Origin of the sequence: Paraburkholderia nodosa DSM 21604 (genome assembly GCF_000519185.1) — a bacterium.
In the GTDB taxonomy this organism is placed as follows: Bacteria; Pseudomonadota; Gammaproteobacteria; order Burkholderiales; family Burkholderiaceae; genus Paraburkholderia; species Paraburkholderia nodosa.
Window position 1 is genome coordinate 341,949 of the sequence record NZ_JAFA01000004.1, and the last position, 56,054, is coordinate 398,002.

The window sequence follows — 56,054 nt, forward strand, 5'->3', positions numbered from 1 at the left end:
CGCGCTGCAACGCAACGGCGCATGGAGCACGACGACGGCGAACGCATACGGCTCGCTCGCGGTCGAGCGCTTCTCGCGCGTGTTCGAGCACGATCCGGTGACGGGCGCGACGAAGCTCCAGCTCGGCGATACGTCTCGCATCGTTGGCTGGAACGCGGCGGCGCAAGCGGCGGCGCAATCGGCATCGGCCGCCAGCGGGGCCACGGCGGCGACGCGCAACGCGCCCGCGCGCAGCACGCTGCTCGCATGGCCAAAGCAGAATGCGGCGGCGACCCTCACGCTGACGCAGGAAGGAAGCGGCAAGCCGTGGGCCACGGTGGAAAGCCTCGCGGCGGTCGCGTTGCGCGCGCCGTTCGCGGCGGGCTATCGCATCACGAAGACCATCACGCCGGTGGACGCCGCGGTGAAGGGCGTGTACACGCGCGGCGACGTCGTACGCGTGCGCCTCGACATCGACGCCCAAACCGACATGACGTGGGTCGTCGTGAACGATCCGATTCCCGCGGGCGCGACGATCCTGGGCTCCGGGCTCGGGCGCGATTCGGCCGTGGCGACGCAGGGCGAGAAGCAGGACGAGAACGGTCCGTGGCCCGCGTTCATCGAGCGCGGCTTCGACGGGTATCGTGCCTACTACGAGTTTCTGCCGAAGGGCAAGATCTCGGTGGAGTACACGGCGCGGCTCAACAACGTCGGCACCTTCGGGTTGCCGCCCACGCGCGTGGAGGCGCTCTACGCGCCGGCCACGTTCGGCGTCGCGCCGAACGCACCGGTGGTCGTGAAGGCGGCGCCATGAGCGTCTCATACGCGCTAAGGCAGCGCGCGGCGGGGGCACTCGGCGTCGCCGTGCTGTGCCTCGTGCTGCTGCCGCTGCCCGCGTTCGCACTGCCGACGTTCGACGACGTGCGCGGCCAGTGGAAAAGCTCCGACTGGGTCCTGCTGGCGCGCGACGGCACGCCATTGCAGCGCACGCGGGTGGAACACACCGCGAGGCGCGGCGACTGGATCGCGCTCGCCGACGTGTCGCCAGCGCTGCGCGAGGCCATCGTCGTTTCGGAGGACAAACGATTCTACGAGCACAGTGGCGTGGACTGGCGCGGCGCGACGGCCGCCGCCTGGGCGAACCTGTGGAGTACACGCACGCGCGGGGCATCCACGGTCACGATGCAGCTCACGGGCCTGTTCGACGACGACCCGAAGCATTCGGGCCAGCGCTCGCTCGCGCAAAAGGCCGTGCAAGCCGTGGACGCGCTGCGGCTCGAACGCACCTGGCGCAAGGACCAGATTCTCGAGGCGTATTTGAACCTCGTGCCGTTCCGAGGCGAGACGGTTGGTCTTGCCGCGCTTTCGCAAACGCTGTTCGGCAAGGCGCCGTCGGGGCTCGACGAACGCGAATCGGCTGTCGCTGCCGCGCTGATCCGCGCGCCCAATGCGCCTTATACGAAGGTCGCCACGCGCGCGTGCCGCATCCTGCGCGACATGCGCGCAGCGAACGTCGATGGCGGCTGCCCGAATCTCGATGCTTTCGTGCAGATGGCCTTCGCGCGCCCGGCCATCGCCGCCGACGATCCCTCGTTCGACGGGCGCAGCGAAAGCTCGCCGCAGCTCGCGCCACACTTTGCGCGCCAGATCGCGAACGCGGTGCATCCCGCGCCCGGCATGCGCGTGCGCTCGACGCTCGATGCGAACCTGCAACGCTACGCGCGCGACACGCTCACGCGCACGCTCATCGAACTCAATGCGCGCGCGCATCCGCGCAACGTGCAGGACGGCGCGGTCGTCGTGCTGGACAACGCAACGGGCGAAGTGCTCGCGTGGGTCGGCTCGTCAGGCGGCCTGTCGAAGGCGCGCGAGGTCGACGCGGCGCTCGCGCTGCGCCAGGCGGGCTCGACACTCAAGCCCTTTCTTTACGCCGAGGCCATCGACGAGCGCCGCGTGACGACCGCTTCGCTGCTCGACGACGCCCCGCTCGATCTCGCGGCGGGCGGCGGCCTCTACATGCCGCAGAACTACGACAAGGGCTTCAAGGGCTGGGTGAGCGTGCGCACCGCGCTCGGCTCGTCGCTGAACGTGCCGGCCGTGCGCACGCTCGTGATGGTGACGCCGCATCGATTCGCGAAGACGCTCACGGCGCTCGGCCTGCCGCTCACGCAGGCGGGCGACTACTACGGCTTTAGTCTCGCGCTGGGCAGCGCGGATGTGAGCCTCGTCACGCTCACGAACGCGTATCGCGCGCTGGCCAATGGCGGCGTCGTGAGCCCGATCGCCGAATTGCCTGCGTCCGGGCAGGCCGCATCAAGTAGCAAGTCGAAGCGGGTATTCAGCCGCGAGTCCGCGTTCATCGTCACCGACGTCCTCGCCGACAACAATGCGCGCACGCGTACCTTCGATTTCGACAGTCCGCTGGATACCCGCATGTTTTCCGCGGTCAAGACGGGCACGAGCAAGGACATGCGCGACAACTGGACCGTGGGCTTCACGTCGCGCTATACGGTGGGCGTGTGGGTCGGCAACGCCGATGGTTCGCCCATGTGGGACGTCTCGGGCGTGACCGGCGCGGCGCCGGTGTGGGCCGCCATCGTCGGCTATCTGCATCGGCGCGTGCCGAGTGTCGCGCCTGCCGCGCCGCCTGGCGTCGAGCGCGTGCGCGTGCAGTTCGCCAATGCCGTGGAGCCTTCCCGCAACGAGTGGTTCATCGCGGGCACGTCCACGCCGCTAGTGGGCCTGGCATCGAATGCCGCCGATCTCGCGCGTGGGCCCGCGCAAATCGGCAGCCCCGTGGACGGCACCATTTTCGCGCTCGATCCCGACATTCCCGCGCAGCGTCAGCGCGTCTGGTTCGAGCGTGCCACGGGCTCGAACGCGCGCGTGAGCTGGCGCCTGGACGGCAAGGCGTTGGGCGACCCTGCGCGCGTCGCGTGGCTGCCCTGGCCGGGCAAGCACACGCTCGAACTCGTCGATGCGAAAGGGCAGGTGACCGATACCGTGCGCTTCGAGGTACGCGGCGCGCTTGCGAAGCCGCATAAGTCGATGCGCGCCGACGCCGCGCAAGGCGGCGTGGCGCGCTGAACGAGAGGCCGGCGCCTTTATTTCGCGGGCGTGGGCGCAGTCGCGGCGGTGGCCGCCGGTGCCGTCGGTGCCGCTGGTGCCGGCTGTGTGCCTTGCGCCCCCTGCTGCTGCAGCGTTTGCTGATTGCCTTCCCAGCCGCCGCCCAGCGCGAGGAACAACCGCACCTGGTCGAGCGCGACCTGGCCTTCGGCTGCGGCGACCTGCGCGTGCACAGTGGTGAGCGTGCGCGTGGCGTCGAGGTCGGAGAGGAACGCTTCGCGGCCTGCCGCATAGAGACGATGCGTTTCGTCCGCCGACTGCTGCGCGGACGTGTAGGCCGTGCGCAGCGCGTCGGCGCGCTGGTCGTCGGCGGCATAGGTCGCGAGGCTCGACTGCGTTTCGCGCAGCGCGTTGAGCACCACGCCGTCGAAGTGCGCGAGCGCGCCGCCCGTCGCGGCCTCTGCGGCGCGCACGCGGTCGCGCTGGCCGTTGACCGGGAAGGTCCAGCTGATCAGGGGTCCGAACGACCAGGCATTGGTCGCGGGGGTGAACAGGTCGCTGGTCAGGCCGATCGTACCCACGCCCGCCCCGAACGTGACGTCGGGATACATCTCGGCGATCGCCACGCCAATGCGCGCCGTCGACGCCGCGAGCTGGCGTTCGGCCTCGCGCACGTCGGGGCGGCGCTTGAGGAGCCCGGCGCCGTCGCCGACGGGAATCGGCTGCTTGAGCCTGGGCAGGCGGTTGCACGCGAGCGCGGCGGGCGGCAGGTCCTTGGGCGCGCGCGCGAGCAGCATGGCGAGCTGATACTGGGCCACGCGGCGGCGTCCCTCGAAGCGCGGGATATCGGCGGCGATCGTATTGGCCTGGGTCTGGCCGCGCGTCACGTCGGGCTGGTTGCCGCGGCCCGCGTCGCGCAGGCGCTTCGTGAGCGCCACGCGCTCATTCTGCAGCTTGAGCGATTCCTGCGCGATCTCCAGTTCCTCGGCGGCCGAGCACGATTCCACGTAAGCCTGCGCCACGTTGGCGACCACGGTGATGCGCGCGAGATCGGCCGCCGCTTCCACGGCCGCGTCGTCGGCGCGCGCGGCTTCCACGCCGCGCCTAAGCTTGCCGAACAGGTCGAATTCGTACGAGATGTTGACGCCGAGATCGCCCAGCGTCGCGACAGGCACCTTCTCGAACAGGAGGAATTGCTCGCCCGACACCTGCGCGCGCTCGGCGGCGGCATGCGCGGTGCCTGAGAAGCCGCCTTGTGCGTTGGCCACGTCGACCGCTGCACGCGAGCGCGCGAGATTCGCGGCCGCCACGCGCAGGTCCGTGTTCGACTTGAGCGCTTCCTGCACCAGTTCGTTGAGCGTGGGGTCGTCGTAAAGCTGCCACCAGTTGGCGGGCACGCCCAGTTGCGAGACGGGCGCCCGGTCCGCGCCGTCGATCGGGCCCTGTGCGAGCGGCGCATTGACCACGGCTTCCTGAGGCACGTGGTAGTTGGGACCGAGCGTGATGCACGCGCCCAGCGCGAGCGTGAGCGGCGCGAGCGCGAGGTTGGGCCAAAAGCGGTGGCGGCGCCAGAGACTGCGGCGTGTCATTGCGAAGCTCCGGCAGCCTGGGAAGCGGCGGGGCCGCTCGCCCCCGTAGCGGGCTGCGAAGCGACGGCGCCACTCGCGTTGTTCGCGTGGGCGGCCTGGCGGTCGTTGTTCGCTTCGGTGCGCACGGCCACGGTTGCCGTGCGGCCCGCGATCATGCGGAAATCGTCGGGCACTTCGTCGAGCGCCACGCGCACCGGAATGCGCTGCGCGAGACGCACCCAGCTGAACGCCGGATTCACGTTGGGCAGCAGGTTCGGCGCCGCCTGGCGGTCACGGTCCTCGATCGCGGCGACGATGCTCTGCACATGACCCCGCAGCGGACGCGTCTCGCCCATCACCGTGATCTCCACGGGTTGGCCGATCTGAATGCCGTGCAGGCGCGTTTCCTCGAAGTAGCCGTCCACGCGGAACGAATGCATGTCCACGACGGCGACCACCGCGCGGCCTGCCGTGACGTACTCGCCAACACGCGGCGCGCGGTCGTTCAAATAGCCGTCCACGGGGCTCACGATCGTCGTGCGCTGAAGATTGAGTTTGGCGGTGTCGACCTGGACTTGGGCGTCGGCCGCCGCGGCTTCGCCCTGATCGACGCGCGTGCGGCTTTCCTCCAGCGTTTCCGCCGCCACGAGATTGCCGAGCGCGATATTGCGCGCGTATTCGCGCTTTGCCTGGGCGAGCGTGGCCTTGCGCTGCTCGAGCGTGGCCTCGGCGAGGCGCAGCGCGAGCGAGTAGCGCGCCTGGTCGATCACGAACAGCACCTGGCCTTGCTTGACCTGCTGGTTGTCGGCGACGTCGACACGGGTGATGAGGCCGCCCACGTCGGGCGCGACCTGGATCACGTCGGCGCGCACGCGGCCGTCGCGCGTCCACGGCGAGAACATGTAGTAGTTGACGATGCGCCACAGCACGAGGGCGGCGACCACGACGACGATGAGCGTCAGCAGGATCTGTCCTGCGGAGAACCAGGTTTTTTTCACGTTCACGTTAATTCACGAAGCGATGCGACACGATGATGACGGCAGCCAGCACGAAGACATAGATGCCGAGATCGAAAATGGAACGATGCCACACGAGCCGGTAAAAGCCGACGCGCGTGAGCACCTTGCCGATTACGACATTGATGAGGTACGCGATCAGCATCAGCACGAGCACGGCGGGCACGAACACGCCAAAGATATCGATTTCGCCGATCATGATGCGGGTTTCGAAAAAGGATAAGAGGAATGCGCGCTCATGCCGTGGCCTCCGGGTTCGATGGCGATTGCGCCGCAAGAGCCGGATAGAGCGCGATGCGCAGGCCCACCAGCGCGTGCAGCGTGTCGCGCAGCCAGCGCTGCGAGACGAGCGCGCGCGGTGCGGGCTGGGCATCGGCGTCGGCAAGCGTGGCGGGCGGCAGTTGCGCACGCGCGCGGGCCGCGACGCGGCGCATGGCGTCGTCGATGCTGGAGAGCAGCGCGGACGGGGCGTCCTGGCGCTCGCTCGCACGCGCGCAGCGCGCATAGTGGTCGCTGACGCCCGCGAGCACACGGTCGATCGCGTCGGGCACGTCGCCGTCGAGCTTGTGGCGCGAGCGCCGCAAGTCGAGCGAATTGAGCGCGATACGCAGGTCGCGGAAGCTCTCGATCGACGGATGGCGGTGCTCGTCGGAAGCCGCGAGACGCGGAATGAGCTGCATGAGGCGATCGACCATGCGCGAGGTGAGATTGCGCTGGTCCGCGATCGGCGCGGGCGATGCCGAGAGCGCGACGTCGCTCCAGCTCGAGCGCAGGAGGCGCCGCGCCGCGAGTTCGGCGCCGAACGGGCGCGTGACGCGGGTCCACAGATAGGCGAACAGGAGGCCCGCCACGCCGGCGATATTGCTGTTCAGGAAGACGAAGAAGTCTGACTCGTAGGCACTCTGCACGCTGATGAAGGTGGCCGTGTTCACGGCCACGAGCATCGTCACCATGTTGAAGGCCGGACGCGGAATGAGCGTGCCGATCAGGATGAACGGGCCCGCGAACAGCAGCACGAGCATCGCGAAGTCGTGCACCTTGGGCAGCGCGACGAAAAGATAAAGGCCCGCGAATACCACGCTCGCCGTGGTGGCGAGGAAAAAGCGGAACACCAGCGGCGCGGGCTCGTCGGACGCCGCAAAAAAGCAGCAGGCCACGGCCGCAAGCGTCACCGCGCCCGCGCCGTCGTGCCAGCCCGAGCTGACCCATAGCCAGCAAGCCACGAGAATCGCGCTCACCGGCACGAGGCATGAGAACAACATGAGGCCGCGATCGTAGAAGCGTTCGGTGCCGCCAAGGCGCCAGTGACGATAGCGCGGCCGCCACGAGCCGATTTTCGCTTCGTGCGCGATGAGCGCGCGCAGTGCGCGGCAGTCCTGCCACACGTCGATCACCTGGCCAAGCCGCCAGAGCGCGTTCGAGAGCAGCGCGCCTTCCCAGCTCGAGAGCGCGTCGCGCGCGGGCTGCAGCGTCGCGATGCGCTTGCGCAGAATGTCCGCGGTCGGGTCACCCGCGTCGTCATGCATGTCGGCGGCGCGCGTGGGCAGCCGTTCGTCGAACCAGCGCGCCGCATCGGCGAGCAGGCTATCGAGGCCCTCTGGCCACACGTGCAGATCGCGGCGCAGCGCGACGAGCGGGTCGGCGAGCGCGGAGATCATCGGCAGAAAGAGCTGCATGCGCCCGCGCAGCGACTCGGCGCGCTCGAGGATCTCGGGGTGCGTGTGGTCGTAGCTCAGCTGGCTCAGCAGGAATTCGAGCTGGTTGACCGTGGCGGCGAGACGTTGACGGCACGCCGAAAGCGCCTTGCCCGCAATATGGCCCGAGAGCGTTTCGCTGCCGTACCAGGCGGCGTCGCGGAACCATGCGTCCGCGCGCTCGATGAGCGTGGGCGCGAGGCGGCTAGGCAGGAAGTTGCTGCCCACCACGCTCGCGCAAATGATGCCGACCGTAATTTCCTGCGTGCGCGCGATCGCCACGTCGAACACGGTGGTGGGATCGGTCACGGTGGGCAGCGCGATGAGGGGCATCGTATAGCCCGCGAGCATGAACACATAACTGCGCGCGGTGCGATCGGAGATCGCCAGATAGAGCAAGGTGCCGGTCCAGGTCGCGACGATCGCGCTGAAGAGCAGCGGCGTTTCGACGAAGGGCGGCACGAGCACGATGGCGGCGGCCGCGCCGAGCGCGGTGCCGAGCGCGCGGTAAAGCGCCTTCGAGCGCGTGGCGCCCACGAACGGGTTCGAGACGATGTACACGCTGGCCATCGCCCAATAGGGGCGCGGCAGCTGAAATTTGAGCGCGATATAGAGCGCGAGCATCGACGCGGCGAAGGTCTTGACCGAAAAGAGCCAGTCGCGGATGGAGGGGTAGGTCATGAGGCCGCTGTCTGCTTTCAGTCGTGTAAGGCCCGGTCAGCCTGGTCCGCGGGAGGGGCGGCATTGAACGCGTTGAGCACGCGCAGCGTCGCTTCGAGGTCGGCGCGGCTCACGCCCTTGAGCACGCGGGCGCGCAGCGAGCGCAGTTCGTCCTCCATGCGCTCGGTCACGGCGCGGCCTTCGCTCGTGAGCGAGATCGTTTTCGCGCGGCGGTCGTCGGGGTCTTCGTCGCGGCGCACGAGGCCTGCGGCGCAGAGCTGGTCGAGCAGACGCACGAGCGAAGGGCCTTCGATGCCCACGTGCTCCGCAAGCGTTACCTGGCGCACGGCTTCGCCAAGCCGACCGGCGGTGAGAAGCGGCGCGGCGCATGCTTCGGAGACGTTGTATGCGGTGAGGGCGCCGTGCGTCGTGCGCCGCCATTTGCGTGCCGCCACGACGAGCGTACTGCTAACCGCAAGGCGTAAAGTATGAAGATTTGACATCGGCGGATGATAGCCCAAAGCGATTCGATAGCAAACTATCTTTTTCTTTCGCGGCGCCACGAATCGGATGGTATGCGACTCGTCGGCGGCCTGCTTTCTATCTGGTATGCGGTGATGCGTACGGCCAACAGTGCGCGACGCGCGCGGCTTTATTGGCGTTGTTTTATACGCGCTTAACTATTTGGCCAGCGGGAAAGCAGGGCGGGAAGCTGCACCATGTCGGTGAAGACGTGCGCGACGCCCGCTTCGAGCAGCGCCTGCGCGCTGCTGTGGCCCGGCTCGGGCGGACTGTAGCCGAACACGGTGGCGCCCGCGGCGAGGCCCGCGCGCGCGCCGGTGACCGTGTCCTCGATCACGGCGCAGCGGGCGGGCTCCACGCCGAGGCCGGCTGCCGCCGCGAGGTAGACGTCGGGATGCGGCTTGCTGCGCGGCGTTTCGTGGCCGCTGTAGATGTGGCCTGCGAAGCAGTCGAGCAGGTTCACCTTGCGCAGTTGCAACTCGACCTTGCGCCGGTCCGCACCCGAGGCGACGGCGATGCACCCATTCATTGCCGCGTGCACCGCGCGCACGGCCGCGGGCGCGCCCGGAATCTCGACGAGATCGCGCTCCAGCGCTTCGTTGCGGCGCGCGCGAAAGCCTTCGAGCCAGGCGTCGGTAATCGCGAAGCCCGTATGCGCCTCGATACGCGCGGCCTCGTCTTTCACGGCCTTACCGACGAAGATGCGCATGGCTTCGTCCACCTCGAGCGTCCAGCCGAGTTCGCCCAGCATCTGCGTGAGCACCACGTGCGTAATGCGTTCTGAGTCGACGAGCACGCCGTCGCAGTCGAAGAGGATGGCGTCGAAGGGGATGGGGGACATCGTTTGCCTGCGGTTGCGGTTGCATCATGCGGCGCGCATCGGGATCGCGTACGCGAGAGCGCGATGATAACCGGGGTCGCGTTTGCGCGGGCTTTTCGCGGGCAAGTCGCAGAGGCGGGCCGGGGCGGGGCCGCCGTGCAGGGTACGGCGTTGGTCTGCCGCTGCGAAACGATGGACAATAACGTACCCAATTGCCACCCGAACGCTCTGATGTCTACCGACGACAAGAACCCTACCGCAGCGCCCACCGAACTCCCCGGCCGCGCCAGCTACACACAATTCGCCGAACGCTACGCGGAGCAAGCCCCCGTCAAGCCGCACAACGCGCTCTACGAGCGGCCCGCCACGCGTTCGCTGTTAGGCGCGGTGGCGGGGCTCGACGTGCTCGACGCGGGCTGCGGGCCCGGCATCGTGAGCGCGGAGCTGGCGGGCGAGGGCGCCCGCGTGCAGGCCTTCGACGTCACGCCCGCGATGGTCGAACTGGCGAAGGCGCGTTGCGCGGGCCTCGCGGTCGACATCGCGCAGGGCGACCTCGCGCGGCCGCTCGACTGGCTCGCGAGCGCCTCGGTCGACCGCATCGTCTGCTCGCTGGCCCTCGACTACGTCGAGCACCTCGCGCCGACGTTTCAGGAGTTTCACCGCGTGGCGCGCCCCGGCGCGCTACTGGTGTTTTCGATGTCCCATCCCATGCGCGACTGGATCGACACGCGTACGCGTGGTTCGCGCAGCTACTTCGAGACGACGCGATTCGGTCTGCACTGGGGCGGCTTCGGCGAGCCGAAGCCGTGGGTGGAAGCGTTCAGGCGCCCGCTTGCCGATATCTTCAACGCGCTCATGGAAGCGGGCTGGGCCATCGACCGCGTGCTCGAGCCCATGCCACAACCGGAAATGAAGGCGGTGTCGCCGGCGCTGCACGCAGAACTCGTGCAGGCCCCGGCGTTCATCTGCATGCGCGCACGGCGCGTTTGAGGGGTTGAGCGGCCGCCTGGCGCCGCAAGTGCTTAACGCCGCGCTTCGCGCGAGCTGGCCGAAAGCGACTCTTCGAGCGCGGCAACCCCGGCGGGCAAATCGACCTTCACGCCGAGATCGCTCATCGTGCGGCCCAGCGCGTGCACGGTGCGAAAGAGGTTGTGCTCGCGGCACTGCTCGCCCATCTGCCCGATGCGAACGATCGGGAGACCGAACGATCCGGCGATCTCCACCTGGTATTGCTGCGAGATGTGATTGCACACCTCGCGCGCGGTGACGCCCTCGGGCAACCCGATGCCGACCACGGAATTCAGGCGGCAGGTTGTCGGCGTATAAAGCGCGAGGCCCAGCGCGCTCACGCCGCTTTGCAGCGCGAGCGAGCAGCGCAGATGGCGCGCATAGCGTTTTTCGAGCGTTTCCGTGCACACGAGGCGCAGCGCTTCATGGAGCGCCAGCACGCCCGAGACGGGGGCGGTGTAGTGATAGCCGGCGTTGTGCCAGAAGTTTTCGGCGAGCATGGCGTCGAGACACCAGTGCGTGTTCGGCGCAGTGCGCGTGCGCACGCGCTCCCAGGCGGCGTCCGAAAAGGCGATGAGCGAAACGCCAGGGATCGACGAGAGGCCTTTCTGGCCGCCCGTGATGACGACGTCGATGCCCCAGGCGTCCATTTCCAGCGGCATGGTGCTCAGCGTGCAGACGGCGTCCACCACCACGAGCGCGCCGGCGGCCTTCGCGAGCTGCACGATTTCCTTCAGCTCGCGGTTCCACACTGTATTGGAGGTTTCGCCGTGCACGATCGTGACGACAGCCGGGCGCGTGCGCTCGATGGCCTGCGCCACGGCTTCGAGCGAGGCGATCTCGCGGTCGGCCACCTCGAGCGTGGTGACCTCGGCGCCCACGCGGCCCGCCATTTCGGCCATGCGCTGGCTGAAGAAGCCGTTGACGATAGAGAGCACACGGGTGCCTGGCCACGCGAGGTTGGAGATCGCCATTTCCATGGCCGCCGAGCCCGGGCCGGCCACGCCGAGCACCCAGTTCGAACGCGTCTGGAACACGTAGCGCGCCATCGTCTTCACCTGGTGGATGACGCGCGCCATGGTGTCGCCGAGGTGATTGATGACGACGGTGTTGGCCTTGGCCACGGCGTCGGGAATCGGCACGGGGCCCGCGCCCATCATGAGGAGCGGCTCCTCGGGCAGGATGCGGTCGAGCGTTTCGACGATGGGGCAAGGCACGGGCGCGGCCTCGGCCGCTGCCGCCGCGGTGCGCGAAGTGGCTAGCGGATCGGGGTGGAGCGCGTTGTCGTTCATCTTGAGTACCTGGTTTTACCTGGAAGGGGGGTGCGTGGTAGGCGCGCCTGGCGCGCCTTCAGGCAGTGTTGTGCGGCGCGGCAGCGCTGGCCATGTACAGTTGCGCGGAATTTCGCTGAACAGTCGTATGGGCGGCGCTGCGGCCCGCTGCGGCATTGCGGCAGCCACCCTATAATCAATCGCATCGCCAGATAATGCAAGGAAGACAGCGTATGTCGCAATTCGCCGTGGACAACCCGTTTCTCGAAACGCTCGGCGTGAGCGTCGCGCAATGGCGCGAGGGCTACGCGGAGCTCGTGATGCCCATCGACGCCTCGAAGCTCAATCGCCAGGGCGTGCTGCAAGGCGGTGCGATTGCCACACTACTCGACGCCGCTGCTGGCTACGCGGGGCTCTTCGCGCCGCTTGGCGACCCGCCGCGTCATGGCTTCACGCTCTCGCTCACGACCAACTACCTCGACAAGGGGCTTGGCCAGTTCGTGCGCGCGAAGGGGTTTTTGGAGCGCGGCGGCCGCTCGATCTTCTTTGCGCGCGCGGAAGCGTGGGTGGATGACCGCCTGCTGATCGCGAGCGCGCAGGGGACGTTCAAGTATTCGAAAACGTCCTGACGCCTGCGCGGGTATTGTGGATCGGAATCCGAATTAATTGCGCGGAAAAAAAGCCCGCCGCCTCGAACGAGGGGCGGGCTTTTTTAGCGCCTCTTTGTACCGTTATCCCAGCAGCAGCGCGTCGTCGTCGAGCGTCTCGTGGCGGGTCTGCTCGAACATGCGCAGCAGGTCCGGCACGTCGAGGCCGCGGCGCGCATCGCCCGATACGTCCAGCACAACCTGCCCCTGGTGCAGCATCACCGTGCGCTGCCCGTAATCGAGCGCCTGGCGCATGCTATGCGTGACCATCATGGTCGTGAGCCTGGCCTCCTCGACGATCCGTGCGGTCAGCTCCAGCACGAACGCGGCCGTTTTCGGATCGAGCGCCGCCGTGTGCTCGTCGAGCAACAGGATGCGCGAAGGCTGCAGCGACGCCATCAGCAGACTCACCGCCTGGCGCTGGCCGCCCGAAAGCAGGCCGATGCGATCGGTCAGGCGATTTTCGAGGCCCAGATTCAACAGACGAAGCTTCGCGCGAAACAGCTCGCGATCCTGCTTTTTCAGCGCGGGGCCGAAGCCGCGGCGCTTGCCGCGCGCCATCGCGAGCGCCATGTTCTCTTCGATGGTGAGCGCCTCGCAGGTGCCGGCCATCGGGTCCTGGAACACGCGTGCGACGAGATGCGCGCGGTCCCACGCCTGTTTTTTCGTGACGTCCTGGCCGTCGATGGTGATCGTGCCGCTATCCACCCGCTGGTCGCCGCTGATCGCGTTGAGGAACGTGGACTTGCCCGCGCCGTTCGAGCCGATCACGGCCACGAACTGGCCGCTCGGGATCTCGAGCGTGAGGCCGCGCAGCGCGAGTGTTTCGATCGGCGTGCCGGGGTTGAAAGTCAGTTTGAGGTCTTTGGCGCTGAGCATCTCATGCCCTCCCGTTCTTGCGGCCAAACAGTTTCTTGCGCGTGGCGGGCAGCACGAGCGCGATCGTCACGAGCACGGCGGTGACGAGATTCAGGTCCTGCGCCTTGAGGCCGATGAAGTCGCTGTTGAGCGCAAGCGCAATGAAGAAGCGATAGAGAATCGCGCCGAGCACGGCGGCGAGCGTGGTGAGCACGAGCCGGCGCGCGGGCAGGATGCTCTCGCCGATGATCACGGCCGCTAGCCCGATCACGATAGTGCCGATGCCCATCGAAATGTCCGAGCCGCCCTGGGTTTGCGCGAAGAGCGCGCCCGCCAACGCGACCAGCGCGTTGGAGAGCGCCATGCCGGCGAGTGTCGCGCGGCCCGTGGCGATGCCCTGTGCGCGCGCCATGCGCGGGTTCGCGCCGGTCGCGCGCAGCGCGAGGCCGTATTGCGACGAGAAGAACCCGTCCACGCCGAACTTCGCGGCCAGCACGACGACGAAGAGCGCGAGCGGACGCAGCACGTAGTCGGGCAGCCAGGCGGGCTGGATCATCGTGAATACCGTGGACTCGGAAATGAGCGGCACGTTCGGCGCGCCCATCACGCGCAGGTTGATCGAATAAAGCGCGATCATCATCAGGATGCTCGCGAGCAGATCCATGATCTTCAGGCGCACGTTGAGCCAGCCGGTGATGAAGCCGGCGATGGCGCCCGCGACGATCGCACAGGCGGTGGCGAGAAACGGATCGTGACCGGCCGCGATCAGCGTGGCGGCGACGGCGCCGCCCAGCGGGAAGCTGCCGTCGACGGTGAGGTCGGGGAAGTTGAGGATGCGAAACGAGATCAGCACCCCGAGGGCCACGAGACTGAAGATCAAGCCGATCTCGAGCGCGCCCAGAAGCGAGTAGAGGGACATGGGGAAGAATCCTGTTGCGGTCTGCGGCGGCGGTGCGCCGGAGTCGACGCGCGGCGCACCGCCCGGATGGGGCGGCGCGCCGTTGCGCACGTAAGTGGCCGTTATCGGGCCTGGCAGTGTGACTGCGTGCGATGCGCCGTGCCGGCGCCTTACTTCACGACCGTGGTCGCGTCCTTGAGCAGGTCGGCGGAGAGCGTCACGCCCTGCTTTTGCGCGGCGGCCGGATTCACGAACAGTTGCAGCCGGCTGCTGGTTTCCGAGGCGATCGCGCCCGGCTTCTCGCCCTTGAGAATACGCACGACGACCTTGCCCGTCTGGTGGCCGAGGTCGCTGTAGTCGATGCCGAGCGCCGCGATGGCGCCGCGCTTCACGCTGTCCGTATCCGAGGCGACGAGCGGGATCTTCGCGTCGTTGGCGACCTTCACGAGCGCTTCGTAGGCCGAGACGACGTTGTTGTCGGTGTTCGTGTAGATCACGTCGACTTTGCCGATCAGGCTCTTCGCAGCGGGGCCGATGTCCACGGTGCGCGGTGCGGCGGCTTCCTTGAGCGTCATGCCCTGTTGCGCGAGCAGTGCCTTGAGCGCCTTCACGACGACGACCGAATTCGCTTCGCCGGGGTTGTAGACCATGCCGACGGTCTTCGCGTTGGGCACGACGCGCTTGATGAGCGCGACCTGCTTGTCGAGCGGCAGCTTGTCGGACACGCCGGTCACGTTCGTGCCGCTAGGCGTCCACGTCTTGACGAGCTGCGCGGCCACCGGATCGGTCACGCCCGAGTACACCACGGGCACGGACTTCGTTGCGGACACAACGGCTTGTGCCGAAGGCGTCGCGATGGCCACGATCGCGCTCGGGTTGTCGCCCACGAACTTGCGTGCGATCTGCGCGGCGGTGCCCGTGTTGCCCTGCGCGCTCTGATATTCCCACTTGAGGTTCTTGCCGGCGTCGTAGCCAGCGGCCTTGAGTTCGTCGCGCACGCCGTCGCGGATCGCGTCGAGCGCGGGGTGCTCGACGATGGACAGCACTTCCACGGTCGCGGTTTCGGCGGCGCGCGCGGCGCCCGAAGTCAGCGCGAGCGCGGCGGCGCCGGCGATCAGGGAAAGGGTGGCGGCAGCGGCTGCCTGCTTGAAGGTCTTCATTCTGTTTGATCTCCCCCGAGTGCTGGGTTCTTGCGGTTTTTTGGATCTGCAGGGTGCGGCGTCGCCGGCCTCACACGTGGCGCGAGAGCACGCGGCATGCGCCGTAGTGGTGCATGCGGGCGCGGCGAGGGAGCGAGGATACCACCGTCTCTTGCGGGGCTGGAACGCGGTGGCGGGTCAGTGAGGCGGGCGCGCCACGGTGTCGCGCGGATTAATTCGAAATTGCAGGATTCGATTATGAGAAAAATCCGCACTTTGGCGCGAGTTTCCCTGCTTTCGGATTGGATGGCAGAAAGTGGATGTGATGCGAAATTGATAGTGCCAGTTCAATTCGCATAAAAATTTAATTTTAAGGCTTTCGTAATATTTATGCTGTCAAATCAATGATTTGGCGCGTTTTGCATTTAGGGTATTCCCGGCACTTCGGTAATGCGGCGAGTGATCTTATTCTGATAAGTAACTAATCTGAAATTTTCTCATCAGATACCATTCGTCGATCAGATTCCGTTGAAATTAAAATAACGATCGAGAGCACGCAAAAATCAAGAAATCCAGTCATTCCATACACCCGCGCCGGCCGGTCATCACAGCCCGGTGACCGGTCCGCCGCCCACTTGAAAGGCGATTTTTCCGAGCTTTTTCAAGCGCTTTCCAGCATTCCCCTCTATTGACTGATGTCAAAACTCAACTCGATATCCGAAAAAACCCTTGGTTGCGATTAAATGGGATTATTGATAGCATCCGCGGGTCGCTGATTCGGGCCGGTCCACCTTTCCGGTACGAATTGCAGCGAACGGGGCAGGCGGATCGCTTGCGCAACAGAGTCTGTAACTCAGCAGTCTCTCCGAACTCAGCCGCCTACCAGGGCGCTGATACACGCCGGGCCCCGTCACGTCTTTTTCTCTGGTGCTCGCCGTGGTTGTTCCCCATTGAAGGTCATTGGGGCGCTGTTCGTTTGCGCAGGTCATTCCGTCTGACCGGTTGACCCGAAAACAATCGAGGAGCTCCTGATGATGTTGTCCCGTCTTACCGCTGTTTCCGTGGCCGCCGCGCTGCTCGCATTTGGTGCAAGCGCGAACGCCGACACCGTGAAGATCGCCATTGCCGGCCCGTTCAGCGGCCCGGTCGCCCAGTACGGCGACATGGTCAAGGCGGGCGCGCTGACTGCGATCGAGCAGATCAACGCCGCCGGCGGTGTGAACGGCAACAAGCTCGAAGCCGTCCTGATGGATGACTCGTGCGAGCCGAAGCAGGCTGTCGCCGTCGCCAACAAGATCGTTTCGCAGCACATCCAGTACGTAGTCGGCCACGTCTGCTCGGGCTCGACGATTCCCGCTTCGGACATCTACGAGAACGAAGGCGTCGTGATGGTCACGCCGTCGGCCACGGCCCCGCAACTGACCGAAGGCAAGAAGCGTCAGTTCATCTTCCGCACCATCGGCCGCGACGACCAGCAAGGTCCGGCAGCCGCCGCCTACATCATCAACAAGGTCAAGCCGAAGAAGGTCGCGATCCTGCACGACAAGCAGTCGTACGGCCAGGGCATCGCCACGTCGGTCAAGGCCGCGCTCGACAAGGCGCACATTCCGGTCGTCGTGTTCGAAGGCATCAACGCCGGTGATTCGGACTACTCCGCAGTTGTCACGAAGCTCAAGTCGCAGGGCGTGGACTTCGTCTACTTCGGCGGCTATCACCCGGAAATGGGCCTGCTCATGCGCCAGTCGCGTGAACAGGGCGTGAAGGCCACGTTCATGGGTCCGGAAGGCGTGGGCAACAAGGACGTGACGGCCATCGCCGGCCCGGCTTCGGAAGGCATGCTCGTCACGCTGCCGGCCGACTTCGCTTCGGACCCCGCCAACGCGAAGCTCGTGAAGGCCTTCGCCGACGCCAAGCGCGACGCCAACGGCCCGTTCCAGATGCCGTCGTATGCGGCAGTCGAAGTGATCGCCGACGGCATTGCCGGCGCGAAGAGCACGGACCCGACCAAGGTCGCGGCCTACCTGCACAAGAACGCGTTCAACACGCCGATCGGCAAGGTCGAATACGACGCACAGGGCGACCTGAAGTCGTTCCGCTTCGTTGTCTACACGTGGCACAAGGACGCCACCAAGACCGCCGCGAACTGATCCCGGCGCTGCACGCTGCAAGCGCCCCGCCTTGTGTTGTGGCGGGGCGTTTTATAGCGGTTGTGCGCGCAACCAAAAAAAGGATTGGTACGGTTCCAAAGGTCTCTCATCGGCTTCACGGCCGCGGGGCTTACGCATGAATGATTTTCTTCCTCAGTTCACCCAGCAGCTCGTCAACGGGCTCACGCTGGGTGCGATCTATGCGCTGATCGCCATTGGCTACACGATGGTCTACGGCATCATCGGCATGATCAACTTCGCTCACGGCGAGATCTACATGATCGGCGCCTATGTGGGCCTCGTCACGCTCACGGCCATCGGCACCTCGGCGGGTTATCCGCTGCCGCTCGTGCTGGGCGCGGCGCTCATCGTCTCGGTGGTGGTCACCGGGCTCTACGGTTTCGCGGTCGAGCGCGTGGCGTACCGGCCGCTGCGCGGCGGGCCGCGCCTCGTGCCGCTCATCTCCGCCATCGGCATGTCGATCTTCCTGCAGAACTACGTGCAGATCGGGCAGGGCGCGCGCGACGTGTCCGTGCCGATGCTCATTGCCGGCGCGCTCGACTTCAACATGGGCGGCAACTTCGACGTGACGATTCCGTACTCGCGCATGCTGATCGTCGGCGTGACGCTCGTGCTGATGATCGCGCTCACGCTCTTCATCTCGCGTTCGCGCATGGGCCGCGCGTGCCGCGCCTGCGCGGAAGACATGAAGATGGCCAACCTGCTCGGCATCGACACGAATCGAGTGATCTCGTTCACCTTCGTGCTCGGCGCGATGCTCGCGGCGGTGGGCGGCGTGCTGATCGGTCTCTCGATCGGCAAGCTCAATCCGTATATCGGCTTCATTGCGGGCATCAAGGCGTTTACGGCCGCGGTGCTGGGCGGCATCGGAAGCATTCCGGGCGCGATGCTCGGCGGCGTTCTGCTCGGCCTCGCCGAAACCTTCGCTTCGGGCTACATGCCTGCGGAGTACAAGGACGTCGTGGCCTTCGGCCTGCTCGTGCTCGTGCTGCTCTTCCGTCCCACCGGCCTGCTTGGCAAGCCGGACGTCGAAAAGGTGTGAGGTCGAAATGAGTCAGACTGTTTCGGTTCGCGTGGCAGCTGTTGGCCCGTCCTCGTCGCAAACGGTGAAGGGCGCGCTTGCCGCCGCCGTGGCGACCATCATCCTCACGGCGCCCATTCTCGGCCTGCAGCTCACGCTGGATGGCTATCAGGTCGTGCTGCAGCAGCACTGGCGCCCGGTGTGGATCTCGGCCGCCGTGGTGTTCGTGTTCCAGCTCGTCAAGCCGGTGTTCGTGCGCGCAACGAGTCACGTGCGCTTGCCCCGGGCCCCCGCGCTCGGCGCGCGCCAGCAGCGCGTGGCGATCTGGGTGCTGCTCGCGTTCGGCGCGGTGTTCCCGTTCCTCGGCTCGCGCGGCGCGATCGACGTGGCGACGCTCGCACTCATCTACGTGATTCTCGGCCTCGGCCTCAATATCGTGGTGGGCTTCGCGGGTCTGCTCGATCTCGGCTACGTGGGCTTCTACGCCGTGGGCGGCTATACGTATGCGCTGCTCAACCAGTACTTCGGCTTCACGTTCTGGGAATGCCTGCCGCTCGCCGCGCTCGCCGCGGCCACGTTCGGTTTCGTGCTCGGCTTCCCGGTGCTGCGCCTGCGCGGCGACTATCTCGCCATCGTCACGCTCGGCTTCGGCGAGATCATCCGCCTCTTGCTCAACAACCTCACGAGCATCACGGGCGGCCCGGACGGCATCTCCAGCATTCCCAAGCCCACCGTGTTCGGCTTCGAAATGGCCCGCCACGCGAGCGTGGAAGGCGCGAAGACGTTCAACGAGCTGATCGGCGTCGAGTACAGCGGCGAGCACATGGTGATCTTCCTGTACCTGCTCGCGCTCGTGCTGGTGGCGTTCACGCTGTTCGTCACGAGCCGCCTGCTGCGCATGCCGATGGGACGCGCCTGGGAAGCGCTGCGCGAAGACGAGATCGCGTGCCGCTCGCTGGGTCTGAACCCCACCCGCATCAAGCTCTCGGCGTTCACGCTCGGTGCGTCGTTCGCGGGGCTCGCCGGTGCGTTCTTCGCGGCGCGCCAGGGGCTCGTCACGCCCGAGTCGTTCACCTTCATCGAGTCGGCGCTCATTCTCGCCGTGGTGGTGCTGGGCGGCATGGGTTCGCAGCTGGGCGTGGTGCTCGCCGCGATCCTGCTCACGGCGCTGCCCGAAGTGGCGCGCGGCTTTGCCGAGTACCGCATGCTGATCTTCGGTCTGGTGATGGTGCTGATGATGATGTGGCGTCCGCAGGGCCTGTTGCCCGCTAGCCGTCCGCACGTGGAGCTGCCGCAATGAGCGCACAAGCGTTGTTGAAAGTAGCAGGCTTGCAGATGCGCTTCGGCGGTCTGCTGGCCGTGGACGGCATCGATTTCGACGTTCGTCCGAACGAAGTGTTCGCGATCATCGGGCCGAACGGCGCGGGCAAAACCACGGTGTTCAACTGCGTGGGCGGCTTCTACAAGCCCACCGCGGGCGACATCGTGCTGGAAGGTCATGCCATCACCGGCCAGCCGAGCCACCAGGTCGCGCGCCGCGGCCTCGTGCGCACGTTCCAGAACATCCGCCTCTTCAAGCAGCTGACGGTGCTGGAAAACCTCATGGTCGCCCAGCACCTGAAGGTGAACCGCAACATGCTGAGCGGCCTGTTCGCGACGCCGGCCTATCGCCGCGCCGAACGCGCCGCGCTCGAGCGCGCCGCGTACTGGCTCGAACGCGTGGGCCTGAAGCCGGTCGCGAACCGCGAGGCGGGCACGCTGTCGTACGGCCATCAGCGCCGGCTCGAAATCGCGCGCTGCATGATCACCGATCCGCGTCTTCTGATGCTCGACGAACCCGCGGCAGGCTTGAACCCGCAGGAGAAGGTCGAGCTGCAGCAGATGGTGGACGGCTTGCGCAACGAGTTCGGAATCTCCGTACTCCTGATCGAGCACGACATGAGCCTCGTGATGGGCGTGTCGGACCGCATCCTGGTGATGGAGCACGGTAAGCCGATCATGATCGGCAAACCCGACGAAGTGCGCAACGACCCGCGCGTGATCAAGGCCTATCTCGGAGAGGACTGATGCTGAAGCTGGAAAAGGTCCATACCCACTACGGCGCGGTGGAAGCGCTGGCGGGCGTGTCGATCGAAGTGAACAAGGGCGAGATCGTCACGCTGATCGGCAGCAACGGCGCCGGCAAGACCACGCTCATGATGACCGTGTGCGGCACGCCGCGCGCTTCTGCAGGGAAAGTGACGTTCGAAGGCGAGGACATCACGCGCATGCCCACGCATGAAATCATGCGCAAGGGCATGGCGATTTCGCCGGAAGGCCGCCGCGTGTTTCCGAGCCTCACCGTGCTCGAAAATCTGCAGATGGGCGGCTTCTTCGCTTCGCAGCACGAGATCGATGCGGGCATCGAGCATGTGTTCAAGCTGTTTCCGCGCCTGAATCAGCGCGCGAAACAGCGCGCGGGCACGATGTCGGGCGGCGAGCAGCAGATGCTCGCCATCGGCCGCGCGCTCATGAGCAAGCCGCGTTTGCTGCTGCTCGACGAACCCACGCTCGGCCTCGCGCCGCTCGTGATCGCACAGATCTTCGACATCATCCGCACGATTCGCGAGGAGGGCGTGACGGTGTTCCTCGTCGAGCAGAACGCGAACAAGGCGCTGCATGTGGCCGATCGCGGCTATGTGCTGGAAACCGGGCGCGTGGTGCTTGCCGACAGCGCCGACAATCTGCTCGCCAACGACAACATCAAGCGCGCCTATCTGGGCGGTTGATCGTCGCGGACAAGACCGCGCTGCGGCCCGCGCCATCCGCGTTCATGGAACGTGGGATGCGCGGGCCGCCCTTGTATTCGCACCTTCAATCACCGATCACTGATGCGCGTACACCGAACCAAGGCCAGAGATGTCTTGCGGAGCCGAAGCCGTAGGCGCCCCTGCTGCCGATGAAGCATTCGCCAAGCGAAGGAACGTCGATGCCATCACGCCGTTCTGCGCACCTACGCGCGCTATATTCACGTTTGCTCACGGTAGCTCGTATTGTGACGCCTGATTAGCATCACGAAACTTATACAATGCACTCGGCTCTAGACGTAGAGCAGGAAAGCACGCAGCGAATACTTCCGGTGCGGCATAGTAAAGAACAATAGATCCATCTGACTGCGGCGAGAACGTAATCGGCAGATTTGTCAAATCGTCCTGCCAATCGGCGTCAGAGAAACATGATTGGTTGTTCTCGTTCGCTTTCGTATAGCTCGACTTAACCGCGTCAGCAAGCTCGGGTCGAATAAATAGACGTTCGTCTCGTCGAATTGCAATGTTGTATATTCGATTTAGATCGATCCGCTTCCCGGTAGACTTTTCGAATGCAATCCCATATTGATACGACGAAGAATGTATTCCATCGCAAATCATAGTTGCCGAAACCTGAAGAACAATTGCCTTACTTGTATCAACCATTTTTTTTATTTCTGAATTGTATTCCCCGACGGAATTCATTCCCTTTGCGGCCTCAATACAATCTTTCGCAGTTGACCTAATGCGAACTCTTAGTGCATCAAGAGATTTTTCAAGTTTTGGCGAAACGTTCGAAATAGCAGGAAGTGGCCCGATCTTCACGCGCCCTGAAGTGGCGTGTGCGCAAGAGATAAACAACCAAAAAAACAGCATTGCAGCAGCGTAGCGTTTCATTGGTACTGATCCTTAGATCAATCAGGAGTTTGAGCTGTAAAATCGACGTATACATGTGATAGCGCAGAGGACTCTCCCCATGTTGGTGCCTGATGTGGATGCAATACAATCCTTTGTCTTGAGTAGGTCAACGTCTTACTCGTCACAGCTTCTGTCATATCGCCGCGATATCGAAAAACAAATGTAGAATATTGTTGCCTGTCGTCGTACCCGTTTCCCCCTCCGTTTACCAAAACAGACATACGCCCTACCGTCTCAGTCGTGATTCCTGCATCGGCAACGCGTGAAACATTAGAGACGCCCATAAAGCGCTTCCAAACCCAAAAAAAGCCCGCACTGTCACAAGCAATTGAACGGTTCGAAGCGACAAGGTCGGGGTCATAGCGTGGATACCACTGTCTCCTATCACTGTGTGAATGCCCTTGAGAATCAACTGTCGGCGGTCCTGACCAGTAATGTGTCGACACCGCCGTAATCCTGGGGTCAGAATAATGTTCGGAAGCATTGAACGGGAATCCGCGAAATTTCCCATAGTCGTCATATAGCGTAGGCCAAGTAAGCTGCATTAAACCGCGGCCATAGAATGCCTCATAATATTGCGCATTTCCCGCAGTGCCTTTCCCTTTGCCATCCTCAATAACAGTTCTTAGAAAACCTGTTTCTATATAAGCCTGCGATAAGAAAGCAGTCTGCCGCTCGGGTGTTGTAATTCCATATTTTCGAAATGTATTGCATATATCCGTGATATTGATGGTGCCGCCATTCAACCGTCCGTGAGCCGTCTGCCAGCTTAGCGTAGCTCCAGCATGATTTAGTCCGTAGCGACGCGGTAAAAGCTGTGTAAGTTCATCGAGGCTCAGCCACCCACACTTTCTGAAATATCGGATGAACGCGAGCGGATGGAAAAACCAGAGCTTCTGCCCCGCAGGCAGACCGGTCACGTCCCAGAACTGAATTTCCTTGAGGTATTTGAGAAAGTCGTTGTAGCCCTGTTCATTGCCATGATAAAAGCCGCCTTCGTCGAGCAGCTTTGCGTAGCGCGTCTTGTTGTGCATGCTGTCCCACTCGCTCGGCGCATTGCAGATGAACCCGCGTAGCGCCCGGCGTACCTCGTCGTGGCCCTTCACATAGTACGAAAGCGCGCCCGCCTTCTGCACTTCTGTCGTTTCCACAGCAACCGTGGGCTGTTCGTTGTCCGCAGCATCCTTGACGAGTTTCTTGAGCGCGTCGATATCGCACAACCCGTCGCTGCTGAAAGGCGTATTGCCGTCGCTGATCTTCTGCCAGCCCATGAACAACGGAAAATCCGCGTCGGACAGCTTTTTGATCACCGCCTTGCTTATATCAATATAGCCGTGCTTCCCGCTCGCGTAGGTCACTTGTACCCAGGTCGCGCAGGCCACCCCCGAGAGGGTCACGGGCGTCGAGAGGATACGCCCGAACCGCAGCATCTCGTAGCCATCGCTTGGACAGGAGCCGTAGAGAGCCGTCGCGCGACGGTAGAGGTCGTATTCGTAATCGGCCTCGAGCACCGGATCGCGCGTCAGCAGCGTGTGCGAGCCATCCGCCGCGACGCTCCAGACGTTGGTGTACTTCGTTCCCTTGCTGAAGTACACCTCGACGACGAGCGGCAGCGTGTTTGTATCTGTGTAGCCCGGCTCGAACTTGATCCCGTGCAGCTTGCTGTCAGCGCCCGTCGCTGGCGGTAGCGCAAAGAACTGCTGGCGCGCCGGAATCATGTAGTACGTGTGGCCCCAGCAGTCTGCGGCCGCTGGCGTGTCCGGCGTGGCATTGCCGAGCTGCGTATGGCCGAAGTACGCATCGAAATCCCCCGGCATCATGAAGATCTCGAAATGCATGTACCAGACGCTCTCGTAGCGCCCGATATAGCCCAGGATCCCCTTGCGCCGGACCTTCTGGCCGCTGCCCCTCGCCGCTGGCGTGACCTGCCCCTTCGTATCCTGGCCGGAGGGCAGGTGCAGGAAATCGGGCAGGCCCTTGTTGTCAAACCCGAACGTATGGTATTCGGCCAGCGGCAGCAGATGCATATAGAGCGAGTAAAACGTGATCGTGCGACCATCGCCCGTTTCTGTCGAATGCTTGAGCAGGACGAAGCCCGCGTTGCCATCGCCGGAGTCCATCGCGTGCTGGCAGACCCGGTAGGCGACGACCTCGCCATCGGCGATGGCGTGGATCGGGCCATGTGTGTCGGGTGCGAGATGCACACCGCAATGCCAGCGCCGGTCGAACGCAATCGGATAGACGCCGTGCGCGAGTTCGAACTGGTCGACGGCATCCATCATGGGGTCTGGCTTCGCAGCGTTGGCGGACGTCAGGCCCGAAGCGGGCAGAAAAGGAGGGCTAATGATCATGGCGGGTCAGTTCGTATGGGAGTACCGGTCACTGGGCTGATAGTTGCTGTTCGGCAGGAGCGGCAACTGTGTCGGCACGTTGTCTGGTCCGACGAAGGTAAACGAGCCGGCCGTGATGGTTTATGCGCCCGGACAATGGAACGTAACGTTCCCGTCCTCCAGGACGACGGAGGCCCCACCGCAGTTGAGCGTGAGCTTCGTGTTCGCCGATACCTGCACGTCCGCACTTTCGCTGGCGACGCGCAACGGGTCCATGCCGCCTGTGAACGCTGCCATCAAGAGCTTCCCCTTCGCTGCGACAAATTTCAGCCTGAGTTCGTGTGAAGTCGAGCACATCGAGATCGAGTGCCCGCCGATCCACATCTTGAAATGTCGTGTCAGGCGCGCGCTTGGGTGGCGCAGCGCCTCCGTGAAGCTCTGCGTCACTGCATTCATTCACGCATCCCTGTCTAGTTGAAAGGACCGATACAAACCTGTTGTGCTGACAACTTTCTGGCGAGTCAGGATAGACGGGATAAGTGAAGAGTGTCTAAGGGGTCAACTGGAGGTTTTTAGCTTGCGCAACAAGGCGACGAAAAAACAGATGAATCAGACTTTACGCATATTCGCGTGGTGCACTGATGTGATACAAGCCCGTCGTGGGCTGCAGGAATATGCACGCTAAATACCGGAACCCGCCCGCAGACCAGGCGGAACACCGTCTGCAGTGCTGCTGCATCAGACAGTTTCAGTTGTGCCTGACTGACCGCGCTGCGCGCCGCCGAAGTCGAATAGCTCGATGGCGCGATCGGGCAGCGTTTCATGAGGTTGCGTGTCGCCTGCGTCGAGCGTGCAGTCGTTCACATTGTCGCGGTCAATGATGCGCAGGGGGGCTCTCACCCGCATTGGTGAAGTTCAGCTTTATGGCTTGGTCCAGTGAGGCCCCGAACCGCGGCGAATCAGGACGGCATGACGGTCAGCGCTGCGAGGCCGGCGTCGCTCATGCGATATGGCCAGTACGTCAGCCAGTGCGCGTGCAGATGCGCATTGAACCTGCCGCTGCGCACCGGGCGGATAGGGAGCGCTCCGGGGTTGAGCGCCTGCGCACCTGCGAGGCTCATGACTTACTGCCCCCTAACTGAGGAACGGGCGCACACGCTGGTCTGACTCCATGAAATCGCGTCCCTGAAGCGTTGCCCGTCCACTACGCTGACGGCGAGCAGTGTACTGCTGCTTTCTGTGTCGCCATATGCGACGAGCGCGCGACTCCTACCCATATCGTAATTTCCGATCCCACTGTCGGTAGTAAAAAGTCGCTGCGAAATTAGTTATACAGAGCTTTGAGATGCGTCCAACTTTTGGGGCCCAGTTCAATGCGCGGGCCGCTTTTTACACGCGCAACTCGTATCGAATCGGATATCAATCCCCGCGCGCAATCGCAAGCTGCGCGATCAGACGCATCAGCTCGGCCTGGCGGCGCGTGGTGGTTTTCGCGAACACGTGATGCAGATGCGTGCGCACGGTCGAGGGCAGCACCTGCAGCGCTTCGGCCACGTCTTTCGGATTGAGGCCCTTGCCGACTTCGCAGGCCACGCGCGCTTCCGCGGGCGTGAGGCCGAACAGCGCGATGAGCCGCGTTTCCACGCCGCGCCGCGACGACTGCGGATCGATCACGATGAGCATGGCCGTGCCGGCGCGCGCGGCGTGGGCGAAGTCGTCGGCGTGACGGTGCTCGCCTAGCGGCGAAATGAGCGCCTGCAGCGGCTCGTCGGGCGGCTGGCGGCCGATCAGCATCGCGCCGCCGCTGCGCCCGCGCACGTCGCGCCCGGCCGCACGTGCGATCAGCGAGCGCAACTGCTGCGTGGCGGCAGCCGTGGCGGCGCTGAGCGCGGCGTGTTCGGTGCGCAGCCCGTTTGCGCGGGCGAGCTGCGCCGTGGCGGCGCGATTCGCGAACACGATGTGCGCATCGGCGTCGACGATCAGCACGCCATGCGCGAGCGCGTCGAGTGCGTCCGCGGGGGCATGGACGCTTGCGTCGCGCGAGGCGAGGGTGCGCGCCGTGTGCCGCTGCACGCGCAAGGCATTGCGCAGATGCGGCAGCAGCGTGCGCAGCGCGTCCAGTTCGTCTTCGCTATAGAAGCGCGTTTCGTGGCGTAGCGCGCCGAGCACGGCGGCCATGTCGCCTTCGCGCAGCACATTCGCGAAGGCCACCGTGTAGAAGCGCTGCGGGCGCACCCACTCCTGCACGAAGGCGCTGCGTTGCAGACTCCCCTGCGGGTGGATCATCGTGTCGGTGACGAGCGTGCCGGCGGCCCAGCGGCGTACCTGCGGCACGAGCGGATCGAAGCCGCCGTAGTGCTGTGCGTACGATTGGGCAAATGAAGCGTCGATGCCGTCCCATTCGGCGAGCGAGAACGTGCTTTCGGGCGGCAGCATGGTGAGATTGACGTGTTGCGCGCCGATGCGTTGCGCGATGCGCGCACACACATCGGGCCAGCGTTGCGCGTCGAAGCCGGCATCGTAGATCGCGTCGATCAGGCCGCCGGTTTCATCCGGCTCGCCGTGCCGCACGCGCGCGCTGTGTGCAACGGTATCGATGGCCGCAGCGTGCGCGGCCGTTGTGGGCCCCATGGTGGTCTCCAGGCTGGAATTTATTAACGGCAGAAGGCCTCAGGGCATGCCGCGCGAGGTTGCATATAGGGCCATGTGGCACTGCAACGACACGAAGGGGCGCTCCAGGCGCAAATCCACGTTTGCAAACGGCAGGCGGGAGGGGATGCACTGCAACATCCCGGGGTACCTATTCTGAATGGATAGACGATAAAACCTACGATTTGCTTTCGTCAGGAAAGATTTCGGGTTTCGTTACATCCGATGCATTCCGGGTACTGGACAAGCGCGCCGCGCTCACGATAATTGAGCGTCCCACACAGGCGCGCCGCACGGGGAAAAGGCGCTGCGCGCCAGTGAAAGTCAGAGAAAGCGGAGAGTCTTTGGATGTATGAAGAGTACGAAGTGCATGGGCCGCACGACCACGCGGTCGAACACGCCGCGGCGGGCCATGGCGGGCACGGCGAAAGCGATCCGTTCCCCGGCCGCATGGCGGTGATGACGGCCATCCTCGCTTCGATTGGAGCGATCTTTGCCTACCAGAGCGGCAACAGCGAGAACCAGGCGCTCTATTACAAGAACGAAGCGGCGATCCGCAAGACCGAAGCCGCGAATCAATGGGCCTACTATCAGGCGAAGGGCGAGAAACAGAATCTGGCGGAACTGGGCGCGCAACTCTCTGCGCTTGCGCCGAATTCGGACGCCGCGCAGAAGCGCTTCGCCGCCGACGCCGACCGCTATCGCCAGCAGAAGGAGCCGATCCGCGCCAAGGCGGAGGCGCTCGAAAAAATCGTCGAGCAGGACGATGCGCTAAGCGAGCAGGTGCTGCACGGCCATCATCGCTGGGCTCAGGCCACGACGCTCATCCAGATCTCGATCGCGCTCACGGCGATTACGCTGCTCACGCGGCGGCGCTGGCTGCTCAATACGTCGGTGGGCGTCGCGATCGTCGGGGTGGGGCTGGGCGCGCTGGCGTTCTTCGGCGGCTGAGCGCTCACCCGCCGCACACGATCGCCGTGAGCAGCAGCGGCACGACCGATTGCACGGTGGCGTCGCTGTTGGCTTCGCGCACGCGCGAGCGCACCTTCTCCGCGGGCGCAGACACGACCACGCCGTAAAGCGGCGAGGTGATCTCCTTGCCGGCGCCGCGCTTGAAGAGCGTGTCGTCGCGGTCGTAGCCGAGCACCACGTAAATGGGGAAGCCGAACGCGCTCAGGCGGGTGCCGCGCACCGGGCTGAACGCGTTGACCGAATTCGCTTCGACGCGGCTCGGCTCGGGCTCGATGGATTTTTCGTCGATGAGCGACGTAATGAACGTGTGGGGATCGGACTTGCAGTCGAACTGCTGGTCGCGCCCGGTGGCTTGCGCATGCGCGGCCGCCGGGACCAGCAGGGCGGCAAAAGCGGCAAGGCCGCTCAGCGCGTTCCGCAGCGTGGTGGCCGGGAACGCGAATATCACGGGAGTGTGGCGCTTGGTCATGGCTACGAGCAGCAATGCCGAGAGAAGACCGGTTGATTCCATTCGACAGCCGGTCTTCGTTCGTGTTCAAAGCTTACGGCACATAAATTGCGCGGGCCGTGCGCCCGCGCACATCTGCATGCTGGATCGGGGAGGCTACAGCATCGACTTCGCCTGGCTCAGGATCTTGTCGCAGACCTGCTTCGTGGCCTCCTCCTTGAGGCCGCCGCCCGTGAGGTCGAGCTTCTGTCCGTTGCCAGCCGTGAGGATGCCGCTCGTGCCCTGCGTATAGCCGCTATCCGTCGTGTTCGCGCCGCCGGGCAGCTTGCCGAGCAGCGAGTCTTTTACGTTGCTCGCGGCGTCGGCGTTCAAGTAATTGTTCTTGATGCAGTACTGCAGCACGCCGGTGACATTGCCGAGACTGTTCGAGGTGAGCGAGGGCGCCGAAAGCGAGTTGCCGAGGCCGCCCAGATTGCCGAGCGCACCCTGTGCCGAACCGCTGTTGCTGCCGCCCTGGTTGAGCAGGTTGCCGAGCTGCGCCTGTGCGGCGCCCCAGGGGGCGAGCAGCGCCAGGGTCAGGGTGGCCATCAACGCCGTGGCGATGCGCGGCGTGGCGACGCGCGGCGTGGCGACGCCCGGAACAGAGGTTTGCATACACGAATCTCCGTGGTGGTTCAGTGCGCCCTTACTATAGACGGATTCGTTTTCGCGGCTTCGCTACGTGACGCCGCACGAGCGTTCGGTCAGCGGCGGTGCAACCGGAGCGAAGTGCGACCGCCGGGTCTCGCGTGAACGTTTCATGATGCATCTGATGATTTCATCGGCATGTCATTTGTTGCGGGCACAACGATAACGCTGCAGAAGCAAACCTGACGTTCGCCGGCGCGGATGTGTCTTAAGTGGTATGCATGGGTTGGGAATTGCGCAGGGCGCACCGCGTGTGCCGGCTACGCAACGAATGAACCTGTTACAAGTGTATCTACGCTGTAAAACACTGCGTTTTCAGGCCTTTTTCGGCGATCTTCCCCGCGATTCAAGGTGGAGATTGTTTCTAACCGTAACACTTATTACGGCCCTCCTCATCGGCTGGTTTCAGGTGGTATGCTTCCTGCACAAATTCTCCCTTGCACGAGTGAGACCACGTGTATTGCGTCAATACAGTGAAAGAACGCACTGCCAGAGTGCGCGTCGCGACGCAAATGAACACGTCATCCAAGCATATGGTGCAACCGAGCTAGCCAGCGCGGGCAACAAGATCCGCAAGCCAGTGCTCCGTCACTGCAGCCCCGGTCCGGCTGCGTGGAGAACAGCATGAATTTCGAAGAACTGAGCGACGACGAGTGGGTGCAGGTGTCCTCGCTCGTGTCAGATGAACCTCCTATTAGACTCAACCGGCGCGGCCGCCCTCGCGCCGAGCCGCGCGTCGTGGCCAATGCCGTCCTCTGGATTCTCACCACGGGCGAGTCGTGGTCGCGCCTGCCCGCGCGTTATCCGTCCGGGCCCACCTGCCGTCGTCGTTTCGAGGAATGGCACGGCAGCGGCACGCTGATCGAACTGGTCGAGCTGCTCTCGCAGCGCGGCCGCAAGTTCGTCTATGTGCCGCAGCCCGCGCAGGCCGATGCGCAACCCGTTGCAGTCGCAGTCGAGGAAGTCGCCGAGGACGATGGCCAGCCGGCCGTGTTCTGGAAGAGCCCCGAAGCCTGGCAGGCGCCCGCCGCGCTCGCCGACGCGCCGCTTGCCGATCCCATGGAAAGCATGATGCGTCAGCTCGCGGGCGGCGAACCGGCATTGCCCGATTCGATCGGCGCGCCTGCCGTGGCTGCTGCAACGAGTGCAACGACCGTTGCGAGTGCGACGCGTTCGCAAAACAATGCGCCGTTCGGACCGTTCTCGCCTTCGCGCGTGAGCAAGCCGGTTGCGACTCGCGCGATGCCGCGCGACGCGTCGCATCGCAGTGCGCACCCGGCGGGCGGCGTGGTGCAGGTCGCGGAATGGCGCGGCTATACGATGAGCCTCACCGTGCAGCCCGTGCGCAACCGCATGTTCCGAGGAGCCGTGGAGATTCTCAAAGATGGCACGCGCATCGAGCGCTCGGGCCTGATCGGGCCGCCGTTCCAGGATCGCGAATCCGCGCGGAATTTCGCCTTCGACTGGGCGCGTGAGTGGCTCGATCGCGAAGGCTCGGCCGAGTCCGCGTCCGGCGTTTCGTGGCCGGGTTCGCATCCCGCCAGGCATGCCGCATCGAAGGGCGCTGCACAGAGCGCTTCGCAAACGGCGTTGCCCGGCGCCGCACCGCACGCGCCAGGCGTGACGCGCGGCGATCCGTCCAATGCCGCCGCCGAGCGCGCGTTGCCTGCGGCCGTACCGGGCAGCGTGCGGCTCGCGCCGCTGCAAGCGCCGGTACAGCGTTACACCGCCACGGGCGCACTGCTCACGGGCAGCGAAGCTCGCGAAGCCAATACGGCGTCGTCCGGCACCGCCGAGCGACGTACCGTCGGCACCACCGGAACGCGCTACCGCACGCTCTCGCGCTGATCCTGCCAGGCCGCGCGCGCGGTGCGCGCGGCCTTCCTGCATGGCCTCTCCTGCTTTCTTCACTGCCTGCCGTACTGATCGTCGAGACGCACGATATCGTCTTCGCCGAGATACGAGCCCGACTGCACCTCGATGATCTCGAGCGGCATCTTGCCGGGATTTTCCAGTCGATGCGACACGCCAAGCGGGATGTACGCCGACTCGTTTTCCGAAACGATGAAGCGTTCTTCTCCGCGCGTGACGAGCGCCGTGCCGCGTACGACGACCCAATGCTCGGCGCGATGGTGATGCATCTGCAGCGAGAGGCGTGCGCCCGGTTCGACCACGATCCGCTTGACCTGGAAGCGCTCGCCGCTGTCCACGCTGTCGTAATGACCCCACGGGCGATGCACGAGGCGGTGCGCCACGGCTTCGGTGCGGCGTTCCTGCTTCAGGCGCTGCACGATCTTCTTGACGTCCTGGGCGCGCGAGCGGTCGGCGACGAGCAGGGCGTCCGGGGTCTCCACGACCACGAGGTCCTTTGTGCCGAGGCAGGCGACGAGCCGGCCGTCCGAATGCGCGAAGGTGTCGCTGGCGCCTTCGAACATCACGCGGCCGTGCGCGACGTTGCCTTCGTCGTCCTTGGGCGAAACCTGCCAGACGGTGTCCCATGAACCGAGGTCGGTCCAGCCGGCCGTGAGCGGCACGACCACGCCGCTTGCGACCGTCGGGTCGCCGGAGAGCGGTTCCATCACGGCATAGTCGATCGAGTTCGAAGGCGAACGTGCGAACGCTTCGCTATCCACGCGGAAGAAGTCGCCGTCGGCCTTGCCGTGCTCGATCGATTCCGCGCATGCGGAGTAGATGGCCGGATGGAAATGGCGAATCGCCTTGAGCCAGGTCGATGCGCGCACGATGAAAATGCCGCTGTTCCACCAGTAGCGCTGTGAAGCGACGTACTGCTGCGCCAGCTCGAAGTAGGGCTTTTCGACGAAACCGTTCAGACGCCGCGCACCGTTGGGTTCGGCGTTCGCGAGCGGCTCGCCCACGTGAATGTAGCCATAGCCCACTTCGGGATGCGTGGGCACGATGCCCATCGTCACGATCTGGCCGTTCGCCGCATGACGCACGCCTTCGGCCACTGTGTTCTGGAATGCTTCGAGGTCGGCGAGCGCATGGTCGGCCGGCATCACCACGAGAATGCCGTCTTCCTGCTTTGCCACCACCGACATCGCGGCGATCGTGAGCGCGGGTGCCGTGTCGCGGCCCACGGGCTCGAGAATCAGGCGCGCATGCTTGCCCGCCGCGCGAACCTGCTCGGCGGTGGTGAATCGATGTTCTTCATTGCAGACGATCAGCAACTCCTCTGCGAGCGTCACGCGCTCGGCGAGCGCATCGAGGCGGCCCGCGGTGTTGGCAAGCAGCGACTGCTCGCCAACGAGGTTGATCATCTGCTTCGGATATTGCTCACGCGACAGTGGCCACAGCCGCGAGCCCGCGCCGCCCGCCAGCACCACAGGGCATACCTGCAATGCACTGCGCGTTTCGGCACGCGTCTGGGACGCTTTTGCCGATGCCGTAGCGGAACCCGTATCCATCATCTCGCTCTCCTGTAAAAGGTATCGGTGATGCAATTTGTAGCATGCTTAAAATCGTCATAAATAGAGTCGTAAAGAAGAAAACGGAAAATATTCAAATTAAATTTTAATCACCCTTCCGTCACACCGTAATTCAGATAAAAAATTCAATAAAAATTACGTCGCCGGCCTCCGAAATTTCTTGTCAGAACCCAAAATATGGCGTTCGGGCAGGAAAAATCTGCCGGAATGGCCGGGGTAGAGAGCCAATGCGGGAGCGCATTCCGGCAATCTTTGCCGACAAAATTCGCGAAAAATTGAGTCGAAAGGGACGAAACAATTGGAGATACTTTTGAGGCTTGCAGCCGGAATTTTTATCGCGCCTTATTAGGGTTTATTCGGATCAGAATTCGCGACGCCGGGCTTTTTTTCGCGGCGACGCAGTCCCAGAAACTTTTGAAGCGACCGGCCATGATTTGCAGTGCGTGGCCGCGATTCATTTTTTTAACCCGAGGTGCCGGACATGCTCAGCGTTCTAGCCAGAATTTTCGACGTTGCCGCCATTGCCGCTGGAGCGCTGCTCGCGGCCGCCTTGCACCGTGGCCAGTTTGTGCCGCTCACCGACGCGGAGAGCGTGGCGCTCGCGTTCAACTGCGTGCTTGCGATCTGGATGTTCCCGGCGTTCGGGATCTACAAGTCGTGGCGCGGCAAGTCGCTCTACGCGCTCTTTGCCCGCGTGTGCGCTGCCTGGCTCGCCGTGGAGGGCACGGGCATCCTGCTGAGCTTTAGCCTGCACCGCGCCGATTCGCTCTCGCGGCTGTGGCTCGCGTACTGGGTCGTCGCCTCGGTGGCGCTGCTGATCGTCTCGAAGGCGCTCGTGCACATGGTGCTGCGTGGCATTCGCCGCGAGGGCTACAACCAGAAGGCCGTGGCGGTGGTGGGCGGCCCGCGCTACGGGCGCTTCCTGATCGAGCACATGCGCTTTCACCCGGAAGCGGGCTTTCACCCGGCGCTCGTGTTCGACGAGGACAGCGATGCCGATGGCGCCGCCGCCATCGACGGCGTGCCCGTGGAGCGCAACCTCCAGGCCATGCTCGAGTTCGTGCGCGAGAACGAGGTGCGCGAGCTGTGGCTCGCCTTGCCGATCACCAAGGAGCGCACGATCCATCGCATCGTCACGGCCTTGCGCAACGACTTCGTGAACATCCGCTTCATTCCGGACGTGCGCAGCCTGTCGTTCTTCAGCCAGCCCGTGGTCGATCTGCTCGGCGTGCCGGCCATCAATCTCGCGGCCTCGCCGGTCACGGATCTGCGCGTGCTGCCCAAGCGCGTGTTCGACATCGTGTTCGCGGGCGGCGTGCTGGTCGCGCTGGCGCCGCTGCTGGCGGTCATTTCGCTCGCCGTGAAGCTCACGTCGAAGGGCCCGGTGTTCTTCAAGCAGCGCCGCAAGGGGCTGGATGGCAACGAGTTCGAAATCTACAAGTTCCGCTCGATGAAGGCCCATGCGGAAGTCGCAGGGCAGATCACGCAGGCGCGCCGCAACGATCCGCGCGTGACGCGCGTCGGCGCGTTCCTGCGCCGCACGAGCCTCGACGAGCTGCCGCAGTTCATCAACGTGCTCAAGGGCGAGATGTCGGTGGTGGGTCCGCGCCCGCACGCGCTTGCGCACGACGACATCTACAAGGACCTCGTGCGCGGCTACATGGCGCGCTATCGCATCAAGCCGGGCATTACGGGCTGGGCGCAGGTCAACGGCTTTCGCGGCGAAACCGATCGCGTGGAAAAGATGCGCGACCGCGTGCGCTTCGATCTGCACTACATGCAGCACTGGAGCTTCGCGCTCGACCTGCGCATCGTGGCGATGACGATGTGGAAGGGCTTCGCAGGCCAGAACGCATATTGAGGCGAAGCGAGTGCGCGCGATGCTGGTGTGCGCAACGTTTCGCGTGACATGAAGAACCAATCACTTTTGAGGTGGGCATGAATCTGACGATCATTGGCAGCGGTTATGTGGGTCTCGTGACGGGCGCCTGTCTTGCCGACATTGGCAACGACGTGTTTTGCCTCGACGTCGACGAACGCAAGATCGACCTGCTCAATCAGGGCATCGTGCCGATTCACGAGCCGGGCCTGAAGGAGATCATCGAGCGCAACGTGCGCGCGCGCCGGCTGAAGTTCTCGACCGACGTCGAAGCGGCGGTCGCGCACGGCGACGTGCAGTTCGTCGCCGTGGGCACGCCGCCCGACGAAGACGGCTCCGCCGACCTGCAATACGTGCTGGCGGCCGCGCGCAACATCGGCCGTCATATGACCGGTTTCAAGGTGGTGGTGGACAAGTCCACGGTGCCGGTCGGCACGGCCGCGCTCGTGCACGACGCGATCGCCTCCGAACTGCGCAAGCGTGGCGAGAGCCACATGTTCTCGGTGGTCTCGAACCCCGAGTTCCTCAAGGAAGGCGCGGCAGTCGATGACTTCGCGCGGCCCGACCGCATCGTGCTCGGCTGCAACGACGACGTGCCCGGAGAGCGTGCGAAAGAGGTCATGAAGCGGCTCTATGCGCCGTTCAACCGCAACCATGAGCGCACGCTCTACATGGACGTGCATTCGGCCGAATTCACCAAGTACGCGGCCAACGCCATGCTCGCCACGCGCATTTCGTTCATGAACGAACTTGCGAATCTCGCCGACCGCGTGGGCGCCGATATCGAGGCCGTGCGCCGCGGCGTAGGCTCGGACCCGCGCATTGGCTACGACTTCCTCTATGCGGGCTGCGGCTACGGCGGCTCGTGCTTCCCGAAAGATGTGAAGGCGCTCATGCGCACAGCCGAGGATTTCGGCGAGCCGCTGCAGATCCTGCGCGCCGTGGAGTCCGTCAATGAAGCGCAGAAGCAGGTGCTCGCACAGAAGATCGTTACGCGCTTCGGCTCCGACCTCACGGGCCGCACGTTCGGCGTCTGGGGGCTCGCGTTCAAGCCGAACACCGACGACATGCGCGAGGCGCCGAGCCGCACGCTCATCGCCGAACTGCTCGCGCGAGGCGCCGCTGTCAAGGCTTACGACCCGGTCGCGACCGCCGAGGCGAAGCGTGTACTCGCGCTCGATCTCGCGCACGCGCCGGAACATCAGGCGCGGTTGTCGTTCGTGAACGACGCGATGGAAGCCGCGAGCGAAGCGGATGCCGTGGTCATCGCCACCGAATGGAAGGTTTTCAAGGCACCCGATTTCGAAACGCTCAAGTCGCAGCTGAAGATGCCGATCGTGTTCGACGGCCGCAATCTGTACGAGCCGTCCGCGCTGCAGGAACTCGGCATCGAGTACCACGCCGTGGGCCGCGCCAGCGCGACGCAGGCGAGCCGCGCGCGTGCCGAAACCGCCGCGACGCAGGCGCTCGCCTGAGCGTTGCCGGGCTTCGTGCGCAGCGTTATGTAAAGGAAGGGAGTCACGCGACCATGATCAAGAACGTGCTCATCGTTTGCCACGCCAACGTCTGCCGCTCGCCGGCGGCGGAGCAGCTCTTTCGCGAGCGTCTGAGCGAACAGCAAGGCTCACGGGTGGAATCGTTTCAATCGGCGGGCCTGCGTGCGCGCGATGGCGACGACATGGACCCCGTGATGCAGTGGCTGCTTGCCGAGCGCGGCGTGAAGGTCGGCGGGCACCAGTCGCGCCGCCTCACGAGCCGCCTCGTGCGCTCGGCGGACCTCGTGCTCGTGACCGAGCGCCGCCAGGTCGCCGCGGTCGAGCGCATTGAACCCACCGCGCGCGGCAAGGTGTACGCGCTCGGTAACTGGGAGAACTCTGATGTCAGCGATCCGCACGGGCTCCACGAGTCCGCGTATCGCCAGAGTCTTGAATTGATGGATCGTATGGTAAAGGGATGGTTGAGCCGAATATGCCAATGACAAAACTGAAACTGACGGCGGTAGTCGCGTTGAGCGTCTTCGTTTCCGCGTGCGCAACGGCGCCCGGCAACTATCTCGACACGTCGAGCCTGAAAGAACAGCCGAACAACCAGCCGCAGCAGCAATTCAACGTGCAGCTCATCACGCAGCAAGTCGTGCTGCAGCAGGCGCAGACGGCCGCGGCGCAGCCGAAGGCGCCGCTGCCGCCCTCGAAGTTCGCGAATGCCGCCGACTACATCTATCACATCGCGCCGCAGGACATTCTCGGCGTGACCGTGTTCGATCACCCCGAACTTTCGACGCCGCAAGGCTCGACGTTCTCGGCGGGCGGCAACACCACGCAGACGGTGGGCCAGGCGCTCACGCAGCCCTATACCAACGCGCTGCCCGGCCAGTCCGACCCGTACGGACAGACGGTGTCCAGGGACGGCACGATCTTCTTCCCGTTCGTGGGCCGCATCATGGCCGCGGGCAAGACGCCCGGCCAGATCCGCGATCAGCTCGCGTCCGGCCTCGGCCCCTACGTGAAGAACCCGCAGGTGGACGTGCGCGTGCTCGCGTACCGCAGCCAGAAGGTGCAGATCACGGGCGACGTGAAGACGCCGGGACCGCTCTCCATGAGCGATGTGCCCCTCACGCTGGTGGACGCCATCACGCGCTCGGGCGGCACGACCGACAGCGCCGACATCAACCGCGTGCGCCTTACGCGCAACGGCAAGCTGTACATCCTCGACGCGAACCGTATGCTCGACGGCGGCGATTCGACCCAGGACGTGCTGCTGCAGAGCGGCGACGTCATCAATATTCCGGATCGTTCGGATAGCAGAATATTCGTGATGGGCGAAGTGAAGACGCCCCTGCAGACAAACCTGATTCGCGGCAACCTCACGATCGCCGACGCGCTCACCCAGGCGGGCGGCATTCTCGATACCGACGCGAACCCGCGCCAGATCTTCGTGATGCGCGGCATGAAGGACAACCCAACGCAGCCCGAGATCTACCGTCTCGACATGACCAAGCCCGACGCGATCATGCTTTCGTCGCAATTCCAGCTCAAGCCGCTGGATGTGGTGTACGTGGGCACGGCCGCTTCGACGACCTTCAACCGTGTGTTGCAGCAGGTGCTGCCGACCATCCAGACCGTCTTCTATCTGAAGCAGATCGCGAAGTAAGCGCGTGATCGAAAAGCTTCGAAAGAAGACGCAGGAGCAACACCTAAACAACGGGATTGAATCGTGACCATACAAGCCAATAGCCAGGCGGCCCCGGCGGCCCGCACCGAGGAAGAGGACGTCGTCCTCGGCCAGTTGCTACGCGTCATCATCGACGACATCGGCTGGCTCATCGCGATCGCGGCGGCGGTGATCGCCATGGCCGTGTTTTACTGCTTCATCGCCAAGCCGGTCTACACGGCCGACACCCAGGTTCGCGTGGAGCCTTCCGACTACACGTCGCAGGCCCTCACGCAAACGCAAACCGGCGCGAACATCAGCTCTGGATCGTCGACGGGCAGTCTGCCCACCGACGCCGAGATCCAGATGATCAAGAGCCGCAGCGTGGTCGAGCCGGTGGTGAAGCAGTTCAAGCTGAACACCACCGTCACGCCGGTCATGCTGCCGTTGATCGGCAGCCTGTCCGCGCGTCTCGCGACGCCGGGCACGCCCGCGCGTCCGTGGTTCGGGTTGAGCAACTGGCTCAGCAACTTCGCGTGGGGCGGCGAAGTCATCAACCTCGACTCGATCGAGGTCACGCCCGAGCTCGAGGGCAAGAAGCTCACGCTGACCGCGCTCGACAACGACCGCTACGTGGTTTCGACGCCGGACGGCGCGCGCCTGCTCGAAGGCACCGTTGGCCAGGTCGAACAGGGCGGCGGCGTGAAGCTGCTCGTGAACAAGCTCGTTGCGCGTCCGGGCACCCGCTTCAAGGTCGTGCGCCTGAACGACCTCGACGCGATCAGTGGTTTCCAGAACGCAATCCAGGTCCAGGAGCAGGGCAAGCAAACGGGCGTGATCGACATCTCGCTCGAAGACAACGACCCCGAGCACGCGGCCGCCATTGCGAACGCGGTGGCGCAGTCGTACCTGCGCGAGCACGTGGCGACCAAGCAGGCCGACGCGAGCAAGATGCTCGACTTCCTGCGCAGCGAACAGCCGCGCCTGAAGTCGGACCTCGAGAACGCCGAGGCGGCGCTCACGGCGTACCAGAGCAAGTCGGGTTCGATCAACGCGAGCGACGAAGCGAAGATCTATCTCGACGGCAGCGTGCAGTACGAGCAGCAGATCTCGGCGCTGCAACTGCAGATCGCCTCGCTCCAGCAGCGCTTTGGCGACCAGCACCCGGTGCTGATCGCGGCGCGCCAGCAGCTCGCGCAACTGCAGGGCGAGCGCGCGAAGTACGACACGAAGTTCCGCGACCTGCCGGCCACGGAAGTGAAGGCCGTGCAGCTGCAGCGTGACGCGAAGGTGGCCGAGGACATCTACGTGCTGCTGCTCAACCGCATCCAGGAGCTTTCGGTGCAGCGCGTGGGCACGGGCGGCAACGTGCATATCGTCGATCCGGCCCTGCGCCCGGGCAACCCGTCGAAGCCCAAGAAGCTGCTGATCGTCTCGGCGGCGTCGCTGCTCGGCATCATTCTCGGCACGGGCTTCGTGCTCATGCGCCGCAACATGTTCAAGGGCATCGTCGATCCGGACCAGATCGAGCGCTCGTTCCAGCTGCCGGTGTACGGTCTCGTGCCGCTTTCGCCGGAGCAACTGGCGCTCGAGAAGCGCGCCCCGGTGCGCGGCGGTACGCGTCTGCGTGAAGTGCTCGCGAACTCGCGCCCGAAGGACCTCACGGTCGAAAGCCTGCGTAGCCTGCGCACCTCGCTGCAGTTCAGCGTGATGGACGCGCGCAATCGCGTAGTCATGCTGACGGGTTCGGTGCCGGGCGTGGGCAAGAGCTTCCTCACCGCGAACCTCGCCGTGCTGCTCGCCCATTCGGGCAAGCGCGTGCTGATGATCGACGGCGACATGCGCCGTGGCGCGCTCGAACGCCATCTGGGCGGCCCCCAGGAAAACGGCTTCTCCGAGCTGCTCTCGGGGCAGATTTCGCTGGACGAGGCGATTCGCGCGACCGAAGTGGACAACCTGCACTTCATGTCGTGCGGCCGCCGTCCGCCCAATCCTTCCGAGCTGCTGATGTCGCCGCGTCTTGGCCAGTACCTCGAAGGCCTGTCGAACCGCTACGACGTGCTGCTCATCGACACGCCGCCGGTGCTCGCCGTGACCGACGCCGCCATCATCGGCAGCCATGCGGGCTCGACGTTCCTCGTGCTGCGTTCTGGCATGCACACCGAAGGCGAAATCGCCGACGCGCTCAAGCGTCTGCGCAACGCCGGCGTGCGGGTGCAGGGCGGGGTGTTCAACGGCGTGCCGGCGCGTACGCGCGGCAACTACGGCTATGGCTACGCGAATGTGCGCGAGTACCTGAGCGCATGACGCCTACGCCCCCATCAAGTGCAGCCAGGGAGGAATCCGCGATGAAACTGACCGTGCTCGTGCCGACCTATCGGCGTCCTGACGATCTGTCGCGCTGTCTTTCGGCGCTGCTGCGCCAGCAGCGCGCGCCCGACGAGATCGTGGTCGTGGCGCGTGCCGACGACGAGGCGACGCACGCGTGCCTCGCCGAACACGTCACGCCCCGCGTGCTCAACGTGGCGGTGGCCATCGTCGAGGAACCGGGGCAGGTGGCGGCGCTCAATCGCGGCATCGAGGCCGCGACGGGCGACGTGATCGCCATTACCGACGACGACGCCGCGCCGCGCGCCGATTGGGTCGCGCGCATCGCGGCGGCCTTCGAGTCCGACCCGAAGCTCGGTGCGCTGGGCGGCCGCGACTGGGTTCACGAAGGCGGCCGCATGATCGACGGCGAGCGCCCGCTCGTGGGCAAGCTGCAGCGCTCGGGCCGCATCGTCGGCAATCATCATCTGGGCGCGGGTGGCGCGCGCGAAGTCGATCTGCTCAAGGGCGCGAACATGAGCTATCGGCGCGCGGCGATCGGTGACCTGCGCTTCGACCGACGCCTGCGCGGCACCGGCGCGCAAACCCATAACGACATGGCGTTCAGCATGAGCGTGAAGCGCTCGGGCTGGAAGCTCGTGTACGACCCGCTCGTGGCCGTCGACCATTACCCCGCGCCGCGTCCGGGCGAAGACCCGCGCAACGCGCAGACGCTCGCCTCGATCCGCAACGCCGCCTACAACCTGCATATCATCCTGCTCGGCCATCTCACGCCGCTGCGCCGCGAAACCGCCTGGTGGTGGTACGCGCTCGTCGGCACGCGTGTGTATCCGGGCCTCGTGCACACCGGCCTGAGCGCCGTACGCGGCGATTCCGCGGGCGCGGCGTTTGCACGCTGGCGCGCAGTGCGCGGCGGCGCACGAGAGGCGCGCCGCGCGCTCGTTTGAGCGGCGCGGCCAACGACTACACGGAGGACCCCGAATGAGCGGTACGCAAGTCCACGTCCACCTTTTCTATGGCGCCGATCCGCGCCGCTATCGCAAAGGCGAGAACATCGGCAGCCTGTACGGCTACCATCACGCGGAATCTGCGGAATTCGCCCTCAATTATGCGCAGGACGCGAGCGAGAGCACGCCCATGCGCTTCATGCGGCGCGCACTGAAGGCCGCGTTCGGCTTCGACTTCGTTCATGCGTGGCGCAATCGCCGCGCCATTCTGCAATCCGACGTCATCTGGACGCACACTGAGCAGGAGCATCTGGCCGTGGCGCTGGTGCTGCTGATGAACGCGAAGAAGGGCGGTGCGCGCCCGCTGCTGCTGGCACAAAGCGTGTGGCTGCTCGACCGCTGGCCGGGCTATGGCGCGCTGCGCCGTGCGATTTACAAGCGGCTTCTCAAGCGTGCCGATCTGCTCACCACGCTCGCGAGCGAGAATGCCGCGCTGTGCGGCGAGTATTTCGGGCGCGAGGCGCGTCACGTGCTCTATGGGCTCAATACCAGCGATTTTCCGCTGCGTCCGCCTGCGGAGTGGACGCCGCATACGCCGGTGCGCGTGGCCGCGATCGGCAACGACCGCGACCGCGACTGGGCCACGCTCGTCAGCGCGCTCGGCAACGATTCGCGCTACCAGGTGCGGATCGCCACGCGCCGGCGCATGCCGGCATCGGCGCGCGCGGACAACGTCGAAATCGTGCGCGTTTCCGGCATCAAGCAACAGCATGCGCTGTATGACTGGGCGGACATTATCGTCGTGCCGCTGCGTCCCAACACGCACGCTTCGGGCATCACGGTGATGCTGGAAGCCGCGGCGCTCGGCAAGCCGATGATCGCGACGAAGGTCGGTGCGCTCGAAGACTACTTCGACGAGACGGCCGCTTCGTATGTCGAGCCGTTCAACGCCCAGCAGTTGCGCGACGCGGCGAATGCGCTCGTCGCCGACCCGGCGCGTGCGCTCGAACAAGCGCGCGAAGCCTGCGAGCAGTTGCGCACGCGCGATCTCACTACGCAACACTTCGCACGGCAGCACGCGCAACTCACGCGCGAGATGCTGCACGAGCGCGACGCGCTCAATGGCGAGTCGATTGCGAGCGAACCCCGTGGCCCGGGCGTCGCTGCGCGCGGGATGTGATCATGGACGTCACGACCGCTATCCCGGCACCCGCGCCGGCGCCTCAGCCGGGCCGCCGCCGCGGCGGCCTGCGCAGCCTGTTCGGCCGCGATACGCTGCCGCCGCTCGCCTTGTGGGTATTGACAGCGCTCCTGATCGGCGCGCACCAGGGCACCGTGCTTACGCTGGCGTTTCCCGTGCTCGCGATCGCGGTGGGATTCTGGCTCTACTTCGTGAACCCGGTGCGCTATATCGGCTTCATGTGGTGGCTGTGGTTCCTGAGCCCCGAAGTGCGGCGCCTCGCCGACTACGGCAAGGGCGGCTTCACGCCGACCAGCCTCATTCAGGTCGCGCCGCTCGCCGTCACGATGATCAGCGGCATTTCGCTGCTGCGCTACTACCCGATCCTCGGGCAGCGGCGCGGTCTGCCGCTCCTGCTCGCGCTGCTCGGCATCGGCTATGGGTTCGTGGTGGGCGTGGTGGGGAGCGGTCCGGCCGCGGCAGTCTATGACCTTGCCAACTGGATCTATCCGTTCCTGATCGGCTTTCACATCATGGTGCTCACGCGCCAGTACCCCGAGTGCAGCAAGACCATCATCAACACCTTCATCTACGGCATGCTCGTGATGGGCGCGTATGGTCTCGTGCAATTCTTCATCATGCCGCCGTGGGATGCGATGTGGATGATCGGCTCGGACATGAACTCGCAGGGCGACCCCGTGCCGCTCGGCGTGCGAGTGTTCAGCACGATGAACTCGTCGGGCCCGTTCGCGTTCGCGATGATGGGTGCGATGGTGTTCGTGATGGCCGCGAAGCATCGCGTGCGCTGGGTCGCGGCGGCGTTCGGGTTCTTCTCGTTCGCGCTCTCGCTCGTGCGCTCCACCTGGGGCGGCTGGGCGATCGCGATGGTGATCCAGCTGATGAAGTCGAGCAACAAGGTGCGCATTCGCATCGTCATCAGCGCGGTCGTGCTCGCGGGCGTGTGCGTGCCGCTGCTCACGTTCGGTCCCGTGGCGGACCGCATGCAGCAGCGTCTGAATACGCTCGTGAACCTGAAGGACGACCAGAGCTACGAGGCGCGTAACCAGTTCTATGCCGACTTCGCGAAGAAGGCTTTCACCGACGTGACGGGCGAGGGCCTCGGCGCCACCGGCGCATCGACCAAGCTCTCCAGCAATAACGGCCAGCTCGGCCAGTACGGCAGCTTCGACAGCGGCGTGATGAACATTCCGTTCGTGCTGGGCTGGCCCGGCACGCTGCTCTACATGTCGGGCGTGCTGTGGCTGCTCGTGCGCGCGGTGCGGGTGTCGTTTCGTTTTCCCGAGGACCGCTACGTGTGCGCGTGCCTGAGCCTCGCGATATCGATCTTCGCCATGCTGGTGTTCACCAACTCGCTCGTGGGCACTGGCGGCCTGCTGCTCTTTTCGAGCGTGTTTTCCATTCTCAGCGCGGGGCATTGGGCGAAGCTTCAACGCCAGGCCCCGACCACGGAGGTCTCCGATTGAGAGTCGCAATCGTCACGCATGTCGTGCGCCACAATGACGGCCAGGGCCGCGTCAATCATGAAATCGCGCGCGCCGCGCTCGACGAGGGGTTCGAGGTGACGCTGGTCGCCTCGCATGTCGCGCCCGAGCTGCTTGCCCACCCGAAGGTGAAATGGGTGAGCGTGCAACCGTCGCGCGCGTGGCCCACCAACCTGCTGCGCCAGCAGGTATTCGCGCTGAAGAGCGCGCTGTGGCTGCGCCGCAACCGGCGCGAATACGACGTGCTCCATGTGAACGGCTTCATCACCTGGGCGCACGCCGACGTCAACACCGCGCACTTCGTACACGGCGGCTGGGCGCGCAGCAAGTATTACCCGTTCGGTCTCACGCGCGGTGTGTGGTCCGCTTACCAGTTCGTCTACACGCGCGCCAATGCGGTGCTGGAGCGCTGGGCGTACCGGCGCTCGCGCGTGATCGCGGCCGTTTCGCGCAAGGTCGCCGACGAAATTCGCGCCTCGGGCGGCAACCCCGTGGAGCGGCTCGACGTGATCTACAACGGCGTGGACACGCGCGGCTTCTCGGCCGCGAGCGCGGACCGCGCAAAGTTCTCGCTGCCCGCCGACGCTTTCCTGCTGCTTTTCGTGGGCGATCTGCGCACGCCGCGCAAGAACCTCGGCACGGTGCTGCATGCCATGAAGCAGATGCCCGGGAACGTGCATCTGGCCGTGGCGGGCTACCTGCCGGGCAGCCCGTATCCCGATCTCGCACGCGAGCTGGGCATCGAGTCGCGGGTCCATTTTCTCGGCCTCGTGAGCGAGATGCCCACGCTCATGCGCTCCGTCGATACTTACGTCTTTCCTTCGCGCTACGAAGCAATGAGCCTTTCGCTGCTCGAAGCGATGGCGGCGGGCTTGCCCGTCGTCACCGCGCGCACGGCCGGCGGTGCGGAAATCATCACGCCCGATTGCGGCATCGTGCTCGAAGACCCCGACGACGTACCGGCGCTCGCCAACGCCGTGAAAACGCTCGCCACCGACACGCCGCGCCGCCTCGCGATGGGCGAGGCCGCGGCGGAGCTGGCCTCGCAGTTTGGCTGGGCGCGCATGGCCGCGCAGTACATCGCGCTCTACCGACAACTGGCCGGCGACGCGAGCGAGGCCGTGCGCCGCGAAGAACCCGCATTCGCCGCTGCGACGCTGACGGGCGGGCAATCGCTCCAGCGCGCAGACACCCCCTGATAACCGCATACGTGCAGAATAAGGACACGCGATGACCACACAATCCATTCAATCGCTACAGATCGGCATGCACTGGTTTCCCGAGCGCGCAGGCGGTCTCGACCGCATGTACTACTCGCTCGTCGGCGCGCTGCCCGGTGCGGGCGTGCGCGTGCGCGGCGTGGTGGCCGGCTCGCCCAAGGTGGCCGAGGACAGCGGCGGCGCGATTCACGGCTTCGGCTCCGCTTCGCGCTCGCTGCCGTTTCGCCTCATGGATGCGCGCCGCGCGCTGCGCAGCGAAATTCGCCGCCACCGTCCCGACGTGATTTCCTCGCACTTCGCGCTTTACACCTTCCCCGGCCTCGACGTCACGCGCGGCATTCCGCAGGTTTCGCACTTCCAGGGCCCGTGGGCCGACGAAAGCTTCGTGGAAGGCGCGGCCACGCTGAGCCAGCGCATCAAGCACTCGCTGGAGCAGTCGGTGTATGAGCGCTCCTCGCGGCTCATCGTGCTGTCGAAGGCGTTTGGCGACATTCTCACGCGCCGCTACGGCATTTCGCCCGAGCGCGTGCGCATCGTGCCGGGTTGCGTGGATACGGCGCATTTCGACCCGGCCTGCACGACGGCGGAAGCGCGCCTGAAGCTCCAGTTGCCGCAAGGCCGCCCGATCATCCTCGCCGTGCGCCGCCTCGTGCGCCGTATGGGCCTCGAAGATCTGATCGACGCGATCAAGATGGTGAAGCAACGCCACCCGGACGTGCTCCTGCTGATCGCGGGGCGAGGCCGTCTGGAGTCCGAACTTCAGCAGCGTATCGACGAAGCGGGGCTGGCCGACAACGTGAAGCTGCTCGGTTTCGTGCCCGACGCGCACCTGCCTTCGCTCTATCGCGCGGCCACGCTGAGCGTGGTGCCGACGGTTGCGCTGGAAGGCTTCGGCCTGATTACGGTGGAGTCGCTCTCCGCGGGTACGCCGGTTCTGGTGACGCCGGTGGGCGGTCTGCCGGAGGCGGTGGCCGGTCTGTCACAGGATCTCGTGCTGCCGAGCACGGGCGCGGACGCGATCGCCGATGGCATCGACGGCGCGCTCTCGGGCCGCATCAAGCTGCCGGATGAAGAGGCATGCAAGGCGTATGCGCGCGAGCATTTCGACAACGCCGTGATCGCGAAGCGCGTCGCCGGTGTCTACGCGGAAGGAATCGCCGCTCACTGAAGCGGGTCGATCGACCGAAAGAAAACCGCCGCTCGGGAGAGCGGCGGTTTATTTGTAGAACAAGAGTCAGCAAGCAGAGCGCTATTGCGTTTCGAGCACGCGTTCGCGGGCCTCTTCGTACATCCAGCGCAAGGTTTCTTCGAGGTGCTTGCGCGAGCTGTCGCCGACGATGGAGCGCAGCTTCGCGTTCGACCCGATCAGCTGACGCACTTCGTTGGCGCGGACGAAACGCGGATCGATGTGCACCTCGATCTCGTAGCCGGCGATGCGCGCGAGCATGTCGAGCAGCGCGCCAAGCGTCTGGCCGCTACCCGAGCAGACGTTGACGGTGGTGCCGCGCGGCGCGACTTCGACGAGCCGCGCATAGGCGTTCACCACGTCGCGCACGTCGGAGAAGTCGCGGGCCACGTGGAGGTTGCCGAGCGAAATCTGTTTTTCGCCGCGTGCGTAGTGGTCGACGATCTTCGGGATCAGGAAGTCCGGCGACTGGCCCACGCCCGTGTAGTTGAACGGGCGCGCGATGACGATCGGCAATTGCGCCTGAAAGCGCCTCGCGACGTATTCCATCGCGAGCTTGCTGACCGCGTAGTCGTTGGCGGGCTGGGGCTCGACATGCTCGTCGATCACGCCGTTGGTGGCGTTGCCATAGACGTTCGCGCTGCTGGCCAGCAAGACGGCGCGCGGCACGTGCTTCTGCTGCGCGAGCGCCTCGAGCAGATTGCGCGTGCCGACGACGTTCACGACGTAGGTGCGCGCCACGTCGCTGTCGGCCACGTGGGCCACTGCGGCGAGATGCACGACCACGTCGGGCTGCACGGATTCGAGCGCATGGGCGATCGCGGCACGGTCGAGCAAGTCGGCTTCGATTGCGGTGGCGCCGAACGGGAAGGCTTCCGCGCCCAGCGACTCGCCCGCCCGCACGGTGCCCCACACACGGTAGCCGTCCGCCGCGAGGCGGGCGGCCATATAGCGGCCCGTAAAGCCGCCAATGCCCGTGATGAGCGCGCGCGGACGGCTAGCGGGATCAGAATGTGTCATGGCGTTCGTTGCGCGCAAGGTCGGCCGTGACCATCATCTGGCAGAGCTGCTCGAGCGAAGTTTGCGGCTTCCAGCCGAGTTTTTCCTGCGCCTTGGTCGCGTCGCCAATGAGCAGATCGACTTCGGCGGGGCGGTAGTAGCGCGGGCTCACGCGCACGAGCGTGCGGCCGGTGGCGACGCAGATGCCGGTTTCGCGCTCGCCCTTGCCCGACCATTCGAGCTGGAAGCCGGCGGCGGCGAAGGCCATCTTCACGAAGTCGCGCACGGTTTCTGTGCGGCCGGTGGCGAGCACGTAGGTGTCGGGCTCGTCGGCTTGCAGCATGCGCCACATGCCTTCGACGTATTCGGAGGCGTAGCCCCAGTCGCGCTTGGCGTCGAGGTTGCCGAGTTCGAGCATGTTCAGCTTGCCGAGCTTGATCTTGGCGACGCTGTCGGTGATCTTGCGCGTGACGAATTCGCGCCCGCGCAGCGGCGACTCGTGGTTGAAGAGAATGCCGCTCGTCGCGAAGATGTCGTAGGACTCGCGGTAGTTGACGGTGGACCAGTGTGCGAACAGCTTGGCCACGCCATAAGGGCTGCGCGGATAGAACGGCGTGTCCTCGCATTGCGGAATCGCCTGGACCTTGCCGAACATTTCAGAGGTCGAGGCCTGATAGAAGCGCGTCTTTGGATTCACGACGCGAATCGCTTCGAGCATGTTCAGCACACCGATACCGGTGACTTCGGCGGTCGTGGCGGGCTGGTCGAACGACACGCCCACGAAGCTCTGGGCCGCGAGGTTGTAGACCTCCTGCGCCTGGGCGCGTTCGACGAGGCGCAGGGTCGAGCCCGCGTCCGTGAGGTCGTGTTCGACCAGTTCGAGCGACGGATGGTCGAGGATCCCCAGCTCGTTCATGCGCCAGAAGTTGACGGAACTGGTGCGGCGATAAGTGCCGGTGACGTTGTAGCCCTTGTCGAGCAGAAGGCGCGTGAGGTAGGCGCCGTCCTGGCCGGAAACACCGGTGATGATCGCTTTGCGACGTTCGTTCATGTGATGTGCCTTTGAAGTATCGAACGGGATTCAGGAATTACGATTGCGGGCTCGACTGGCTCACACGCGCAGTAAGGTCGACCGGCTCAGCCGCAGAGCGGCGGCGCGGTCCGCGCGTGAGGCGGCGCTCGAAGAGAAACCAGCTCGCGCTTGCATAAGCGAGCGTGAGGACGAGCGCAATCGCGGCGCTCTGGATGCGGCCGTAGTGGAGCGGCCACACGGCATACAGAATCGTGAGGTGAATGAGGTAGATCGTGTAGCTGATCGTGCCGATATACACGAGCACCGGGTTGGACAGCAGGCGCCGCACGATGCCTTTCGACTGCAGTGCAAACACGACGATGGAGGTGCAGAGCACGAGCGAAACGCTATAGAGCATGGCGTTGGAAAGCGGCGTGTTCATGCCTCGAAAGCGCGGGTAGTGCAGGTGCAGCCAGGCCAGCACGCCGAGCGCCGCGAAAAAGAGCACGGCGGCCGGCCACTTGAAGGGCTCGAGCGCATTGCGGTCGCGGCGCACGAGCACGGCGAGCAGCGCGCCGGCGGCCAGCAGGTCCATGCGGAACGGCGTGAGGTAGTAAATCGGCCAGTACGAGTCGAACCACGGCGTCGCGACGGCGCGCAGCACGGGCACGAGAAAGATGAGCGCGGCGGCCACCACGGCCATGAGCCGTTGGGGCAGGAGCAGCACGACGAAGGGCCAGACGATGTAGAACTGCTCTTCGACGGCAAGCGACCAGAGGATGTTGAGGCTGTCGTGTCCGCTCTGGCCGAGTGCGTCGCCGATATTGGTGGCGAAGAATGCATACCACGGCCAGTAGTGCGCCCAGCCGAAGCCGAACAGCAGCGACGAAACGATGAGCAGCAGCACGTAGGGCGGCAGGATACGGCGCACCCGGCGCGCATAAAAGTAGCTGAAATACGATTGCCCGCGCGCCTTGCGCTCGAGCAGGATGCCGGTGATGAGAAAGCCGCTCAGCACGAAGAACAGGTCGACGCCCATCCACAACGGCGCGCGCAGCGCGTGCTGCGCGAACACGGCGAGCACGGCGAAGGCACGCAGGCCGTCCAGCTGGACGATGCGGTGGGAATGGTTGGCGGGGCCTTGTTGATTGACTAGGCGGCTAACGGTCATCGGTTCTCCGGTGGGTTCATGCATGCGCGATTGCTTCGCGATTCATTCTAGAAAGAATTAAATGTTCAAAAAGCGGAAATATATTGATTCCGGATTTTTGAATTTAAATGCCGGAATTCGCGCGATATGAAATGCGTATTGCCTTTTGGAAATCGGGCTGGACCCCGCCGAACGCCGTTCTGCATGGGCTTTCCGGCGAGGTGTCGGTGTTTGAGAATTTATTTCCGGATGATTCAGAAATGGGTCATAAATACTGAATTTTTTTGAATTATTTTCCCTTTTTTGGAGGCGATTTTTCACGCGGTTTGTACGGCATGATCCTGGCAGATTGCCGTCACCAGACCGGAGGAATTGCCTTGCCGTTATCGAATCCCGATCGCCGCTTGCGCAGGACGTTGGCATTGGCCGCGATGTGCACGTTTATCTGCACGTCGTCGGTTCAGACCATCGCCGCGCCGCAACTCAACGTGACGACCTCGTGGATCGGCAATAGCTTTGGCAACGGCCAGGGCACGTGGATGCAAATCAACGTCACGGCCATCGCCGTCACGCCCGAAGGCAAGGTGTTCACCAACGCGCCGTGGGACGAGAGCGGCGCCGAGATCAGCGCGTACCAGGACGGCAAGCCGCTCGGCTTTGCCGGCGGCACGCACGGCTGGGGCGGCGCCGGCGGCAATGCCGTGGCCGTGAACCATCGCTATCTGTATGCGGCGGTTGGCGTGGGCAACGAGAAGGGGCATCTCGTCGGCAGCGGTATCTGGCCCGCGAAGGGCAGCCAGTGGTATGGCATCACGCGCCGGCCGCTCGACGAGCCCAAGCGCGCCGCCGCGTTTCAGGCTTCGCCCGATCCGCTCAATCCGCATGCGCAGCTTTCCGCGTCGTTCCTCAAGATCAACGAGGTGCCCACCGGCACGCATGCCGACATTGGCGGACTCGCGGCGACGGATTCGACGCTCTATGTGAGCAACACGCCGATGAACCGCATCGAGGTGTACGACGCGAACTCGATGCAGCGCAAGGCGCAATGGGACGTGCAGGCGCCGGGCCGTATCGCGCTCGCGGCCGACGGGTCGGTGTGGGTGCTGACGGGCGCCGAAGCGGATAAGGGCGACGCTCGCCCACGCGTCGAACATTACTCGGCGGACGGCAAGCGCCTCGACGACACGCTCGCGCTGCCCGACGATTCGGTGCCGGTGGATCTCGCGTTCGATTCGCAGCAACGCCTGCTGATCGCCGATAACGGGCCGCGCCAGCAGATCCTCATCTTCACGCGCAACGGCAAGACGTGGACGCAGAGCGCCACGCTCGGCGAACGCGGCGGCATCTTCTCGGGCGTCGCGGGCCGGCCGGGCCCGGGCCGCTTCAATGGCCTCACGGGCGTTGGCACCGATGCGCACGGGAACATCTACGTCTCGACGAATGGTGTCGGGCCGCAGCACGACGACAGCATCGGCGCGGGCCTTGGCGCGACGCTGGAGGCCTATACGCCTGCCGGCAAGCGCCTCTGGAACCTGGAAGGCCTGCTGTTCGTGGACGGCGCGTGGGTGGACCCGCAGCGTCCCAACAGCGTCTATACGGGCAACAAACGCTTCGAACTCGACTTGTCGAAGCCGCCGGGGCAGGACTCGAAATATGTCGGATTCCTGTCCAATCGTTTCCGCTATCCCGACGACCCGGTCTTTCACACCGATCAGTGGCCGGGTCTGCCTACCGCGCGCGCGTTGAACGGGCACACGTTCCTGTTCCTCACCGACATGTACGCGGACCACCTGAAGATCTACCGCTTCGACGCGCAGCGCGACGGCGAGACCGCGATTCCCTCGGGACTCATCGCGGGCCGCGGCCGCGGGGTGCAGAACGTGCCGAACGCGCCGCCCGACGGTGACTGGATCTGGCGCGACGCGAACGGCAACGGTGCGCTCGACGCCGACGAATTCACGCGCAATCCGGGCCGCGACCATCTGGCGGGCGGCTGGGGCTGGTGGATCGACACGCGCGGCGACATCTGGCGCGCGCGCGACAACAAGGGCATCTGGCGCTTCCGCTTTGGCGGGCTCGACGCGAAGGGCAACCCGATCTACTCGTACGACAAGCTCGACAAGTACGCGATTCCCGCGCCGTTCACCGAAGTGCATCGCGCGATCTACGAGCCGCAAACCGACACGCTCTACGTGACGGGCTACACCGCCGATGCGCCGCACGATCCCGGCTTCTGGAAGGAAGCGGGGCGCGTGCTGGTGCGCTACGACAAGTGGTCGAGCGGCCACCCCGAGCAGCACTACATGCTGCGCCTGCCGTGGGACCCGAAGGCGAAGCCGCCTGTCACGCCCGCGGGGCTCACGGTGGAAGGCCAGTACGTGTTCGTGGTCGAGCCCGCGGGCAACGTCCACGTGTACGACAAGGACAGCGCGAAAGAGATCGGCACCTTCGGACCGGGCGCGGAAGTGGGCAACACCTCGGGTTGGGTCGACGTGCCGTTCGGGATCACCGCGCATCGCGAAGCGAACGGCGAATACCTCGTGTTCGTCGAGGAAGACGCGCGCGGCAAGGTGCTCATGTACCGCTGGAAACCGGCCTGACCCGTTACGGGCCACGCAACTGGATACCTAATGGACAAAGGAATACTGCGCAACGTCGCAATCAATCTGTTCGGTCTCGTGCTGCCGACCTTCGTGTCGCTCGTCACGGTGCCTTCGTATATCCGCCTGCTCGGTGTGGAGCGCTATGGCGTGATCGCGCTCGTCTGGACCCTGATCGGCTACTTCAGCGTGCTCGATCTCGGCATGAGCATGGCCGCGCAGAACCAGATCTCGAAGGCGTATGCGTCGAAAGACGCCGACGCCTGCGAGCGCGTGTTCTGGAGCGCGTTCTGGCTGAACTTCACGACCGGTGCGATTGGCGGCCTGCTGATCTATTCGGGCGGCGCGCTCTATACGGCGTATTTCACGCACGTCACGCCCGAATTGCGGCACGAAGTCTATCTCGCGCTGCCCTGGCTCGCCGTGGCGATTCCGGTGGCGAACGTCTCGTGGGTGTTCGCGGGCGCGATCAACGGCGCGGAGCGCTTCGGCATCTACAACACGAACCAGACGCTCGGCACGTTCCTGTTCCAGCTGCTGCCGCTCGCCGCCGCCTGGGCGTACGAACCGAATCTGCAGACCGTGCTGGCCGCCGCCGTGTTTGCGCGTCTCGCGGCCGCCATCCTGCTCGGCCGCTCGGCGCTGCGCGTGCTCGGCATTCGCAAGGTGCGCGGGCCGCGCCTCGATACCTCGAAGGCGCTCTTCAATTTCGGCGGCTGGATGCTGGTCGCGAGCATCACGACGATGGTCGCGGATTCGCTCGACCGCATGATGCTGGGCGCGGGCCTCGGTGCGCGCTTCGTCACGTACTACACCGTGCCGCAGAACCTCGTCACGCGCCTGAACATGGTGCCCAACGCGCTCGTGCGCACGCTGTTTCCGCGCCTCTCCGCGCTGGGCCGCGAGCATGCGGATGAAATCGCCGCGCAGTCGCTGCAGTTTCTCAATGCCGTGTTCACGCCCATCGCCATCGGCGCGATCGTGGTGCTGCAGCCTTTCCTGCATGCGTGGGTCGGCCCCGTGATCGCCGAGCATGGTGCGCCGGTTGGACGCGTGCTGATCATCGCCGTGTGGCTCGTCGGGCAGGCGGGCGTCACGCGCATTCTCATCCAGTCGCAAAACAATCCGGCTGTCGCCGCGCGCGTCGGGCTCGTGGAGCTGCCGCTCTTTGCCGGTCTGCTGTGGCTCGGCATATCGCGCTACGGCTTGCCGGGTGCGGCCGCCGCCGTGCTGTTTCGCGCACTGTTCGACTACGTCGTGCTGCTGTGGCTTTCGCGCATTCATAGCCGAACGATCATCGTCGATATGTTTGCACACCTGAGTTTTCTCGCTGCCGCACTCGCTCTTGCGTGGTGGCTGCCGGACGCGCTGTACGCAATCGGCGCCGGTGTCGTGCTCGCGCTCGCCAACGTGGTGTGGTCCGTTGCGACCACGCCGATGCTGCGCGGCTACGCCCGTTCCCTTCTCTTTCGACTGAATTCACGGAAAAGCGCATGAGTCACGAACTGATCGACGAAGCGGCGCCGTCCGAAAGCGCCGCCGCGCCCATTCAACGGCGCGACGCCACCAGACCGCGACGGCCCGAAACGGGCGCCGTCATGCCGCTTCGGCCGCTGCGGCCAGCCCTCGCCGCGGGCCGTGCGCCGCGCGTGGCCATCGTGCACGACTGGCTCGTGACCTACGCGGGCGCGGAGCGCGTGCTCGAGCAGATCCTTGCCTGCTTTCCCGATGCGGACCTGTTCTCGGTCGTCGACTTCGTCGATGCGAAGGACCGCGCGTTCCTGCGCGGCAAGCGCGCCACGACCTCGTTCATCCAGAAGCTGCCGGGCGCGCGCAAGCGTTATCGCGCCTACCTGCCGTTCATGCCGCTCGCCATCGAGCAGCTCGACGTGTCGGGCTACGACGTGGTGATTTCGAGCAGCCATGCGGTGGCCAAGGGCGTGCTCACGGGACCGGACCAGTTCCATATCAGCTACGTGCATTCGCCGATCCGCTATGCGTGGGACCTCCAGCATCAGTACCTGCAGGAGTCGAGCCTCACGCGCGGCCCGAAGTCGATGCTCGCGCGCCTGATCCTGCACTACATCCGCAATTGGGACGTGCGCACGGCGAATTCGGTGGACCAGTTCGTCGCCAACTCGGAATTCATCGCGCGGCGCATTCAGAAGGTGTACCAGCGCCAGGCCGAGGTGGTCTATCCGCCCGTGGATGTCGATGCGTTCGAGCTGGAAACCACGAAAGAAGACTTCTATATGACCGCCTCGCGGCTCGTGCCGTACAAGAAGATCGACCTGATCGTCGAGGCGTTCGCTCGCATGCCCGAACGGCGCCTCGTGGTGATCGGCGACGGCCCCGACATGCACAAGGTTCGCGCGAAGGCGACGCCCAACGTCGAAGTGCTGGGCTATCAGCCGTTCGCCGTACTGCACGACCGCATGCGGCGCGCCAAGGCCTTCGTGTTCGCAGCGGAAGAAGACTTCGGCATTTCCGTGGTCGAGGCGCAGGCTTGCGGCACGCCCGTGATTGCCTTCGGCAAGGGCGGCGCGCTCGAAACGGTGCGCGACACCGGTTCGCGCCCCACGGGCTTGTTCTTCGAAGAACAAAACGCAGACGCGATCATCGCGGCCGTCGAATCGTTCGAAAGCGATCCTGGCCGATTCCGCGCCGAAGATTGCCGCGCGAACGCCGAGCGCTTTTCTTCGCGACATTTCCGCGAGCAATTCTTCGCGCGTGTGGCGAAGGCGGTGCCGACGATTGCGCAGGCGGGCTCGGCACACGGCGCGGCACCGTTCGAGATCGAAGCGGACGCACCGGAAGCGCCGCGCGTGCTCGCCATCGACCAGAGCGGCGTGCTGGGCGGCGCCGAGCTATCGCTGCTGGAAGTGGTGAAGGGCTTGCGCTCGCGTATCGACGTGCTGCTCTTCAATGACGGACCCTTCAGGGAGGCGCTCGACAAAGCCGGTGCGCGTGTGGAGGTGCTCGATTCGGGCGCGTTGAGCAACGTGCGCCGCGATGGCGGCACGGCGCCGCGACTGGGCGTGCTTGCGGGCATCGCCGCGCTCGTGCGCGAGACGCGTCGCCGCGCGCGCGGCGCCGACGTGCTTTACGCCAACACGCAGCGTGCGATGGTGATCGGCGTGATCGCGGGCAAGCTCGCACGCAAGCCGGTGGTCTGGCATTTGCGCGATATTGTGAGCGACGAGCATTTCGGCCGCGTGCAGCGCGCCGTGATCAAGGGCTGCGCGAAGCTGGGACTCGCGCATGTGATCGCGAACTCGCATGCGTCGGCGAAGGTGTTCGCGCAGCTCACGCGCTTCGACGCGAAGCGCATCGACGTGGTGCACAACGGCGTGGATGAATCGCCGTTCCGTGCGCTCGCGCGCGTGCCGCAGGCGCAATTGCGCGCGCAGATCGGCTTGCCCGAGGACGCGTTCCTCGTGGGCGCGTTCAGCCGTCTTGCGCGCTGGAAGGGCCAGCATGTGTTGCTCGAAGCGTTGCTCGACGAGCCGCGTGCGCATGCTGTGTTTGTTGGGGCGCCGCTGTTCGGTGAGGATGCGTATGCCGCTGAGTTGCATGCGTTTGTCGAAGCGAATGGGTTGCAGGAGCGTGTGCATTTTCTCGGCTTCCGGCATGACATTGCTGCGTGCATGCGTGCCGTCGATGTGATCGCGCATACGTCTATTACGCCTGAGCCGTTTGGGCGTGTGGTCGTTGAGGGGATGCTGGCGCAGCGGCCGGTTGTTGCTTCTCGCGATGGCGGTGTGACTGAGATTGTCGAGCATGGTGAGAGCGGGTTGCTCTGCACGCCAGGTGATGCGAAGGAGCTGGCTGCGACCATCGGTAGGCTGTACGACGACGCTGCGTTGCGCGATGGGCTTGCTGCGCAAGGACTGGCTACCGCGCGGGAACGGTTTGGGAAGCAGCAGTATGTAGATGCTGTCGAGCGCGTGTTGGATGGGGTTGTTGCTCGTGGCAAGTAGTTGGTTTTTTTAGGCCTTAGTCGCGGCGTTTTGGCCTCTCCTTGTTTTCGCGTTGGTATGCAGGTGTTGCCCCTGTGCGGGGCGGCACTGTAGTGGTCAAGCCTCTTTGGACACCCACAAAGGGGCTTTTCAATAAATCGAAGTTTCGTATCGCACTGGCGGCAGATTGTNTGCTGCCGAATGAATGCGCCGGTAGTTGTAGAAGTCAGCGATGTAGCCCGTGATATCGCGTTGAGCCTGTTCGTGACTACCGTACTCCTGATCGCCGATCCATTCGTTCTTCAGGCTCCGGAAGAAGCGTTCGACCACCGCGTTGTCCCAGCAACTTCCCTTTCTGCTCATGCTCTGTA

At 64.9% G+C, this 56,054-nt stretch carries 48 protein-coding genes (1 of these 48 only partly in view); 25 read left to right on the forward strand and 23 right to left on the reverse strand.

The features are described from left to right. Both A3CW_RS0107990 and pbpC read left to right on the forward strand, forming a co-directional pair. On the forward strand, positions 1 to 793 hold the 3' end of the coding sequence (locus A3CW_RS0107990; RefSeq protein ID WP_028203099.1) for an alpha-2-macroglobulin family protein. 5,246 nt of this gene lie to the left of the window's left edge; the window shows 793 of its 6,039 coding nt (coding positions 5,247-6,039); its start codon lies off the left edge, out of view; it ends in the stop codon at positions 791 to 793. Next, complete coding sequence (gene pbpC / locus A3CW_RS45595) at positions 790 to 3,066, forward strand: penicillin-binding protein 1C (RefSeq protein ID WP_051481305.1); 2,277 nt, start codon at positions 790 to 792, stop codon at positions 3,064 to 3,066. The genes A3CW_RS0107990 and pbpC overlap by 4 nt, the downstream gene beginning before the upstream one ends. A 17-nt stretch (positions 3,067 to 3,083) precedes the next feature. On the opposite strand, the gene A3CW_RS45600 is transcribed toward pbpC, so the two are convergent. From A3CW_RS45600 to A3CW_RS0108025, 6 genes are all read right to left on the reverse strand, one after another. Further along, positions 3,084 to 4,634 carry an efflux transporter outer membrane subunit gene (locus A3CW_RS45600; RefSeq protein ID WP_051481306.1) on the reverse strand — a complete coding sequence of 517 codons (1,551 nt, stop codon included), beginning with the start codon at positions 4,632 to 4,634 and terminating at the stop codon, positions 3,084 to 3,086. Continuing rightward, on the reverse strand, positions 4,631 to 5,611 hold the full coding sequence (locus tag A3CW_RS0108005; protein ID WP_028203100.1) for an efflux RND transporter periplasmic adaptor subunit: 981 nt from the start codon (positions 5,609 to 5,611) through the stop codon (positions 4,631 to 4,633). Before A3CW_RS0108005 ends, A3CW_RS45600 begins: the two co-directional genes overlap by 4 nt. Positions 5,612 to 5,618: 7 nt before the next feature. Continuing rightward, on the reverse strand, positions 5,619 to 5,828 hold the full coding sequence (locus tag A3CW_RS0108010; protein WP_027818583.1) for a DUF1656 domain-containing protein: 210 nt from the start codon (positions 5,826 to 5,828) through the stop codon (positions 5,619 to 5,621). A 37-nt stretch (positions 5,829 to 5,865) separates the two neighbouring features. Beyond that, positions 5,866 to 8,004 carry an FUSC family protein gene (locus A3CW_RS0108015; protein WP_028203101.1) on the reverse strand — a complete coding sequence of 713 codons (2,139 nt, stop codon included), beginning with the start codon at positions 8,002 to 8,004 and terminating at the stop codon, positions 5,866 to 5,868. Between the two features lie 17 nt (positions 8,005 to 8,021). Next, entirely contained in the window at positions 8,022 to 8,486 is a 465-nt protein-coding gene (locus A3CW_RS0108020) for a MarR family winged helix-turn-helix transcriptional regulator (RefSeq protein ID WP_028203102.1), read from the reverse strand. Between the two features lie 173 nt (positions 8,487 to 8,659). Continuing rightward, positions 8,660 to 9,346 (reverse strand): HAD family hydrolase, encoded by a 687-nt coding sequence (locus A3CW_RS0108025; RefSeq protein ID WP_028203103.1) that lies wholly within the window; start codon positions 9,344 to 9,346, stop codon positions 8,660 to 8,662. Between the two features lie 210 nt (positions 9,347 to 9,556). On the opposite strand from A3CW_RS0108025, the gene A3CW_RS0108030 reads away from it, so the two are divergent. Beyond that, entirely contained in the window at positions 9,557 to 10,315 is a 759-nt protein-coding gene (locus A3CW_RS0108030; RefSeq protein WP_028203104.1) for a class I SAM-dependent methyltransferase, read from the forward strand. A 32-nt stretch (positions 10,316 to 10,347) separates the two neighbouring features. Here A3CW_RS0108030 and A3CW_RS0108035 read toward each other — a convergent pair whose 3' ends face one another. After that, positions 10,348 to 11,493 carry a pyridoxal-phosphate-dependent aminotransferase family protein gene (locus tag A3CW_RS0108035; RefSeq protein ID WP_245623564.1) on the reverse strand — a complete coding sequence of 382 codons (1,146 nt, stop codon included), beginning with the start codon at positions 11,491 to 11,493 and terminating at the stop codon, positions 10,348 to 10,350. A 344-nt stretch (positions 11,494 to 11,837) separates the two neighbouring features. Between A3CW_RS0108035 and A3CW_RS0108040 the strand changes: the two genes are divergently transcribed. Next, positions 11,838 to 12,233 (forward strand): PaaI family thioesterase, encoded by a 396-nt coding sequence (locus A3CW_RS0108040; protein WP_028203106.1) that lies wholly within the window; start codon positions 11,838 to 11,840, stop codon positions 12,231 to 12,233. A gap of 102 nt (positions 12,234 to 12,335) precedes the next feature. Here the strand turns inward: A3CW_RS0108040 and A3CW_RS0108045 are convergent, their stop codons facing one another. The 3 genes from A3CW_RS0108045 to A3CW_RS0108055 form a co-directional block, all read right to left on the reverse strand. After that, on the reverse strand, positions 12,336 to 13,130 hold the full coding sequence (locus A3CW_RS0108045; protein WP_028203107.1) for an ABC transporter ATP-binding protein: 795 nt from the start codon (positions 13,128 to 13,130) through the stop codon (positions 12,336 to 12,338). A 1-nt stretch (position 13,131) separates the two neighbouring features. After that, positions 13,132 to 14,028, reverse strand: a complete 897-nt coding sequence (locus A3CW_RS0108050; protein WP_028203108.1) for an ABC transporter permease — start codon at positions 14,026 to 14,028, stop codon at positions 13,132 to 13,134. A gap of 149 nt (positions 14,029 to 14,177) precedes the next feature. Then, positions 14,178 to 15,167 carry an ABC transporter substrate-binding protein gene (locus A3CW_RS0108055; RefSeq protein WP_028203109.1) on the reverse strand — a complete coding sequence of 330 codons (990 nt, stop codon included), beginning with the start codon at positions 15,165 to 15,167 and terminating at the stop codon, positions 14,178 to 14,180. Positions 15,168 to 16,177: 1,010 nt separating this feature from the next. On the opposite strand from A3CW_RS0108055, the gene A3CW_RS0108060 reads away from it, so the two are divergent. The 5 genes from A3CW_RS0108060 (at position 16,178) to A3CW_RS0108080 (ending at position 21,103) form a co-directional block, all read left to right on the forward strand. Continuing rightward, positions 16,178 to 17,293 carry a branched-chain amino acid ABC transporter substrate-binding protein gene (locus tag A3CW_RS0108060; RefSeq protein ID WP_028203110.1) on the forward strand — a complete coding sequence of 372 codons (1,116 nt, stop codon included), beginning with the start codon at positions 16,178 to 16,180 and terminating at the stop codon, positions 17,291 to 17,293. 136 nt (positions 17,294 to 17,429) lie between these two features. Then, positions 17,430 to 18,356, forward strand: a complete 927-nt coding sequence (gene livH, locus A3CW_RS0108065; RefSeq protein ID WP_028203111.1) for a high-affinity branched-chain amino acid ABC transporter permease LivH — start codon at positions 17,430 to 17,432, stop codon at positions 18,354 to 18,356. A gap of 7 nt (positions 18,357 to 18,363) precedes the next feature. Further along, positions 18,364 to 19,635 carry a high-affinity branched-chain amino acid ABC transporter permease LivM gene (locus A3CW_RS0108070; RefSeq protein ID WP_028203112.1) on the forward strand — a complete coding sequence of 424 codons (1,272 nt, stop codon included), beginning with the start codon at positions 18,364 to 18,366 and terminating at the stop codon, positions 19,633 to 19,635. Beyond that, on the forward strand, positions 19,632 to 20,402 hold the full coding sequence (gene livG / locus A3CW_RS0108075) for a high-affinity branched-chain amino acid ABC transporter ATP-binding protein LivG (protein WP_028203113.1): 771 nt from the start codon (positions 19,632 to 19,634) through the stop codon (positions 20,400 to 20,402). The genes A3CW_RS0108070 and livG overlap by 4 nt, the downstream gene beginning before the upstream one ends. Continuing rightward, a complete protein-coding gene (locus tag A3CW_RS0108080) occupies positions 20,402 to 21,103 on the forward strand; it encodes an ABC transporter ATP-binding protein (RefSeq protein ID WP_028203114.1) in 702 nt (233 codons plus the stop codon). The genes livG and A3CW_RS0108080 overlap by 1 nt, the downstream gene beginning before the upstream one ends. A 249-nt stretch (positions 21,104 to 21,352) precedes the next feature. Here A3CW_RS0108080 and A3CW_RS50790 read toward each other — a convergent pair whose 3' ends face one another. The 6 genes from A3CW_RS50790 to A3CW_RS0108105 all read right to left on the reverse strand — a co-directional run bounded on the left by A3CW_RS50790 (position 21,353) and on the right by A3CW_RS0108105 (position 27,000). Beyond that, on the reverse strand, positions 21,353 to 22,018 hold the full coding sequence (locus A3CW_RS50790) for a hypothetical protein (protein WP_081771560.1): 666 nt from the start codon (positions 22,016 to 22,018) through the stop codon (positions 21,353 to 21,355). Between the two features lie 17 nt (positions 22,019 to 22,035). Then, complete coding sequence (locus A3CW_RS45605; protein WP_051481308.1) at positions 22,036 to 24,390, reverse strand: M23 family metallopeptidase; 2,355 nt, start codon at positions 24,388 to 24,390, stop codon at positions 22,036 to 22,038. Positions 24,391 to 24,510: 120 nt separating this feature from the next. Beyond that, a complete protein-coding gene (locus A3CW_RS0108090; protein WP_028203115.1) occupies positions 24,511 to 24,825 on the reverse strand; it encodes a DUF2345 domain-containing protein in 315 nt (104 codons plus the stop codon). A gap of 282 nt (positions 24,826 to 25,107) precedes the next feature. Continuing rightward, positions 25,108 to 25,269, reverse strand: coding sequence for a hypothetical protein (locus A3CW_RS52260; protein WP_154677878.1), 162 nt, complete (start codon positions 25,267 to 25,269; stop codon positions 25,108 to 25,110). A gap of 59 nt (positions 25,270 to 25,328) precedes the next feature. After that, positions 25,329 to 25,490, reverse strand: a complete 162-nt coding sequence (locus tag A3CW_RS52265; protein WP_154677879.1) for a hypothetical protein — start codon at positions 25,488 to 25,490, stop codon at positions 25,329 to 25,331. A 298-nt stretch (positions 25,491 to 25,788) separates the two neighbouring features. Next, positions 25,789 to 27,000, reverse strand: coding sequence for a helix-turn-helix transcriptional regulator (locus A3CW_RS0108105; protein ID WP_028203116.1), 1,212 nt, complete (start codon positions 26,998 to 27,000; stop codon positions 25,789 to 25,791). Between the two features lie 366 nt (positions 27,001 to 27,366). On the opposite strand from A3CW_RS0108105, the gene A3CW_RS0108115 reads away from it, so the two are divergent. Beyond that, positions 27,367 to 27,969: a DUF4337 domain-containing protein gene (locus tag A3CW_RS0108115; protein ID WP_028203118.1), complete on the forward strand. Its 603-nt coding sequence runs from the start codon at positions 27,367 to 27,369 to the stop codon at positions 27,967 to 27,969. 4 nt (positions 27,970 to 27,973) lie between these two features. Here the strand turns inward: A3CW_RS0108115 and A3CW_RS0108120 are convergent, their stop codons facing one another. Continuing rightward, positions 27,974 to 28,501: a hypothetical protein gene (locus A3CW_RS0108120; protein ID WP_245623560.1), complete on the reverse strand. Its 528-nt coding sequence runs from the start codon at positions 28,499 to 28,501 to the stop codon at positions 27,974 to 27,976. Between the two features lie 93 nt (positions 28,502 to 28,594). Then, a complete protein-coding gene (locus A3CW_RS0108125; protein WP_051481309.1) occupies positions 28,595 to 29,092 on the reverse strand; it encodes a DUF2501 domain-containing protein in 498 nt (165 codons plus the stop codon). A gap of 657 nt (positions 29,093 to 29,749) precedes the next feature. Here A3CW_RS0108125 and A3CW_RS45610 point away from each other — a divergent pair. Continuing rightward, on the forward strand, positions 29,750 to 30,973 hold the full coding sequence (locus tag A3CW_RS45610) for a transposase (protein ID WP_051481310.1): 1,224 nt from the start codon (positions 29,750 to 29,752) through the stop codon (positions 30,971 to 30,973). Positions 30,974 to 31,032: 59 nt separating this feature from the next. Here the strand turns inward: A3CW_RS45610 and A3CW_RS0108135 are convergent, their stop codons facing one another. Next, positions 31,033 to 32,553, reverse strand: a complete 1,521-nt coding sequence (locus tag A3CW_RS0108135) for a mannose-1-phosphate guanylyltransferase/mannose-6-phosphate isomerase (RefSeq protein WP_028203121.1) — start codon at positions 32,551 to 32,553, stop codon at positions 31,033 to 31,035. A 499-nt stretch (positions 32,554 to 33,052) separates the two neighbouring features. Here A3CW_RS0108135 and A3CW_RS0108140 point away from each other — a divergent pair, with 499 nt between their 5' ends. From A3CW_RS0108140 to A3CW_RS0108185, 10 genes are all read left to right on the forward strand, one after another. Further along, positions 33,053 to 34,432: an undecaprenyl-phosphate glucose phosphotransferase gene (locus tag A3CW_RS0108140; protein WP_028203122.1), complete on the forward strand. Its 1,380-nt coding sequence runs from the start codon at positions 33,053 to 33,055 to the stop codon at positions 34,430 to 34,432. A 77-nt stretch (positions 34,433 to 34,509) separates the two neighbouring features. Then, positions 34,510 to 35,925 (forward strand): UDP-glucose dehydrogenase family protein, encoded by a 1,416-nt coding sequence (locus A3CW_RS0108145; RefSeq protein ID WP_028203123.1) that lies wholly within the window; start codon positions 34,510 to 34,512, stop codon positions 35,923 to 35,925. A gap of 53 nt (positions 35,926 to 35,978) precedes the next feature. Continuing rightward, positions 35,979 to 36,428, forward strand: coding sequence for an arsenate reductase/protein-tyrosine-phosphatase family protein (locus A3CW_RS0108150; RefSeq protein WP_028203124.1), 450 nt, complete (start codon positions 35,979 to 35,981; stop codon positions 36,426 to 36,428). Next, complete coding sequence (locus A3CW_RS0108155; RefSeq protein WP_035512526.1) at positions 36,425 to 37,600, forward strand: polysaccharide biosynthesis/export family protein; 1,176 nt, start codon at positions 36,425 to 36,427, stop codon at positions 37,598 to 37,600. The genes A3CW_RS0108150 and A3CW_RS0108155 overlap by 4 nt, the downstream gene beginning before the upstream one ends. A gap of 60 nt (positions 37,601 to 37,660) precedes the next feature. Further along, positions 37,661 to 39,907, forward strand: a complete 2,247-nt coding sequence (locus A3CW_RS0108160) for a polysaccharide biosynthesis tyrosine autokinase (protein ID WP_051481311.1) — start codon at positions 37,661 to 37,663, stop codon at positions 39,905 to 39,907. A gap of 41 nt (positions 39,908 to 39,948) precedes the next feature. Next, positions 39,949 to 40,875 carry a glycosyltransferase family 2 protein gene (locus A3CW_RS0108165; RefSeq protein ID WP_028203127.1) on the forward strand — a complete coding sequence of 309 codons (927 nt, stop codon included), beginning with the start codon at positions 39,949 to 39,951 and terminating at the stop codon, positions 40,873 to 40,875. Between the two features lie 34 nt (positions 40,876 to 40,909). Beyond that, positions 40,910 to 42,055, forward strand: a complete 1,146-nt coding sequence (locus A3CW_RS45615; RefSeq protein ID WP_035512528.1) for a glycosyltransferase — start codon at positions 40,910 to 40,912, stop codon at positions 42,053 to 42,055. Positions 42,056 to 42,057: 2 nt separating this feature from the next. Next, on the forward strand, positions 42,058 to 43,539 hold the full coding sequence (locus A3CW_RS45620; RefSeq protein ID WP_051481312.1) for a glucose-6-phosphate isomerase: 1,482 nt from the start codon (positions 42,058 to 42,060) through the stop codon (positions 43,537 to 43,539). Then, positions 43,536 to 44,756: a glycosyltransferase family 4 protein gene (locus A3CW_RS45625; RefSeq protein WP_081771561.1), complete on the forward strand. Its 1,221-nt coding sequence runs from the start codon at positions 43,536 to 43,538 to the stop codon at positions 44,754 to 44,756. The genes A3CW_RS45620 and A3CW_RS45625 overlap by 4 nt, the downstream gene beginning before the upstream one ends. A gap of 31 nt (positions 44,757 to 44,787) precedes the next feature. Continuing rightward, positions 44,788 to 45,945 (forward strand): glycosyltransferase family 4 protein, encoded by a 1,158-nt coding sequence (locus A3CW_RS0108185; RefSeq protein ID WP_028203128.1) that lies wholly within the window; start codon positions 44,788 to 44,790, stop codon positions 45,943 to 45,945. A gap of 81 nt (positions 45,946 to 46,026) precedes the next feature. Here the strand turns inward: A3CW_RS0108185 and A3CW_RS0108190 are convergent, their stop codons facing one another. From A3CW_RS0108190 to A3CW_RS0108200, 3 genes are read right to left on the reverse strand one after another with little or no spacing between them, the layout of a single operon-like run. Continuing rightward, positions 46,027 to 46,983, reverse strand: a complete 957-nt coding sequence (locus tag A3CW_RS0108190; RefSeq protein ID WP_028203129.1) for a GDP-mannose 4,6-dehydratase — start codon at positions 46,981 to 46,983, stop codon at positions 46,027 to 46,029. Continuing rightward, the gene (gene gmd, locus A3CW_RS0108195) at positions 46,970 to 48,013 is read right to left on the reverse strand and encodes a GDP-mannose 4,6-dehydratase (RefSeq protein WP_028203130.1); all 1,044 of its coding nucleotides are present in this window, start codon (positions 48,011 to 48,013) and stop codon (positions 46,970 to 46,972) included. Before gmd ends, A3CW_RS0108190 begins: the two co-directional genes overlap by 14 nt. A gap of 37 nt (positions 48,014 to 48,050) precedes the next feature. Continuing rightward, positions 48,051 to 49,145 carry an acyltransferase family protein gene (locus A3CW_RS0108200; RefSeq protein ID WP_028203131.1) on the reverse strand — a complete coding sequence of 365 codons (1,095 nt, stop codon included), beginning with the start codon at positions 49,143 to 49,145 and terminating at the stop codon, positions 48,051 to 48,053. A gap of 107 nt (positions 49,146 to 49,252) precedes the next feature. Here A3CW_RS0108200 and A3CW_RS52270 point away from each other — a divergent pair, with 107 nt between their 5' ends. From A3CW_RS52270 to A3CW_RS0108215, 4 genes are all read left to right on the forward strand, one after another. Then, positions 49,253 to 49,402, forward strand: a complete 150-nt coding sequence (locus A3CW_RS52270; protein WP_154677880.1) for a hypothetical protein — start codon at positions 49,253 to 49,255, stop codon at positions 49,400 to 49,402. A 153-nt stretch (positions 49,403 to 49,555) separates the two neighbouring features. Further along, on the forward strand, positions 49,556 to 51,724 hold the full coding sequence (locus A3CW_RS0108205; RefSeq protein ID WP_051481321.1) for an NHL repeat-containing protein: 2,169 nt from the start codon (positions 49,556 to 49,558) through the stop codon (positions 51,722 to 51,724). Between the two features lie 30 nt (positions 51,725 to 51,754). Beyond that, entirely contained in the window at positions 51,755 to 53,221 is a 1,467-nt protein-coding gene (locus A3CW_RS0108210) for a flippase (protein WP_028203133.1), read from the forward strand. Then, positions 53,218 to 55,704: a glycosyltransferase family 4 protein gene (locus tag A3CW_RS0108215; protein ID WP_028203134.1), complete on the forward strand. Its 2,487-nt coding sequence runs from the start codon at positions 53,218 to 53,220 to the stop codon at positions 55,702 to 55,704. The genes A3CW_RS0108210 and A3CW_RS0108215 overlap by 4 nt, the downstream gene beginning before the upstream one ends. A gap of 129 nt (positions 55,705 to 55,833) precedes the next feature. On the opposite strand, the gene A3CW_RS0108220 is transcribed toward A3CW_RS0108215, so the two are convergent. Next, on the reverse strand, positions 55,834 to 56,054 hold a 221-nt coding region (locus A3CW_RS0108220; protein ID WP_028203135.1), incomplete at its 5' end, for an integrase core domain-containing protein.

What these genes read in the sequence shown, in the direction of transcription:
- A3CW_RS0108210 (WP_028203133.1), top strand. Translation starts at nt 51,755, where the DNA reads ATGGACAAAGGAATACTGCGCAACGTCGCAATCAATCTGTTCGGTCTC.
- A3CW_RS45605 (WP_051481308.1), bottom strand. Translation starts at nt 24,390, where the DNA reads ATGATCATTAGCCCTCCTTTTCTGCCCGCTTCGGGCCTGACGTCCGCC.
- pbpC (WP_051481305.1), top strand. Translation starts at nt 790, where the DNA reads ATGAGCGTCTCATACGCGCTAAGGCAGCGCGCGGCGGGGGCACTCGGC.
- A3CW_RS0108070 (WP_028203112.1), top strand. Translation starts at nt 18,364, where the DNA reads ATGAGTCAGACTGTTTCGGTTCGCGTGGCAGCTGTTGGCCCGTCCTCG.
- A3CW_RS0108205 (WP_051481321.1), top strand. Translation starts at nt 49,556, where the DNA reads ATGTGCACGTTTATCTGCACGTCGTCGGTTCAGACCATCGCCGCGCCG.
- A3CW_RS45615 (WP_035512528.1), top strand. Translation starts at nt 40,910, where the DNA reads ATGAGCGGTACGCAAGTCCACGTCCACCTTTTCTATGGCGCCGATCCG.
- A3CW_RS52265 (WP_154677879.1), bottom strand. Translation starts at nt 25,490, where the DNA reads ATGAGCCTCGCAGGTGCGCAGGCGCTCAACCCCGGAGCGCTCCCTATC.
- A3CW_RS0108140 (WP_028203122.1), top strand. Translation starts at nt 33,053, where the DNA reads ATGCTCAGCGTTCTAGCCAGAATTTTCGACGTTGCCGCCATTGCCGCT.
- A3CW_RS0108045 (WP_028203107.1), bottom strand. Translation starts at nt 13,130, where the DNA reads ATGCTCAGCGCCAAAGACCTCAAACTGACTTTCAACCCCGGCACGCCG.
- A3CW_RS0108215 (WP_028203134.1), top strand. Translation starts at nt 53,218, where the DNA reads ATGAGTCACGAACTGATCGACGAAGCGGCGCCGTCCGAAAGCGCCGCC.
- A3CW_RS45610 (WP_051481310.1), top strand. Translation starts at nt 29,750, where the DNA reads ATGAATTTCGAAGAACTGAGCGACGACGAGTGGGTGCAGGTGTCCTCG.
- A3CW_RS0108135 (WP_028203121.1), bottom strand. Translation starts at nt 32,553, where the DNA reads ATGATGGATACGGGTTCCGCTACGGCATCGGCAAAAGCGTCCCAGACG.
- A3CW_RS0108120 (WP_245623560.1), bottom strand. Translation starts at nt 28,501, where the DNA reads ATGGAATCAACCGGTCTTCTCTCGGCATTGCTGCTCGTAGCCATGACC.
- A3CW_RS0108030 (WP_028203104.1), top strand. Translation starts at nt 9,557, where the DNA reads ATGTCTACCGACGACAAGAACCCTACCGCAGCGCCCACCGAACTCCCC.
- A3CW_RS0108055 (WP_028203109.1), bottom strand. Translation starts at nt 15,167, where the DNA reads ATGAAGACCTTCAAGCAGGCAGCCGCTGCCGCCACCCTTTCCCTGATC.
- A3CW_RS0108155 (WP_035512526.1), top strand. Translation starts at nt 36,425, where the DNA reads ATGACAAAACTGAAACTGACGGCGGTAGTCGCGTTGAGCGTCTTCGTT.
- livG (WP_028203113.1), top strand. Translation starts at nt 19,632, where the DNA reads ATGAGCGCACAAGCGTTGTTGAAAGTAGCAGGCTTGCAGATGCGCTTC.
- A3CW_RS0108185 (WP_028203128.1), top strand. Translation starts at nt 44,788, where the DNA reads ATGACCACACAATCCATTCAATCGCTACAGATCGGCATGCACTGGTTT.
- A3CW_RS45620 (WP_051481312.1), top strand. Translation starts at nt 42,058, where the DNA reads ATGGACGTCACGACCGCTATCCCGGCACCCGCGCCGGCGCCTCAGCCG.
- A3CW_RS0108050 (WP_028203108.1), bottom strand. Translation starts at nt 14,028, where the DNA reads ATGTCCCTCTACTCGCTTCTGGGCGCGCTCGAGATCGGCTTGATCTTC.
- livH (WP_028203111.1), top strand. Translation starts at nt 17,430, where the DNA reads ATGAATGATTTTCTTCCTCAGTTCACCCAGCAGCTCGTCAACGGGCTC.
- A3CW_RS0108015 (WP_028203101.1), bottom strand. Translation starts at nt 8,004, where the DNA reads ATGACCTACCCCTCCATCCGCGACTGGCTCTTTTCGGTCAAGACCTTC.
- A3CW_RS0108035 (WP_245623564.1), bottom strand. Translation starts at nt 11,493, where the DNA reads ATGATGGGCGCGGGCCCCGTGCCGATTCCCGACGCCGTGGCCAAGGCC.
- A3CW_RS52270 (WP_154677880.1), top strand. Translation starts at nt 49,253, where the DNA reads ATGCCGGAATTCGCGCGATATGAAATGCGTATTGCCTTTTGGAAATCG.
- A3CW_RS0108020 (WP_028203102.1), bottom strand. Translation starts at nt 8,486, where the DNA reads ATGTCAAATCTTCATACTTTACGCCTTGCGGTTAGCAGTACGCTCGTC.
- A3CW_RS0108150 (WP_028203124.1), top strand. Translation starts at nt 35,979, where the DNA reads ATGATCAAGAACGTGCTCATCGTTTGCCACGCCAACGTCTGCCGCTCG.
- A3CW_RS0108145 (WP_028203123.1), top strand. Translation starts at nt 34,510, where the DNA reads ATGAATCTGACGATCATTGGCAGCGGTTATGTGGGTCTCGTGACGGGC.
- A3CW_RS0108060 (WP_028203110.1), top strand. Translation starts at nt 16,178, where the DNA reads ATGATGTTGTCCCGTCTTACCGCTGTTTCCGTGGCCGCCGCGCTGCTC.
- A3CW_RS0108165 (WP_028203127.1), top strand. Translation starts at nt 39,949, where the DNA reads ATGAAACTGACCGTGCTCGTGCCGACCTATCGGCGTCCTGACGATCTG.
- A3CW_RS0108200 (WP_028203131.1), bottom strand. Translation starts at nt 49,145, where the DNA reads ATGACCGTTAGCCGCCTAGTCAATCAACAAGGCCCCGCCAACCATTCC.
- A3CW_RS0108115 (WP_028203118.1), top strand. Translation starts at nt 27,367, where the DNA reads ATGTATGAAGAGTACGAAGTGCATGGGCCGCACGACCACGCGGTCGAA.
- gmd (WP_028203130.1), bottom strand. Translation starts at nt 48,013, where the DNA reads ATGAACGAACGTCGCAAAGCGATCATCACCGGTGTTTCCGGCCAGGAC.
- A3CW_RS0108105 (WP_028203116.1), bottom strand. Translation starts at nt 27,000, where the DNA reads ATGGGGCCCACAACGGCCGCGCACGCTGCGGCCATCGATACCGTTGCA.
- A3CW_RS0108040 (WP_028203106.1), top strand. Translation starts at nt 11,838, where the DNA reads ATGTCGCAATTCGCCGTGGACAACCCGTTTCTCGAAACGCTCGGCGTG.
- A3CW_RS0108010 (WP_027818583.1), bottom strand. Translation starts at nt 5,828, where the DNA reads ATGATCGGCGAAATCGATATCTTTGGCGTGTTCGTGCCCGCCGTGCTC.
- A3CW_RS0108025 (WP_028203103.1), bottom strand. Translation starts at nt 9,346, where the DNA reads ATGTCCCCCATCCCCTTCGACGCCATCCTCTTCGACTGCGACGGCGTG.
- A3CW_RS50790 (WP_081771560.1), bottom strand. Translation starts at nt 22,018, where the DNA reads ATGAAACGCTACGCTGCTGCAATGCTGTTTTTTTGGTTGTTTATCTCT.
- A3CW_RS0108125 (WP_051481309.1), bottom strand. Translation starts at nt 29,092, where the DNA reads ATGCAAACCTCTGTTCCGGGCGTCGCCACGCCGCGCGTCGCCACGCCG.
- A3CW_RS0108080 (WP_028203114.1), top strand. Translation starts at nt 20,402, where the DNA reads ATGCTGAAGCTGGAAAAGGTCCATACCCACTACGGCGCGGTGGAAGCG.
- A3CW_RS45600 (WP_051481306.1), bottom strand. Translation starts at nt 4,634, where the DNA reads ATGACACGCCGCAGTCTCTGGCGCCGCCACCGCTTTTGGCCCAACCTC.
- A3CW_RS0108090 (WP_028203115.1), bottom strand. Translation starts at nt 24,825, where the DNA reads ATGAATGCAGTGACGCAGAGCTTCACGGAGGCGCTGCGCCACCCAAGC.
- A3CW_RS0108190 (WP_028203129.1), bottom strand. Translation starts at nt 46,983, where the DNA reads ATGACACATTCTGATCCCGCTAGCCGTCCGCGCGCGCTCATCACGGGC.